Genomic DNA, 53,086 nt, shown 5'->3' on the forward strand with positions numbered 1-53,086 from the left:
GGAACGCCTGCCGCAGGCGTGCTCAGTGGAAGACTACGAAGCGCTACTACCATGGAATTGCACACCTCAAATACACAGCTAGGTGCGCTGCCCATCTTTGGTTAGGTGGGGTTTATGAAGCGCTTACGGGTAGGTCATCACGCCACCTCGGCACGGCTGGCTGCGATCTGCTCATCACACCAGGCGTAAATCTCTGCCTCGATCCACACGACGCACTTAGGGCCGAGCGTGACTTGTTTGGGGAAAGCGCCAGCGGCGATACGGCGGTAGATCTCAGTGCAGGACAGGCCGGTGATCGACTCAACGTCCTGTCGCTTGATGAAGCGGCGAGCGGGTGGGGTGGTGTTGGTAGGGGTAGCCATCGTCTGCGCCTCCGTGGGCGTGGTTGGATGGCTATGGATTTAATAGGTAATCAAACTAGCTTTCGATCCAAATACCTACCATCAAAATGTTCCGGAATTTATTGGGAGTGAATTTATTCCGGATCTTTTGGTTAGCCAAAATCTTCCGCAGCAAAAGGCTTCAAGCCATCTATCAAGGTGCTTAGGTCTGAGGCTAGTGGTTTCACGGTTTTCCGCAGACGGTCTTCGCCGAACGTATCGGCGGAGATTGCATTTGCCATTACCCGATATGGGATGTGGTTGTCAGTCTCCAAAGACCACAAATAAAGGTCTAGGTAAGGCAGCAAACCGTAATCACCCCACCAGTCAAATGCTGGTTTTTTCGGGGTGCCTGCACCTTCCGGGGAATTGGTTCTTTCTCTTTTCAGCCATTCTTTGAATGATTTAAGAATGGCAGCATCCGGTGCGTTAAGATCGACGGTGATTGCGGGGTTATGCCACTTCTCGTTAATTTTCCTATCGAGTTTTATCTCGATATGTGGTGTGCGTGAGAAAAGATCGTATTTGTCTTCCCTGGAAAGCAGCTCCGTCAATGTGAGGCTTTGGCCTTCCTCATCTAAATCTAAGTCAATCTCGGTTTCTGGATATGCAGATAGTTCCTCATTTTCAAGGTAGTCCCATAGGGTTAGGGTTGAACTATCCTCATCTCCGTCTTCAACGGAAAATTGATCAGATGTTTTTTGGCGCAGCATGTCGTAAAGCGTGAGCGGCTTTATGGACCGTTGATCGGCAAGGCCGTCATTGGAAATAGCAAAGCGTGCTGCATCCCAATAGAAGTTACCAGGCAGGTAGCAATCGATGGGGTTATCGCGAACTTGATTGAGGACGTCCACCATGTCGAGAATGTACATAGCTTCCGTAGAGCCGGATTTTCGAAGCTCTTGAAGCTTTGGTATGGCCGCCAAATAATCAAGCTTGAGCATGGGCAGCATTGGGAGCATGGTTGCTCGTAACTGAATGTGAAACAACCAATCTTTTGCCGAAAATTCAGATACCGCCTTGTAGTTGTTCAGATCGAACCAGGTCGGTAAATCTTTTACGGTGTCAATCTTAGCCATGTCTGATACCTCGTCCAAAGGTTAGGCTGATCGCCCTATGCTGATAATGTTGGCTCCCGCGCACAGTGCGTCGATCACGTCGGCCCATGCCTGCATCATCGCGCGGCGTTGATCCAGGTAGTGTGCATGGTTGTACGTGTCGCGGATCGAGTCTTGATCGCCATGGGCCAGCTGCCGCTCGATCCAGTCGCGGTTGTAGCCTCGGGTATTCAGGCTTGTGCTCAATAGATGACGGAAACCGTGGCCAGTCTGGCGCCCGTCGTATCCCATGGTGGAAAGCGCCTTGTTCACTGTGTTCTCGCTCATTGGCCTAGACCGATCATTGCGGCCAGGGAAGGCGAGGGGATAGGAGCCGGTCAGCTCATGCAGTGCACGCAGCAGAACTACGGCCTGACGTGGGAGCGGGACGATGTGAGGGCGCCGTGCCTTCATCCGTGCTGCAGGGATCGTCCAGGTAGCTGACTCCAGGTCGAACTCGTCCCAGGGTGCCAGCCGCAGCTCACCGGGTCGCACTGCTGTCAGCAGTAGCAGGCGAATGGCGATCTTGCTGGTGATATCGCACTGGGCCGCGTCCAGTTTCTCCAGCAGCTCGGGGAGTTCGCCTTCTGATACGTGCGGATGGTGGCGAGTGCGCGGGGCGTGCGCGGCTACCACGTCCAGATCGGTGGCGGGGTTGCCGGGTACCACGCCCTTGGCCAAGCCGAAACGAAATATCTGGCTCAGCCACTGGCGAACCTTACGGGCGACGTTAAATGCCTCGCGCCGCTCGATCTTGCGCACCAGGTCGACCAGCTCAGGGCGTTGCACCTCAGCAGCGGGCCGTTTGCCAATCACCGGGAATATGTCCGACTCCAGATACTGCAGCGCTTTCGATGCGGTGGCTGGCGCCCATCGTGGCTGGTTGTAGTCGTACCATTCCCGCGCCAGAACTTCGAACGTCAGCACCAGGGCAGCAGCAGCGGCCTTTTCCTGCTGTTTATGTGCGCTTGGGTCTATGTCCTGGGCCAGCAATTTTCGCGCGGCATCCCGGCGCTCGCGTGCCTGGGCAAGTGTCACAGCGGGATAGGCGCCCAGGCCCAGCATCTTGGCCTTGCCCTCGAATCGGTAGCGAAGGCGCCATAGCTTCCCGCCAGCGGTCGTCACCTCAAGGCAAAGGCCTTGGGCGTCAGCGAGGCGATAGAGCTTGTCGCGGGGTTTGGCGGTGCGGATGGCGGTATCTGTGAGCGCCACGGCTATTCCCTTGCAGTGCCGAACCGCGCTGGATTGCGGTCGGTGTGTGAGTAGGATTCTGGACCGAACTCGTCCTACTCACAAATCTACTCACATACTTGCGGGCTTTCAAGGGAACCACTGGGAACGATGGGCACAAAAAAACCGGCCAAGTGGCCGGTTTCTTTGGTGTTCCGGGTCTGGTAGGGACCGCTTGGAACTATGTGATGGTGCCCCGAGGGAGACTCGAACTCCCACTCCTTTCGAAAACGGATTTTGAATCCGCCGCGTCTACCAATTCCGCCATCAGGGCGTGGCGCGCAGTATAAAGAGGTGCCGCTGGTCGGTCAATCGGCTTTCATGGTCAATTTTCACACATTGGGCTAAACTTCCCGGCCCTGCCGAACCGAACATCATCATGCGCGTCGCCGATTTTTCCTTCGAACTCCCTGATTCCCTGATCGCCCGCCACCCGTTGGCAGAGCGCCATGGCAGCCGTCTGCTGGTGCTCGATGGGCCTACCGGCGCGCTGGCGCACCGGCAATTCCCCGACTTGCTCGACTATCTGCGCCCCGGCGACTTGATGGTGTTCAACAACACCCGGGTGATCCCGGCGCGGTTGTTTGGCCAGAAAGCCTCCGGCGGCAAGCTGGAGGTACTGGTCGAACGCGTGCTGGACAGCCACCGGGTGCTGGCCCATGTGCGCGCCAGCAAGGCGCCCAAGGTAGGCGCGGTCATCCTCATCGATGGCGGTGGCGAGGCCGAAATGGTCGCGCGTCATGACACGCTGTTCGAGCTTCGTTTCACCGAAGAGGTGCTGCCGTTGCTCGACCGTGTCGGTCATATGCCGTTGCCGCCCTATATCGACCGCCCGGACGAGGGCGCCGACCGTGAGCGCTACCAGACCGTGTACGCCCAGCGCGCCGGTGCGGTCGCCGCGCCTACTGCAGGCCTGCACTTTGACGAGGCGCTGCTGGAAAAGATCGCAGCCAAGGGCGTCGAACGCGCCTTCGTCACCCTGCATGTGGGCGCTGGCACCTTCCAGCCGGTGCGTGTCGACAAGATCGAAGACCACCACATGCATAAAGAGTGGCTCGAAGTGGGCCAGGATGTGGTCGATGCCATCGAGGCCTGCCGTGCCCGTGGTGGTCGGGTGATCGCCGTTGGCACCACCAGTGTGCGTTCGCTGGAGAGCGCCGCGCGTGATGGCGTGCTCAAGGCCTTCAGTGGCGACACCGACATCTTCATCTACCCGGGCCGCCCGTTCCATGTAGTCGATGCCCTGGTCACCAACTTCCATCTGCCGGAGTCCACGCTGCTGATGCTGGTCTCGGCTTTCGCCGGCTACCCCGAGACCATGGCTGCCTACGCAGCGGCGGTCGAGCACGGGTACCGCTTCTTCAGTTACGGTGATGCCATGTTCATCACCCGCAATCCGGCGCCACGCGGGCCCGAGGATCAAGCATGAGTCGCACCTGTCGAATGTCCTTCGAACTGCTGGCCACCGACGGCAAGGCCCGTCGTGGTCGCATCACCTTCCCACGTGGCACCGTGGAAACCCCGGCATTCATGCCGGTGGGTACCTATGGCACGGTCAAGGGCATGCTGCCACGCGATATCGAGGCCATCGGCGCCGAGATGATCCTTGGCAACACCTTCCACTTGTGGCTGCGTCCAGGCACCGAGGTGATCAAGAAGCACAACGGCCTGCACGATTTCATGCAGTGGAAAGGCCCGATCCTCACCGACTCCGGTGGTTTCCAGGTGTTCAGCCTGGGTGCCATGCGCAAGATCAAGGAAGAGGGCGTGACCTTCGCCTCGCCAGTCGATGGCTCGAAGGTGTTCATGGGCCCGGAAGAGTCGATGCAGGTGCAGCGTGACCTGGGCTCGGACGTGGTAATGATCTTCGACGAGTGCACCCCGTACCCGGCCGAGCACGATGTGGCACGCACTTCCATGGAGCTGTCGCTGCGCTGGGCCCAGCGTTCGAAAAACGCCCACGCCGACAACACCGCCGCGCTGTTCGGCATTGTCCAGGGCGGCATGTACCAGGACCTGCGCATGCGCTCGCTGGAAGGCCTGGAGAACATCGGTTTCGACGGCCTGGCCATTGGCGGCCTGTCGGTGGGCGAGCCCAAGCACGAAATGATCAAGGTGCTGGATTACCTGCCGGGCCAGATGCCTGCTGACAAACCTCGTTACCTTATGGGGGTAGGCAAACCGGAAGATCTCGTTGAGGGTGTGCGCCGCGGCGTCGACATGTTCGACTGCGTGATGCCGACGCGTAACGCGCGCAACGGTCATCTGTTCGTCGATACAGGGGTGATCAAGATCCGCAACGCGTTCCATCGTCACGATGAATCGCCGCTGGATCCGACCTGTGACTGCTATACCTGCACCAACTTCTCGCGCGCCTATCTCCATCATCTGGACAAATGCGGCGAAATGCTGAGCAGCATGCTGAATACCATCCACAACTTGCGCCATTATCAGCGCTTGATGGCCGGTTTACGCGAGGCTATTCAACAGGGTAAATTGGCCGCCTTTGTCGACGCCTTCTACGCCAAGCGCGGGCTTCCTGTACCGCCCTTGGACTGACTGTCCGCATCCATTATTAGAAAATTACATTAGGAGTGCCCAATGAGCTTCTTCATCCCCGCCGCATACGCGGACGCTGCAGCACCTGCCGCTGGCCCAGCCGGTACCGGCTTCGAGTGGATTTTCCTGGTCGGTTTCCTGGTCATCTTCTATCTGATGATCTGGCGCCCGCAGGCCAAGCGCGCGAAAGAGCAGAAGAACCTGCTGAGCAACTTGCAGAAAGGTGACGAAGTTGTCACCAACGGCGGCATCGCTGGCAAGATCGTCAAGGTTTCCGATGACTTCGTGGTGCTGGAAGTGTCCGACACTGTCGAGCTGAAGTTCCAGAAGGGTGCCATTGCTGCGACCCTGCCAAAAGGTACGCTCAAGGCTATCTGAGTTACCGGTTTTTTTTCCAGTCGGGGCGCGCAACGCGCCCCGCGTCTTGAACGGGCGGCGTGATGCTGAACAAATATCCTCTGTGGAAATATGCACTGATCGTGCTGGTACTGGTGGTCGGTTTCATTTATTCCGCTCCCAACCTCTACCCGGATGACCCGGCGGTACAGATCAGCGGTGCCAGCTCGGCGCTGCAGGTGAATCAGGCCGACCTCGATCGCGTCAGCAAGGCGCTGGTCGATGCCAAGATCGCGGTCAAGGGTGTAAGCCTGGGTGAGAAGGGCAGCGGGCTGATCCGTCTGACCAATCAGGAAGACCAGTTGCCAGCCAAGGATGTAGTGCGCAAGGCACTGGGCGATGACTACGTCGTGGCCCTGAACCTGGCCCAGACTACCCCGAAATGGCTGCGCAACCTGGGTGCAAGCCCGATGAAACTGGGCCTGGACCTGTCCGGTGGTGTGCACTTCCTGCTGGAAGTGGACATGGACAAGGCCATGACTGCCCGCATGAAAGTCTACGAAGGCGAGGTCAAGACCTTGCTGCGCAAAGAGCGCATCCGCTACCGCAGCCTGCCTCAGCAGGATGGCGGCATCATGCTGGGCTTCGCTGACGATGCTGCCCGCGAACAGGCACGTGCCCTGATCCGCAAGAATTTCAATGATTTCGACCTGACCACCACCGAGCGCAACGAGCTTGCGGTGCTGCGTCTGGCGCTGACCCAGGCGAAAGTCGCCGAGATCCGCGAATACTCGATCAAGCAGAACCTCACCACCGTGCGCAACCGCGTGAACGAGTTGGGTGTGGCCGAGCCGCTGGTACAGCGCCAGGGCGCCAACCGTATCGTGGTCGAGCTGCCTGGCGTGCAGGACACTGCCGAAGCCAAGCGTATCCTCGGTAAAACGGCCAACCTGGAGTTCCGCTTCGGTGCCGAACCGGGCGCGTCCAAGGCCACCACCGAGGTGTTCGAGTTCCGTGAAGGCGGCCGCTCCGCTGCCGTCGAGCGTGGCCTGATCATCACCGGTGACCAGGTTACCGACGCCCAGGCCAGCTTTGACGAGCATGGTCGCCCGCAGGTGAACATCCGCCTGGATGGTCACGGTGGCGAGCTGATGAGCCGTGCTACCCGTAGCAACGTCGGCCGTAGCATGGCGGTGATCTTTATCGAGCAGAAGCCAGTCACCCGCTACGTCAAGCAGACTGTCGGTGGCGTCGAGAAGGACGTCGCCGTACAAAGCTTCGTGGAAGAGAAGAAAATCATCAGCCTGGCGACCATCCAGTCGCCGCTGGGCAGCCAGTTCCGCATCACCGGCCTGAACGGCCAGGGCGAATCTTCGGAACTGGCACTGCTGCTGCGTGCCGGCGGCCTGGCCGCCCCGATGTACTTCGCTGAAGAACGTACCATTGGCCCAAGCCTGGGTGCCGACAACATCACCAAGGGTATCGACGCGTCGCTGTGGGGCATGTTGTTTGTCTCTCTGTTCATCATTGCCATCTACCGCGCCTTCGGTGTGCTGGCCACCATCGCCCTGGCGGGCAACATGGTGCTGCTGCTGGCGTTGATGTCACTGCTGGGGGCCACGCTGACCCTGCCGGGGATCGCCGGCATCGTGTTGACCATGGGTATGGCAGTGGACGCCAACGTGCTGATCTTCTCGCGTATTCGCGAAGAGATCGCTGCTGGCATGTCGGTGCAGCGCGCCATCCATGAAGGCTTCAATCGCGCCTACTCGGCAATCGTCGACGCCAACCTGACCACTCTGTTGGTCGGCGGCATCCTGTTTGCCATGGGTACCGGCCCGGTCAAAGGCTTTGCGGTCACCATGTCCCTCGGGATTTTCACCTCGATGTTCACTGCCATCATGGTGACCCGTGCATTGGTCAACCTGACCTGTGGCGGGCGTGACATCAAGAAGCTGTGGGTTTGAGGGAGCTGCGATGAAAACCATCAATTTCATGGGCGTGCGCAAAGTCGCGTTCGCCGTCACCGTGCTCCTCACCGTACTGGCACTGTTCAGCTGGTGGCAAAAGGGCCTGAACCTCGGGCTGGACTTCACCGGGGGCACGCTGATCGAGTTGACCTATGAACGCCCGGCCGACGTCAAGGCTGTGCGTGCCGAGCTGGTCAATTCCGGCTTCCACGAAGCTGTGGTTCAGAGCTTCGGTGCTACCACCGACCTGCTGGTGCGCATGCCTGGCGACGACCCGATGCTGGGTAACAAAGTGGCCGAAGCCCTGCAGAAGGTTGGCGGCGACAACCCGGCCAAGGTCAAGCGCGTCGAGTTCGTCGGCCCGCAAGTGGGTGAAGAACTGCGTGACCAGGGCGGCTTGGGCATGCTCCTGGCCCTGGGCGGCATCCTCATCTACCTGGCGTTCCGCTTCCAGTGGAAGTTCGCCGTGGGGGCGATCGTTTCGCTGATCCACGACGTGGTCGTAACGCTGGGTATCCTGTCTTTCTTCCAGATCACCTTCGACCTGACGGTGCTGGCGGCGGTGCTGGCGATCATCGGTTACTCGCTGAACGACACCATTGTTGTATTCGACCGGGTGCGCGAGAACTTCCGCGTGATGCGCAAAGCCTCACTGATCGAGAACATCAACATTTCCACCACCCAGACCCTGCTGCGTACCGTCGCCACTTCGGTTTCGACCCTGCTGGCCATCGCCTCGTTGCTGTTCTTCGGGGGTGACAACCTGTTCGGTTTCTCACTGGCACTGTTCATTGGTGTCATGGCCGGTACTTACTCGTCGATCTATATCGCCAACGTGGTACTGATCTGGCTGAACCTGAGCAGCGAAGATCTCATTCCGCCGGTCAAGGCCGAGGGTGTGGACGAACGTCCGTAAGTTCTTCCCTGCGCCGCCTGGCGGTGAAAAGGCGCGAGTGTTGAACTCGCGCCTTTTTTTTTGCTCCAAGGCTGGGAGAAGCGCGGGTTCATGCCCGCTGGTACGATCAGGAGGTTCACGTGAATAAATCAATGCTGGTGGGTGCGGTGCTGGGTGCTGTCGGTGTAACTGCCGGAGGTGCTGTGGCGACCTACAGCTTGGTGAACAAAGGCCCCGAAGTCGCCCAGGTGACTGACGTGCAGCCGATCAAGCAGCAGGTGAAAACCCCGCGTGAAGTTTGCAAGGACGTGACTGTGACGCGCCAAGCGCCGGTCAAGGATCAACACCAGATTGCCGGTACCGTAGTCGGTGCGTTGGCAGGTGGTCTGTTGGGTAACCAGATTGGTGGCGGTACCGGCAAGAAGATTGCCACGGTGGCCGGTGCGGTCGGTGGTGGTTATGCGGGGAACAAGGTGCAGGAAGGCATGCAGGAGCGTGATACCTACACAACCACGCAAACCCGCTGCAACACGGTCAACGACATCAGCGAGAAGGTAGTGGGCTACAACGTGACCTATTCCATCGGTGATCAGGTAGGCAAGGTGAAGATGGATCGCGAACCGGGGTCGACCATTCCGTTGGACAAGAATGGCAAGTTGATCCTGAGCGAGGCTGGTCAGTAATTTGCGTTGCCTGTGCCGGCCTCTTCGCGGGTAAACCCGCTCCTACAGGGGCATGCGATCCGTGTAGGAGCGGGTTTACCCGCGAAGAGGCCGGCACAGGCAACGCAAACCACCAAGCACAAAAAAGCACCTCGAGAGGTGCTTTTTGTTTGCCGGCAATCTGCGCTTAGCGCTTCATGCTTTCTGGCAGGTGTGGCTGGATGGCAGTCAGTACCGCCTTGAAGCACTTGATGTTGCCTGCAACGATGTGGCCTTTGTCGAGGAAGTCGTGGCCGCCGTTGAAGTCGCTCACCAGGCCACCGGCTTCCTGGATCAGCAGCACGCCAGCTGCCATGTCCCATTCGGACAGGCCCGACTCCCAGAAGGCGTCGAAGCGGCCAGCGGCCACGTAGGCCAGGTCCAGGCTGGCGGAGCCGGCGCGGCGGATGCCGGCGGTCTGGCCGGTCAAGGCGCGGAACATGCCCAGGTAGTTGTCCATGTCAGCCATCTGGCCGTCACGGAACGGGAAGCCGGTGCCCAGCAGGGCGCCTTCCAGGCTTGTACGCGAGCTGACGCGCAGGCGGCGGCCGTTGAGTTGGGCGCCACGGCCCCGGCTGGCGGTGAATTCTTCCTGGCGAACCGGGTCGACGATCACGGCGTGCTCAAGGCGGCCGCGGTATTTGCAGGCGATGCTGACTGCGAAGTGCGGGATGCCGCGCAGGAAGTTGGTGGTGCCGTCCAGCGGATCGATGATCCACAGGTAATCCTTGCCTTCTTCGCCGCTACCCGCGTGCAGACCGGTTTCCTCGCCCTGGATGGAGTGGTTAGGGTAGGCCTTGCGCAGGGCATTGACGATGCTTTGCTCGGCGGCGCGATCGACTTCGGAAACGTAGTCCTTGGCCTCTTTCTCATCGACCTTGATGCTATCCAGGCGTTCGATGGAGCGGAAAATCAGTTCACTGGCGCTGCGAGCGGCGCGCAGGGCGATATTCAGCATAGGCTGCATGGGCGGGTCACCTGGAGATGTTAAAGAAGAAAGCCGATCATTCTAGCAGAAAACTTTGGCGGCAGAAGTGTCACATTTGCTTTCGTGGCGTTACGTCTGTCGGTTCTGTAAGATCGAAGGCCCTGATTCCTGCATCTGTGAGCACAACACCTTGCTGCAAAATATTCGTGTTGTTCTGGTCAATACCAGCCACCCCGGCAACATCGGCGGCGCTGCACGTGCCATGAAAAACATGGGCTTGTCGCGTCTGGTGCTGGTGCAGCCGAAAGAATTCCCCGCCGTGGATGCCAGTGCCCGTGCTTCGGGCGCCGACGATGTGCTGGATAACGCTCAGGTGGTCGACAGCCTCGAACAGGCACTGGTCGGCTGCAACCTGGTGATGGGCACCAGCGCCCGCGAGCGCAGCATTCCCTGGCCGTTGATCGGCCCGCGTGAATGCGGTGCCAAGGCGGTGGAGCATGCCAATGGCGGCGAGGAAATCGCCTTGGTGTTCGGGCGTGAGCACGCCGGCCTGACCAACGAAGAACTGCAGCGATGTCACTTCCACGTGCACATTCCCTCCAACCCCGACTTCAGTTCGTTGAACCTGGCTGCTGCCGTGCAGGTGCTCTCCTACGAGGTGCGTATGGCCTGGCTGGCTGCTGGTGAGGCGCCGGGAAAAGTCGAAAAGGTTGACGCCGCTGAGCTGGCGACCATGGATGAAATGGAGCTGTTCTACGACCACTTGGAGAAAACCCTGGTGGGCATCGGCTTCCTCGACCCCGAAAAGCCCAAGCACCTGATGCCGCGCTTGCGCCGGTTGTATGGGCGGGTGGCGGTCGAGCGTTCGGAAATGAGCATTTTGCGCGGCATCCTCACCGAGACCCAGAAAGTGGTCCGGGGCGAGCCGCATAAACGGAAGGACTGACAGATGTTCGAACGCCTGCGTGAAGATATTCAAAGCGTATTCCACCGTGACCCGGCTGCGCGCAATGCCTTCGAGGTGCTCACCTGCTACCCCGGCATGCATGCCATCTGGCTGCATCGCCTAGGCAATGCGCTGTGGAGGCGTGATTTCAAATGGCTGGCCCGGCTGGTGTCGAATTTCGGTCGCTGGCTGACCGGTATCGAAATCCACCCTGGCGCCACCATTGGCCGGCGCTTTTTCATCGACCACGGTATGGGCATCGTCATTGGCGAAACCGCCGAGATCGGCGATGACGTCACCCTGTACCAGGGTGTGACGCTCGGTGGTACCAGCTGGAACAAAGGCAAACGCCACCCCACCTTGGAGAATGGCGTGGTGGTAGGGGCGGGTGCCAAGGTCCTGGGGCCTTTCACCGTCGGCGCCGGGGCCAAGATCGGTTCCAATGCGGTGGTCACCAAGGCAGTGCCGGCCGGGGCTACGGCGGTAGGCATTCCAGGGCGGATCATCGTCAAGAGCGAGGACACTGAAGTCGAAGCCAAGCGTAAGGCAATGGCCGAGAAGATCGGCTTTGATGCCTACGGTGTCAGCGGCGACATGCCCGACCCGGTCGCGCGGGCCATCGGCCAGATGCTCGATCATCTGCAGGCCGTCGACGAACGGTTGGAGGGTATGTGTGGCGCGCTGACCAAGATGGGCAGTGACTATTGTGCCAAAGAACTGCCGGCCTTGCCGGAGGACGAGTTCACCGAGGTTGCTCAGGTGGCCCAGCGCGACACTCAGTCGCATTGATCGCGCCGTACTGAAATCATGTAGACATGCGGGGCGTGTGCTCACGCCCCTCGTCTGCTACAATCGCGCCCGCCTCCCTGATGCAAACCCGACTAAAGCAGTAGGTCTAATAGTTGACTTAAATGCTCGGGAATCGCATACTCGCACACATCCCGAAACTCCCGTGGTACCCAATAGCCATGCGACTGACTACCAAAGGCCGATACGCTGTGACCGCCATGCTCGACCTGGCGTTGCACGCGAAGCATGGGCCGGTGTCTTTGGCCGATATTTCCGAGCGCCAGGGCATTTCCCTCTCTTATCTGGAGCAGCTGTTCGCCAAGCTGCGCCGCAGCAGCCTGGTTTCCAGCGTGCGCGGTCCAGGCGGTGGCTACCAGCTGTCGCGGGGCATGGAAACCATCCAGGTGGCCCAGGTCATCGACGCGGTCAACGAATCGGTCGATGCCACCCGTTGCCAGGGGCTCGGGGACTGCCATGCCGGTGATACCTGCCTGACCCACCACCTGTGGTGCGACCTCAGCCAGCAGATCCATGAATTCCTCAGCGGCATAAGCCTGGCCGACCTCGTCAAGCGCCGTGATGTGCAGGAAGTCGCCCAGCGCCAGGACCTGCGGCGTGTCGCAGGACGAACCGCCCAGCTGGACAAGATTGAGACGTCTGCCGTCGATTGACCCCTTGGGACGACGAGCGACGCCACCGCCTGATAGGAGAGACAAATGAAGTTGCCGATCTACCTCGATTACTCCGCGACCACTCCGGTCGACCCACGCGTGGCCCAGAAGATGGCCGACTGCTTGCTGGTCGACGGGAACTTCGGTAACCCGGCCTCGCGCTCCCACGTCTTTGGCTGGAAAGCCGAGGAGGCGGTGGAAAACGGTCGCCGCCAGGTTGCCGAGCTGATCAATGCCGATCCGCGCGAAATCGTCTGGACCAGCGGTGCAACCGAGTCCGACAACCTCGCACTCAAAGGTGTCGCGCACTTCTATCAGACCAAGGGCAAGCACATCATTACCTCCAAGATCGAGCACAAGGCGGTCCTGGATACCGCTCGCCAGCTGGAGCGCGAAGGTTTTGAAGTCACCTACCTGGAACCAGGCGAAGACGGCATCGTCACCCCGGCCATGGTAGAGGCGGCGCTGCGCGACGACACCATCCTGGTCTCGCTGATGCACGTGAACAACGAAGTCGGCTCGATCAACGACATTGCCGCCATCGGTGAACTGACCCGTTCGCGCGGCGTGCTGTTCCATGTCGACGCCGCCCAGTCGGCCGGCAAGGTCGAAATCGACCTGCAAAAGCTGAAGGTCGACCTGATGTCGTTCTCGGCGCACAAGGTCTATGGCCCGAAAGGCATCGGCGCACTGTACGTCAGCCGCAAGCCGCGTGTACGCCTGGAAGCCATCATTCACGGCGGCGGTCATGAGCGCGGCATGCGTTCGGGCACCTTGCCGACCCACCAGATCGTCGGCATGGGCGAAGCCTTCGCCATTGCCAAGCAGGAAATGGTTGCAGAAAACGCACGCATCAAGGCCCTGAGCGACCGCTTCTTCAAGCAGGTCTCAAACCTTGAAGAGCTGTACGTCAATGGCAGCCAGACTGCACGTGTACCGCACAACCTGAACCTGAGCTTCAACTACGTCGAAGGCGAATCGCTGCTGATGTCGCTGAAAGACATCGCCGTATCGTCCGGTTCGGCCTGTACCTCCGCGTCGCTCGAGCCGTCTTACGTACTGCGTGCTCTGGGCCGTAACGACGAGCTGGCGCACAGCTCGATCCGCTTCTCCTTTGGCCGATTCACCACCGAAGAAGAAGTCGACTACGCCGCGCAGAAAGTCTGCGAGGCTGTCAACAAACTGCGTGAACTGTCGCCGCTGTGGGATATGTACAAAGACGGCGTTGACATCTCCAAGATCGAGTGGGCCGCCCACTAAGCAGTCGCCGGCAAGAGCGGCTCCCTGATGAGGAAGGAATTGCACCATGGCATACAGTGAAAAGGTCATCGACCACTACGAAAACCCGCGCAACGTCGGCAAGATGAATGCCGAAGACCCGGATGTCGGCACCGGCATGGTCGGCGCCCCGGCCTGCGGTGACGTGATGCGCCTGCAGATCAAGGTCAACGAGCAGGGCGTTATCGAAGACGCCAAGTTCAAGACCTATGGCTGCGGCTCGGCCATCGCTTCCAGCTCCCTCGCCACCGAGTGGATGAAGGGCAAGACCCTGGACGAGGCCGAAACCATCAAGAACACCCAGCTGGCCGAAGAACTGGCGTTGCCGCCGGTCAAGATCCACTGCTCGGTACTCGCCGAGGATGCCATCAAGGCAGCCGTACGCGACTACAAGCAGAAGAAAGGCTTGATCTAAGTCGCCTGTTGCAAGGTAAGGAGTTCTGATGGCTATCAGCATGACAGAAGCCGCCGCCAACCACATTCGCCGTTCCCTCGACGGGCGCGGCAAAGGTGAGGGCATTCGCCTGGGCGTGCGCACCACCGGTTGCTCGGGTCTGGCCTACGTGCTGGAATTCGTCGACGAACTGGCGGACGAAGACCAGGTGTTCGAGAACCATGGCGTCAAGGTGATCATCGATCCCAAGAGCCTGGTCTACCTCGATGGCACCGAGCTGGATTTCGTCAAGGAAGGGTTGAACGAAGGCTTCAAGTTCAACAACCCCAACGTGCGCGGTGAGTGTGGCTGCGGCGAAAGCTTCAACGTTTGAGGCTGGCTGTGGGTACTCCTTGTCATTACGCATTGTTTGACCTCCAGCCAAGCTTCCGTCTGGATCTCGACAAGCTGGCCACTCGCTATCGCGAGCTGGCCCGCGAAGTCCATCCTGATCGCTTTGCCGACGCCTCCGAGCGTGAGCAGCGTATAGCGCTGGAAAAATCCGCGGCCCTCAACGACGCTTACCAGACGCTGCGCAGTGCGCCGCGGCGTGCGCGCTACCTGCTGGCCATCAGCGGCCACGAAGTGCCTCAGGAAGTCACGGTCCACGACCCTGACTTCCTGCTGCAGCAGATGCAGTGGCGTGAAGAGCTCGAAGAACTGCAGGATGAAGCCGACCTTGATGGTGTAGGCGTGTTCAAGAAGCGCCTGAAGGTTGCCCAGGACACGCTGAATGAGGACTTTGCCGGCTGCTGGGATGCCCCAGGCGAGCGCGACAAGGCTGAACGCCTGATGCGCCGCATGCAGTTCCTCGACAAGCTCGCCCAAGAAGTGCGCCAACTGGAAGAGCGCCTCGACGATTAACCCCGGTGCTGCCCGTGATGGCACCTAAGGTATTCAGATAAGCATGGCCCTACTGCAGATTGCCGAACCCGGTCAAAGCCCTCAGCCGCACCAGCGCCGCCTGGCGGTTGGGATCGACCTGGGCACCACCAACTCAATGGTTGCTGCTTTGCGCAGCGGCCGTAGCGAGCCCCTGCCCGATGCGCAGGGTAACGTCATTCTGCCGTCCGCGGTGCGCTACCTCGAAGGGCGCATCGAAGTGGGGCAGGCCGCGCGTGATGCTGCCTCCAGCGACCCGTTTAACACCGTGCTGTCGGTCAAGCGCCTGATGGGGCGCGGCCTGGCCGACGTCAAGCAGCTGGGCGAGCAACTGCCATACCGTTTTGTGGGTGGTGAATCGCACATGCCGTTCATCGACACTGTGCAGGGGCCGAAAAGCCCTGTGGAAGTGTCTGCCGACATCCTGAAGGTGTTGCGCGAGCGTGCCGAAGCCACCTTGGGTGGCGAGTTGGTGGGCGCGGTGATCACCGTGCCGGCCTATTTCGATGACGCCCAGCGTCAGGCTACCAAAGACGCTGCGCGTCTGGCCGGCCTGAACGTGCTGCGCCTGCTCAACGAACCGACTGCGGCCGCCGTAGCCTACGGCCTGGACCAGAACGCCGAAGGCGTGGTGGCCATCTATGATCTGGGCGGCGGCACTTTCGATATTTCAATTCTGCGGCTGACCGCTGGTGTATTCGAAGTACTGGCCACCGGCGGTGATACCGCTCTGGGTGGTGATGACTTCGACCATGCTATTGCTGGCTGGATCATCGAGCAGGCTGGCCTGTCGTCCGATCTGGACCCGGCTACCCAGCGCGCGCTGCTGCAAACCGCCTGCGCCGCCAAGGAAGCCCTGACCGATGCTGACGTGGTCAACGTCAGCCACGGTGCCTGGCACGGTGAGCTGACCCGTAGCGCCTTCGAAGCCATGATCGAACCACTGGTTGCCCGCAGCCTGAAGGCTTGCCGCCGCGCCGTGCGCGACAGTGGTGTTGAGCTGGAAGAAGTCAGCGCCGTGGTCATGGTCGGTGGTTCGACCCGCGTGCCGCGTGTGCGTGAGGCCGTGGGTGCGCTGTTCGGGCGTACCCCGCTGACCTCGATCGACCCAGACCAGGTGGTGGCCATCGGTGCCGCCATCCAGGCCGACACCCTGGCCGGCAACCGCCGCGAAGGTGGCGAGCTGCTGCTGCTCGATGTCATCCCGCTGTCGCTTGGTCTTGAGACCATGGGCGGGCTGATGGAGAAGGTGATCCCGCGTAACACCACCATTCCAGTGGCCCGCGCTCAGGAGTTCACCACGTACAAAGATGGCCAGTCGGCCATGATGATCCACGTGCTGCAGGGCGAGCGCGAGCTGATCAGCGACTGCCGTTCGCTGGCCCGCTTCGAGCTGCGCGGCATTCCTGCCATGGTTGCCGGTGCTGCGAAAATCCGCGTCACCTTCCAGGTGGATGCCGATGGCCTGCTCAGCGTCGCTGCCCGCGAGCTGGGTTCGGGCGTGGAAGCCAGCATTCAGGTCAAGCCGTCCTACGGTCTGACCGACGGCGAAATCGCCCGCATGCTCAAAGACTCCTTCGAACACGCCGGTTCCGACAAGCACGCCCGCCAGCTGCGAGAGCATCAGGTAGATGGCGAGCGGCTGCTCGAAGCGGTACAGGGCGCCCTGGACGCCGACGGCGAGCGCCTGCTCAGCAGTGACGAGCGCGACGCCATCGAATTCCAGATGCAAGAACTACGTGATTTGCTGGCCGGCACCGATGGCGCAGCCATCGAGCAACAGACCAAGCGTCTGTCGCAAGTGACCGATGCATTTGCCGCCCGTCGCCTTGATTCGACGGTCAAAGCCGCACTGGCCGGGCGCAACCTGAATGAGATCGAGGAGTAATCGATGCCGCTGGTGACATTCCTGCCGCATGAGAAGTTCTGCCCCGAGGGGCTGACCGTGGAGGTCAAGCCCGGGACCAACATCCTGGAGCTGGCCCACGACCATCACATCGAGATGGAAAGTGCCTGCGGCGGCGTCAAGGCCTGTACTACTTGCCACTGCATCGTGCGCAAGGGCTTCGATTCGCTCGAAGAGGCTGACGAACTGGAAGAGGACATGCTGGACAAAGCCTGGGGCCTGGAGGCGCAGTCGCGCCTTGGCTGTCAGGTGGTCGTCGCTGACGAAGACCTGACCATCGAGATCCCCAAGTATTCGCTCAACCACGCTGCCGAAGCACCGCACTGAGGGCCTGTACATGAGTCTGAAATGGGTTGATGTACTTGAGATCGCAATCCAGCTTGCAGAAAGCAAGCCTGAGGTCGATCCTCGTTATGTGAATTTCGTGGACCTGCACCGCTGGGTGCTGGCATTGCCCGAGTTCAGCGACGATCCGTCACGCGGCGGTGAGAAAGTGCTCGAGGCAATCCAGGCCGCCTGGATCGACGAAGCCGACTAAGCGTCACTTGCAGGTTAGGCAATCCCCCGGAACCCGCGTATAATTCGCGGGTTTAATTTTTCGTAACACTCATATTCTGGAGTTTTCCATGGCTGTTCAACGTACTTTCTCCATCATCAAGCCTGACGCTGTTGCCAAAAACGTCATCGGCAAGATCACCACTCGCTTCGAAGAAGCCGGCCTGAAAATCGTTGCCTCGAAAATGAAGCAACTGTCCAAAGCCGAAGCCGAAGGCTTCTACGCTGAGCACAGCGAGCGCGGCTTCTTCGGTGACCTGGTTGCCTTCATGACTTCCGGTCCGGTCGTTGTCCAGGTTCTGGAAGGCGAGAACGCCATCGCCAAGAACCGTGAGCTGATGGGCGCTACCAACCCTAAAGAAGCTGCTGCCGGCACCATCCGTGCTGACTTCGCCGAGTCGATCGACGCCAACGCCGTTCACGGTTCGGACTCCGAAGCTGCTGCTGCTCGCGAAATCGCTTACTTCTTCGCTGCTACCGAGGTAACCACTCGCTAAGCGAAAGCTTACGGGTGAGGGTGAATCCATGACGACATCTACTGGCAAAATCAACCTGTTGGGTCTGACCCAGCCGGAAATGGAACAATTCTTCGACTCTATCGGGGAGAAGCGCTTCCGTGCCGGCCAGGTGATGAAATGGATTCACCATTTTGGCGTGTCCGACTTTGCGGCCATGACCAACGTAGGCAAGGTCTTGCGCGAAAAGCTCGAGGCCGTTGCCGAGATTCGCCCGCCGGAAGTGGTCAGTGAAGACATTTCCGCCGACGGCACCCGCAAATGGGTGATCCGCGTTGCCTCCGGCAGCTGCGTCGAGACCGTCTATATTCCAACCGACGACCGTGGCACCCTGTGCGTATCGTCGCAAGCCGGCTGTGCCCTGGACTGCAGCTTCTGCTCCACCGGCAAGCAAGGCTTCAACAGCAACCTCACTGCCGCCGAAGTGATCGGCCAGGTGTGGCTTGCCAACAAATCCTTCGGGACCGTTCCTGCCAAAGTCGACCGCGCGATTACCAACGTGGTCATGATGGGCATGGGCGAGCCTTTGCTGAATTTCGACAACGTCATTGCCGCCATGAAAATCATGATGGATGACCTTGGCTATGGCATTTCCAAGCGTCGTGTCACCTTGTCCACCTCGGGCGTGGTGCCGATGATCGACGAACTGGCCAAGCACATCGACGTGTCGCTGGCCCTGTCGCTGCACGCGCCGAACGACGAACTGCGCAACAAGCTGGTGCCGATCAACAAGAAGTACCCGCTGAAGATGCTGCTGGAATCGTGCATGGGCTACATGTCCACCTTGGGCGGCAAGCGCGTGCTCACCATCGAGTACACCCTGCTCAAGGACGTCAACGACCAACCCGAGCATGCCGCGCAGATGATCGAACTGTTGCGCGATGTACCCTGCAAGATCAACCTGATCCCGTTCAACCCGTTCCCGCATTCGGGTTACGAGCGACCGAGCAACAACGCCATTCGTCGCTTCCAGGATCTGCTGCACCACGGTGGCTTCAACGTCACCACCCGTACCACGCGCGGCGACGATATCGATGCTGCATGTGGCCAGCTGGTCGGTCAGGTCAATGACCGTACCCGCCGTAGTGAGCGCTACATTGCTGTTCGCCAGCTTTCTGCGGACGTCGAGCTGCCAGACAGCGCCGCCAGCCACTGACAGGGACCTTGCCCATGAGCCTGCGCGCCGCGTCGATCCTTGCGCTTTCGCTGCTGGCCGGCTGCGTGTCAGGCGGCGCGAGCGACCCCTTGGCCAGCCGCCAGGGCAGGGTGGAGGCGGGGCGGGCTTATGTACAGCTTGGCTTGGGTTATTTGCAACAAGGATTGACCGAACAGGCCAAGGCGCCGCTGGGCAAGGCCCTGGCACTGGATGACCAGGATGTCGACGCGCACGCGGCACTGGCGGTAGTGTTTCAAGCCGAAGGTGAGCCGGCGCTGGCCGAAGCACACTTTCGCAAGGCCTTGCTGATAAGTCGCGGTGACACGCGAATTCGCAACAATTACGGCAGTTTCCTTTATGCTCAGGGGCGATTTGCCGAGGCCAAGCAGATGTTTCGCCTGGCCAGTGCCGATACCCTGTATCCTGAGCGCTCACGCGTGTATGAAAATCTGGGCCTGACCGCCCTGAAGCTCGAACGACGCGATCAGGCGCACGCGTATCTGTTGAAAGCGTTACAACTCAACCAGCACCAACCAAAAGCGTTGCTGGAAATGGCTGAGTTGTCCTACGAAAACAGGCATTATGTGCCGGCCCGGGACTACTACGATCGTTTCAGCCAGTTGAGCGACCACGACGCCCGTAGCCTGCTGCTGGGCAGCCGCCTTGCCAGGGTGTTCGACGAGCAGGGCGCACTGGCCGAATTGGGCCAGCAATTACAACGACTTTATCCCGGTACGCCGGAATACCAGCAATACCTGTCGGAGCAACGATGAACGCCGCGCATCCCGAAGTAGCAGTAGCGCCTGGCCAGAACCCCGGTGAGCTTTTGCGCCTGGCCCGTGAGAAACGGGACTGGTCTCAAGCCGAGGTGGCCCGCAAGCTCAACCTCACTGTCAGTTCGTTGAACCACGTGGAAACCGGCGCCTTCGACAAGCTGCCCGGGCATACTTTCGCTCGTGGCTACATTCGCGCCTACGCCAAGCTGATGGACCTCGACCAGGCCGCCCTGGTAGATGCCTTCGACCGCTACACCGGTACCCACGCCAAAGGCAGCGACGTGCATTCGCTGGGCCGTATCGAAGAGCCTGTGCGGCTGTCGCACAACATCCTGCGCGGCGTCAGCCTGTTGTTGCTGGTGGCTGTTGTCGGTGGTGGCTTTTTCTGGTGGCAGGACCAGGGCAGCCTGCGGGGCAAGGAGCTGGCCAAGATTGCCCTGGAGCACGTTGAGGTCGAAAGCGCCGACGGCACTACACAGATTCACCCGCTCGATGAGCCTGAAGACCAGGCCGTTTCCGTTGGCCAGCAAGCTGAAAGTGCACCGCTGGCGCTGGAGCAAGGCGCTGCCGAGCAGCCTGCTGCCGCTGAACAGGCGCCGGTAAGCTCGGAACCAGCCATTGCCGCAGCGCCTGCTCCGGCACAGCAAGCGCCTGCGCAACCCGCACCTGCTGCTTCGCCTGCTCCGGTTACGCCCCCGGTACAGGCCGCTGCTGCACCGGCACCGTCCGCCGCTGAGCCTGCCGCGGTGCCGGCTGGCAGTGCCAAGGTCGCCATCCAGTTCACCGCCGATTGCTGGACCCAGGTCAGCGACGGCAACGGCAAGGTGCTGTTCAGCGCCATCAAGCGCAAGGGGGACAACCTCGAGCTGACCGGCAAGCCGCCATTCGCGGTACGCCTGGGCTTTGCCCGGGGCGCTCAGGTCAGCTACAACGGCCAGGCCGTCGATGTTGCTCCGTTCACCAGTGGCGAGACTGCTCGCCTGAAGTTGGGACAGTAAGTCATGCACGGCGAATCTCCGATCAAACGTCGCGAATCCCGCAAAATCTGGGTTGGCAATGTGCCGGTGGGCGGTGATGCGCCCATCGCGGTGCAGAGCATGACCAACACCGACACCAACGATGTCGCTGCTACCGTGGCGCAAATCCAGCGTCTGGTCGATGCTGGCGTGGATATCGTGCGGGTCTCGGTACCGGACATGGACGCCGCCGAAGCTTTTGGCAAGATCAAGCAACTGGTCAGCGTGCCGCTGGTCGCCGACATCCATTTCGACTACAAGATCGCCCTGCGCGTTGCCGAGCTGGGCGTTGATTGCCTGCGTATCAACCCGGGCAACATCGGCCGTGAAGACCGTGTGCGCGCCGTGGTCGATGCCGCTCGCGACCGCGGCATTCCGATTCGTATCGGGGTCAACGCCGGTTCGCTGGAAAAAGACCTGCAGAAGAAGTACGGCGAACCGACCCCGGCCGCGCTGGTCGAGTCGGCGCTGCGCCACGTCGAACATCTCGACCGCCTGGATTTCCAGGACTTCAAGGTCAGCGTCAAGGCCTCGGACGTGTTCATGGCTGTCGAAGCCTACCGTCTGCTGGCCAAGCAGATCGTACAACCGCTGCACCTGGGCATCACTGAAGCCGGTGGCCTGCGTTCGGGGACGGTGAAGTCCGCCGTCGGCCTCGGTATGCTGCTGGCCGAAGGTATTGGCGATACCATCCGTATCTCGCTGGCGGCCGACCCGGTCGAAGAAGTGAAAGTCGGCTACGACATCCTCAAGTCGCTGCATCTGCGCTCGCGTGGCATCAACTTCATTGCCTGCCCGAGCTGCTCGCGGCAGAACTTCGATGTGGTCAAGACCATGAACGAGCTGGAAGGGCGTCTGGAAGACCTGCTGGTGCCGCTGGATGTGGCGGTGATCGGTTGCGTGGTCAACGGCCCGGGTGAAGCCAAGGAAGCCCATGTAGGGTTGACCGGCGGCACGCCGAACCTGATCTACATCGACGGCAAGCCTGCGCAGAAACTGACCAATGACAACCTGGTCGATGAGCTGGAAAAGCTCATCCGCCAGAAAGCGGCCGAAAAGGCCGAAGCCGACGCGGCGCTGATCGTCCGTGGCTGACACACCGAATTTGTAAGGACTTTTCGTGAGCAAATCGCTGCAAGCCATCCGTGGCATGAACGACATCCTGCCAGAACAGTCGCCGCTGTGGCGCTACTTCGAAGGCACCGTGGCCGGCCTGCTGGACACCTACGGGTACAGCCAGATCCGCACGCCGATCGTCGAGTTCACCGAGCTGTTCAAACGCTCGATCGGTGAAGTGACCGACATCGTCGAAAAAGAGATGTACACCTTCGAGGACCGCAACGGCGACTCGCTGACCCTGCGCCCTGAAGGCACCGCTGCCTGCGTGCGAGCGGTGCTCGAGCACGGCATCACCGGCAACGGTCAGGTGCAGAAGCTGTGGTACATCGGCCAGATGTTCCGCCACGAGCGCCCGCAGAAGGGCCGTTACCGCCAGTTCCACCAGATTGGCGTGGAAGTGTTCAACCTGGACGGCCCGGACATCGATGCCGAGCTGATCATGTTGACTTGGCGCCTGTGGGGCCAGTTGGGCATCCAGGACGCGGTCAAGCTCGAGCTCAACAGCCTGGGCACCAGTGAAGCTCGCGCACGCTACCGAGATGCGCTGGTCGAGTTCCTTTCAGCGCGTCTGGAGCAGTTGGACGAAGACAGCCAGCGTCGCCTGAAGAGCAACCCGTTGCGCATTCTCGACAGCAAGGACCAGAACACCCAGGCGGTGCTGGTCGGCGCGCCGAAGCTGGAAGACTACCTGGACGAAGAATCGCGCGTGCACTTCGAGGGCCTCAAGGCCCGCCTGGACGCCGCCGGTATTCCGTTCGTGATCAACACCAAGCTGGTACGTGGCCTGGACTATTACAGCAAGACCGTGTTCGAGTGGGTAACCGACAAGCTCGGCGCCCAGGGCACCGTGTGCGCGGGTGGCCGTTACGACGGCTTGGTCGAACAGATGGGTGGTAAGCCGACCACTGGCGTTGGTTTCGCCATGGGCATCGAGCGCCTGATCCTGCTGTTGGAAACCCTGGGTAAGGTGCCTGAGTCCATCAGCCGCCAGATCGACGTGTACCTGTGCGCCTTTGGCGAGCAGGCGGAACTGGCCGGCCTGCGCCTGTCCGAAGGCCTGCGCGACCGCTTGCCGGGCCTGCGCCTGGCCGTCAACGCCGGTGGTGGCAGCTTCAAGAGCCAGTTCAAGAAAGCCGACAAGAGCGGTGCACTGTTCGCCCTGATCCTCGGCGACGACGAGCTGGCCAAGCAAGAAATCGGCTTGAAACCCCTGCGCGGCCAGGGCGAACAACAGAACATTGCCTGGGATGCTCTTGCAGAGCACCTGGAAACCGCGATCGCGCAGGCGTAACGCGGTTCAACAAGCGAATAGGCGAAAAGGAGTATTGGGGTGTCGAGTACCGATGATGATGACCTGGCAGGGATCAAGGACTGGTGGAGCCGCAACGGCAAGCCGCTGCTGACCGGGGCATTGCTGGCTGGCGTGGTGGTGTTGGGCTGGAATACCTGGCACAAGTACCAGAACAACCAGTCGCAAGGTGCCTCGCAGTTGTATCAGGCGTTGATTGAAACCAGCCTGACACCGACCGGTCAGCCGGACACCACCAAGGTCGCGGAGCTGGCCGGCAAGCTCAAAAGCGAGTTTGGCGGCACCGCTTACGCCCAGTACGGCAGCCTGTTCGTGGCCAAGGTCGCGGTCGACAGCGGCAAACTCGATGACGCCGCAGCCGAGCTGAAAAGCGTGCTGGACAATCCGGCCGACGTCACTCTGGGCGAGATTTCGCGTCAGCGTCTGGCGCGTGTACTGGCAGCCCAGAACAAGGCCGAGGATGCCCTGAAGCTGCTCGACGGCGACGCCGACAAGGCCTTTCTGGCCAGCCGTGAAGAGTTGAAAGGTGACCTGCTGGTTCAGCTGGGTCGCGCCGACGACGCACACAGCGCTTACGAAAAAGCCAAGGCCGCGCTGTCCGATGACGCAGCGGTCGGTGGCTTGCAATTGAAGCTGGATGACCTGGCTAAAGGGGACGCGTAAGTGATCGGTTGGAAACATGCAGCAGTGCTGACCCTGGCCGTATTGGCCGCAGGTTGCAGCAGCAACAGCAAGAAGGAACTGCCCCCGGCCGAGCTGACCAAGTTCACCGAGGAAGTGGTGCTGAAGAAGCAGTGGAGCCGTTCGATCGGTGACGGCCAGGGTGAAACCTACAACACCCTGGTCCCGGCCATCGAGAACGACCGCATCTACGCTTCCGACGTCAACGGCGAAGTCTATGCCCTCGATCGCATCACCGGTGACGTGGTGTGGAAGAAGGACCTGGAGCTGAAGGTTTCCGGCGCAGTGGGCGTGGGCTACGGCCTGGTCATGCTCGGTACCCTCAAGGGTGAAGTCATTGCCCTGGACTCCAGCACCGGTGAAGAGCGTTGGCGCTCGCGCGTGACCAGCGAAGTGCTGGCCCCGCCTGCCAACAACGGTGACGTGGTGGTGGTGCAGACCCAGGACGACCGCCTGATTGGCCTGGATGCCGCCACTGGCGACCGCCGTTGGATCTACGAGAACTCCCCGGCCGTGCTGACGCTGCGTGGCACCGGTGCACCGATCGCCACCAACCGCCTGGCTGTTGCCGGCCTGTCTACCGGCAAGGTTGTGGCGGTGGACATCAACAACGGTGTGCCGGTGTGGGAAAGCCGTGTGGCCATCCCGCAGGGCCGTTCCGAGCTGGACCGTGTGGTCGACATTGACGGCGGCCTGCTGCTGTCCGGTGGTATCTTGTACGTCAGCACTTACCAGGGGCGCGTTGCTGGCCTGGACCTGGAAAGCGGCCGCGAGCTGTGGCAGCGCGATGCCTCCAGCTACGTGGGTGTCGCCCAGGGCTTCGGTAACGTCTATGTGAGCGAGGCTTCTGGCTCGGTCGAGGGTATCGATGAGCGTTCTTCCAGTGCCCTGTGGACCAACGACTCGATGGCGCGTCGCCAACTGACCGCGCCTGAAGTGTTCTCCAGCTATGTAGCGGTAGGGGACTTCGAAGGTTACCTGCACTTGCTCAGCCAGGTCGATGGCCGTTTTGTTGGCCGTGAGCGCATTGACAGCGATGGTCTGCGCGCCCGCCCACTTGTGGTCGGCGACACCATCTATGTCTTCGGCAACAGCGGCAAGCTCGAGGCACTGACCATCCGCTGAAGCTATGCTTGGAGCCTTGACCGGCTTCAAGTCGCGGCGTAGGACACGCCGCCCGTACTCCGGCCGCTGCCTTGCAGCGGCCTTTGCATTTTCAAGAATTCTAGAGTGGAGAGCCGATGGTTCCCGTAATTGCCCTGGTGGGCCGCCCGAACGTCGGCAAATCCACCATGTTCAACCGCCTGACCAAGACCCGCGACGCCATCGTCGGTGACCTGTCGGGCCTGACCCGTGATCGCCAGTATGGTGATGCCAGCTGGCAGGGTCGCTCCTTCATCCTGATCGACACCGGTGGTATCACCGGTGACGAAGTGGGCATGGACGAGAAAATGGCCGAGCAATCGCTCATGGCCATCGAAGAAGCCGACTATGTGCTGTTCCTGGTTGATGCCCGTGCGGGCATGACCGCAGCAGACCAGATGATCGCCGAGCACCTGCGCAAGCGGAACAAGTCGGCGATCCTGGTTGCCAACAAGATCGATAACATCGACCCCGACGTTGCCCGCGCCGAATTCTCGCCAATGGGCATGGGTAACGCCATTCCGGTGGCGGGCTCCCAGGGCCGTGGTATCAGTGCCCTGATGGAAGCCGTGCTTGGCCACTTGCCGCGCGATGCCGAAGAGGAAGCCCTCGACCAAGACGTCGCTGAAGGTGAGGAAGCCGTGCGCATTCCTGGCCCAAGCGAGAAGGATGGCATCAAGATCGCCATTATCGGCCGCCCGAACGTTGGCAAGTCGACGCTGGTCAACCGCATGCTCGGCGAAGAGCGTGTGGTGGTCTACGACGAGCCAGGCACCACCCGTGACAGTATCTACATCCCGTTCGAGCGCGATGGCGAGAAGTACACCTTCATCGACACCGCCGGGGTGCGCAAGCGTGGCAAGATCCACGAGGAAGTCGAGAAATTCTCGGTGGTGAAGACGCTGCAGGCGATCAAGGACGCCAACGTCGTCATCTTTGTCATGGATGCCCGCGAGGGTGTGGTCGACCATGACCTGAACCTGCTGGGCTTCGCCCTTGAAGCCGGTCGCGCCATCGTCATTGCCCTGAACAAGTGGGATGGCATGGAGCCGGGTGAGCGCGCCTACGTGAAGACCGAGCTGGAGCGCCGGCTGTTCTTCGTCGACTTCGCCGACATCCACTTCATTTCCGCGCTGCATGGCACGGGCGTGGGCAACTTGTACAAATCGGTACAGGCTGCGTTCCAGTCCGCGGTCACGCGCTGGCCGACCAGCCGCCTGACGCAGATTCTCGAAGATGCCGTGAGCGAGCACCAGCCGCCGATGGTCAATGGTCGCCGCATCAAGCTGCGCTATGCCCACCTCGGCGGTGCCAACCCGCCGCTGATCGTGATCCACGGCAACCAGACCGACAGCATTCCCAAGTCGTACTCGCGTTACCTGGAAAACACCTATCGCCGGGTGCTCAAACTGGTCGGTACGCCGATCCGTATCGAGTACAAGGGCGGTGAGAACCCGTACGAGGGCAAGAAGAACACCCTTACCGATCGCCAGGTCAACAAGAAACGCCGCCTGATGTCGCACCACAAGAAGGCCGAGAAGAAGCGTCGCGACAAGCGCTAAGTCGCCCCATGTGGGGGCGGGCAAAGCCGCCCCCACAGACGCCCCTTGATCCAGAGCAATCCCCCTATTGTTTCAACCTTTTTCCTGACCGCTCGATCCGCTATGCTCGGACTCCACCCCGTGCCGGATATACCCCAGGAAAGAGGGCTCCATGATCCGCAGCAAACTGCCGAATGTCGGCACGACCATCTTCACCACCATGTCCCAGCTCGCCGTGCAGACTGGCGCGCTCAACCTGTCCCAGGGCTTTCCTGACTTCAATGGCCCGCAGGCCCTGCTTGATGGCGTGGGCCGGCACGTGGCCGCCGGGCATAACCAGTATTCGCCGATGACCGGCCTGCCGGCCTTGCGCCAGCAGGTAGCGGCCAAGGTCGAGCGGCTATATGGGGCCAGGGTGGATGCCGATCAGGAAGTGACTATCACCCCCGGCGCCACCGAGGCTATTTTCTGTGCCATCCAGGCGGTGGTACATGCCGGTGACGAAGTGATCGTCTTCGATCCCTGCTACGACAGTTACGAGCCGTCGGTGGAGCTGGCCGGTGGCCGCTGTGTTCATGTGCAGTTGAGCGACGGCACCTTCCGTATCGACTGGCAGAAATTCAGCGATGCCTTGAGCCCGCGCACGCGCATGGTCATCCTCAACTCGCCACACAACCCCAGCGGCGCGCTGATCACTCGCGAAGACCTCGACCAGTTGGCCGCACTTATTGCCGACCGCGATATCTACCTGGTCAGCGATGAAGTGTACGAGCACCTGGTCTACGACGGCGTACGCCACGCCAGCGTGCTGGCCCATGAGCAGTTGTACTCGCGTGCCTTCGTGGTCAGTTCGTTCGGCAAGACGTACCACGTTACCGGCTGGAAGACCGGGTACGTGATCGCACCGCCTGCCCTGAGCGCCGAGCTGCGCAAAGTGCACCAGTACGTCAACTTCTGTGGGGTGACGCCGCTGCAGTGTGCCTTGGCCGATTTCATGGCCGAGCACCCCGAGCATATTGATGAGTTGCCAGCCTTTTACCAGGCCAAGCGCGACGTGTTCTGCGGCTTGCTGGAAGGCTCGCGTTTCAACTTTACCCGCACGACGGGCACTTATTTCCAGCTGGTGGACTATTCGCAAATCCGCCCGGACCTGAACGACGTCGACATGTCGCTGTGGCTGACACGTGAGCACGGCGTGGCGACCATCCCGGTATCGGTGTTCTACCAGCAACCCATCCCCGAGCAACGCCTGGTGCGCCTGTGCTTTGCCAAACGAGAGGAGACGCTGCGTCAGGCAGCGGAAAGACTATGCGCGATCTGAGTACACTGCCGAACCTGAAAGTCGCCCTGGTGCAAACCACCCTGGCTTGGCACGACCGCGAGGCCAACTACGCGCACTTTGAGGTGCTGCTGGAACAGGTGGGCGAGGTGGACCTGGTGATCCTGCCGGAAATGTTCACCACCGGCTTTTCGATGCAGTCGGAAAGCCTGTGCGAGCAGGAGAACGGTCCGACCTACAAATGGTTGAAAGCCCAGGCGAAGAAGCACAATGCGGTGATTACCGGCAGTGTGATCATCCAGGCGGCCGATGGCAGCCACCGCAACCGCCTGTTGTGGGCGCGGCCGGACGGCGAGATTCTGCACTACGACAAGCGCCACCTGTTCCGCATGGCCGGTGAGCATAAATATTACACCCCAGGCGAGCGGCAGGTGCAGTTCGAGGTCAAGGGCTGGCGGATTCGCCCGCTGATCTGTTACGACCTGCGCTTCCCGGTGTGGAGCCGCGACGCCCAGGACACCGACCTGCTGCTGTACACCGCCAACTGGCCGGCCGCGCGCCGCCAGCACTGGAACCGCCTGCTACCGGCCCGGGGCATCGAGAACCTGTGCTATGTGGCGGCGGTGAACCGGGTGGGCACAGACGGTAAAGGCTTTGCTTATTCTGGTGACAGCCAGGTGCTGGATTTCCAGGGTGAGAGCCTGCTCAGTGCCGGGGAGGCGGACGGGGTGTTCACTGCAGTACTGAGCGCGTCGGAACTGGCGGCGTACCGGGCCAAGTTCCCGGCCAACCTGGATGCCGATACCTTCGAGCTGCACTGACAGCAGCGCCGGCTTCTTCGCGGGCTTGCCCGCGAAAGGGCCTGGTGGCCAATCTCCCTGGCCCTTCACCGTTGCCGCCGTCACCGTATTCGCGGGTAAACCCGCTCCTACACAGATTGGTGGTGGACACACATCTGGGGTTGGACACAGCCCGTCGTAGGAGCGGGTTCACCCGCGAAGAGGCCGGCCCTGCTGGCCAATACCACCCGCGGTTCACCGTTGCCGCCGCCACCGTATTCGCGGGTAACCCGCTCCTACACAGATTGGTGGTGGACACACATCTGGGGTTGGACACAGGCCGTCGTAGGAGCGGGTTCACCCGCGAAGAGGCCGGCCCTGCTGGCCAATATCCACCCGCCGTTCACCGTTGCCGCCGCCACCGTATTCGCGGGTAAACCCGCTCCTACACAGATCGGTGGTGGACACACATCTGGGGTTGGACACAGCCCGTCGTAGGAGCGGGTTCACCCGCGAAGAGGCCGGCCCTGCTGGCCAATACCACCCGCCGTTCACCGTTGCCGCCGCCACCGTATTCGCGGGTAAACCCGCTCCTACACAGATCGGTGGTGGACACACATCCGGGGCGCAGCTCAGGACGCTGTAGGAGCGGGTTCACCCGCGAAGAGGCCGGCGCTGGTTGAATCGATTTCCGGTCAATACACATCCCGCCGATACCGCCCATCCTCGATCAACTGCTGTACAGCTTCTTCACCCAGCATGCGATTGAGCGCCGCATCCACCCCAGCCGCCATGCCTCGCAGGCTGCCGCAGACATACACGCAAGCTCCATCGGCCACCCAGCGCTTGAAATCCTCGGCCTGCTGCAGCATCACGTCCTGCACATACACCTTCTCGGGCTGATCGCGTGAGAACGCCAGGTCCAGCCGTGCCAGGTCGCCGTTGTCCAGCCAAGCTTGCAGCTCATCGCCGCACAGCAAGTCATGCGCCCGATTACGCTCGCCGAACAACAGCCAGTTGCGCTGCTCACCGGCATTGACCCGCGCGCGCAACAGGCTGCGAAGGCCCGCCAGGCCAGTGCCGTTGCCGAGCAGGATCATCGGCGCGGCGGTCTCAGGCAGATGGAAACCACTGTTACGCCGCAGGCGCAGGCTCAGGGTGCCATTCATTGGCAGGTATTCGGTCAGCCAGCCAGAGCCCAAGCCAAGGTTGCCGTCGGGGTGGCGTTCCTGGCGCACGATCAGCTCCAGCACACCATCGCTGGCGATCGAGGCGATGGAGTATTCGCGGCTGCCGATCGGTACCAGTGCATCCACCAGTGCCTGCGGCTGCAAGCCGATCAGGTGGTCGCGACGCATCGGCAACTGGCGGCCAGCGAGTGCCTGGGCAAGGGTTTCGCTCAGGCCATTCACCTGCACCTGGCTGCTGGCGTCCAGTGCCATGCCCTTGAGGAACGCGTCGATCCGTGGCTGCCCATTCAGCGGCAGTATCTCTACCAGGTCGCCGGCTTCCCAGCTTGCAGGTTCTGCAGCCTGCAGGCCAAGCAGGTACACCGGTTGGCCTTGGCTGCCGGGGTTGAGCAGTTTGCGGCGCACCAGCGACCAGTTGGCAAAGGTTGGCGGCTGCCAGGCGGCCACCGGCTGGGCGCCGGTCAGTTGCGCCAGTTCCTGCTGCCATTGCTGCAGGGCGGCCTGGTCGGCGTTGTCCACTTCCACCGGGCTGAATGCACTGCTGGCGCCGCGCTCCCCCAGCCACGCCTGGAGGCGACGAGCGAAGCCGCAGAAGTGCGGGTACTGACGATCACCGAGGGCGAGCAGGGCATAGTTGAGGTTGTTCAGTGCCCAAGGCTGGCCGAGCACCTTGCGCTCGAAGGCGCGGGCGCTGTCGGGCGCTTCACCGTCGCCGAAGGTACTCACCACGAAGAGCGCGCGATGGGCCTGGCGCAGGTCGTTTTCACCCAGCTGGGCAAGGGCGCGCACTTGAACGGGCTGGCCGGCTGCCTGCAGCTGCCTGGCGCTCTGCCAGGCCAACTGTTCGGCAAAGCCACTCTGGCTGGCAAAGCCGATCAGCCAGCCGTCGCCATTGCCGTTGCTGTTGGCGACGTTGCCACGGGCTGCGCGCACCTGACGTTTCTTGCGGCGACGGTCGAGGTACAGCAGCCAGCCGGTGACGAAGAACAACGGCATGGTCAGGCTGGCGATGGTGACGATGATGCGTCCCGGCAAGCCGAAGTACTCGCCCACGTGCAAGGCGTAAACACTCTGCAGCAGTTGCGCCTTGAAGGACTTGTCGGTGTAGCGGTCGTGCTTTTTAACCTGGCCGGTGGCCGGGTCCAGGACCAGGGTATTGAAGGCACGTGGGTGCGCAGCGTTGTCGAGCAGGTAGAACAGGTTGGCCGGCTGGCCGCCAGCAGGCGGCAGGCGCAGGTTGTAGGTGGACAGGCCTGGGCCCGCGGCGTCCTTGAGGTTGGTCCAGATGGCGTCGTAGTCCACCACCAGCGGCGGTGCATTCCTGTCGACTCTCTGCGGCCCGTGCCGGCCACGGCCTTCACCACGTTTTTGCTGCTGGCCCGCAGCCGGCGCGTCGGCCAGCAGCTTGTTCAGGCCTTCGCGGTACCACTCATAGGACCAGAACAGGCCGGTCAGGGCGAACAGAAGGTAGAACAGCAGGCACCAGGTACCTGCCACGGCGTGCAGGTCCCAGTTGAAGGCGCGGCCTTTCTTGGCCCAGTCGAAGGTCAGCCAGGTGCGCCAGTCCAGCGCTTTGCGCGGCCAGCGCAGGTACAGGCCGGACAGGCAGAAGAACACCAGCATCAAGGTGCAGGCCCCGGTGATTTGCCGGCCAGTATCGCCCATGGCGAGGAAGCGGTGCAGCTTGAGCATGAGGTTGAAGAAGCCTTGCCCGGCCACTTCACCCTTGAGCTCGCCGGTGTACGGGTCGGCATAGCGCAGCTCGCCACGGCGTTCGCCCGGTGCCGGCATGAAGAAGATCCGTGCAGCGTTGCCTTCGCGCACGTCGACCCATAGCATCGACACCTTGTCGTGCTGCTGGGCTTCGACCCGTTTAACCAGCTCGGCCGGCGGCAGCACGCCTTCGGCGCGTACTTCTACCTTGAGTACATCGGCATTGAATGCGCGCAGCAGTTCTTCCTGGAACGAGTACAGTGCCCCGGTAATGCCCATCAAGGCCAGCACCAGGCCAGCGGTGATGCCAAAGAACCAGTGCAATTGGAACAGCGTCTTCTTCACCACGTTACTCACCTTGAGTTGCTGCCGCGACCTGCGCGGCGTGCATTATGCCTTGATACGCAAAAGCCCCGCTCACGGGAATGAACGGGGCTCGGGGTGACTTGATTAGAAGTGGAAGTTGGCACTCATGAGTGCAGTTCGACCAGGCGCTACGTGAGCGTAATGCGTAGCGAATACTTGATCGAAGTAACGCTTGTCGGTCAGGTTTTGCACATTCAGCTGCAAGTCGACATTCTTCGTCAGGCGATAGGTAGCCATGGCGTCATAGCGCCAGTAGGAAGGTACCTCGACCGAGTTGGCTTCGTCACCGAAGCGCGAGTCGACAAAAGTCGCTCCAGCACCAACGGTCAGTTGCGGAATGATGTCGTAGGTCGACCAGAACGTGAAGTTGTTACGCGGCGTGCTAGGCATGTGGTTGCCTTCGTTCGCTGCGGTAGAGGTTTTCACGATCTCGCTTTCCATATAGGTGTAGCCACCATAGACCTTCCACTTGCTGGTCAGGTTACCCGAGTAGGTCAGCTCCACACCCTGGACCCGTTGCTCGCCATCGAGCACCTGATAAGTGGCGTTGTCTGGATCGGTGACGCGTGCGTTGGTTTTGTCGGTACGGAACAAGGCTGCGGTCAACGATAAGTTGTCGTCGAAGAAGTCCCACTTCGTGCCGATTTCGTAGTTGCGGTTACGTTCTGGATCGAGGTTGCTGTTGTTGGCCGCCAGCTCCAGGTCGCCATTACCGCTGGTTTCGCCCGACGGGTTGCTGGAGGTCGACCACGCGGCGTAAATACTGCCGTTGGGCAACGGCTTGTAGACTACGCCAACCTGGTAGTTCCACAGATGCGCGTTGTTTTCGCGAGAGAAGTCCCCCGCAACCGAGCCACGCCCACCTGTGCTGTATCCGCTTGATTTGGTCTGGTAATCGTCGTAACGCAGGCCAAGGTTCAGCGACCACTGTTCGTTGAAGGTCAGTGTGTCGAATACGTAGGCAGCGCTGGTTTTCGTATCCGTATCGGTGAAGGCTTGGCTGTCGGTAATCGTGCCAGACCAGCCGTCATCCGGGGATGGGTCGTAGAGGCTGGTGCAGTCGCCCGAAGCCAGCAAGGCGGGGGTGCAGACAGTGCCTGTGCCAGCGGCCGAGGTGACGACATACCCGCGGTTATGCGTGTCGCTGTAGGTGAATTCCAGGCCTGTCACCAGGCTATGCTCGATGAAGCCGGTATTGAACTTGGCACTCAGGTCGGTCTGGTTCACCCAACCTTTGGACGTCGAATTGCGGTTCTTGGTGGCGCGATAGACCGTACCGTTGGCGACGTTACCTTTACTGTCATCCGGGTTGGTCACGATGTAGTCGAGGGTCGAGCGCGACATGCGGAAGCTGTTGGACAGTGTCAGGTTTTCGTTCAGGTCATGTTCGATACGGATCGTGCCGCTGTCGTTACTGGTCTTGCGGTAGTCGCGGCTGTTCAAACCGTAGAAATTGTCGCGGTCAACATGAGCCGGGCCATCTACATTGTATTTGCTGCGCGTGGCGCTGCGATTCAGCGGGATGCCGTAGTCAGGCATATCGTCGGTTTTCAGGTGGTAGTAACCCACTGTGACCCGTGTATCGGTGCCCAAGCCAAAAGCGAACGACGGCGCCACTCCCCAACGGCTCACATCCACATCGTCACGACCGGCGACGTTGGCTTCGTGCTTCATCAGGTTCAAGCGAAAGGCAGAGGTGTCGGTCAGCTGCTTGTTCAAGTCCAGTGTGGTGCGTTTGGTCTGGTCTGAACCCCAAGTGAACCCACCGTTGTAGCTATCGCCAAGTTTTGCGCTCTTGGTGACCAGGTTGAGGCTCCCGCCCGTCGAGCCAGCACCGGTAAAAGCGGAGCCAGGGCCTTTTGCGACCTCAATGGACTCCACGTTGAAGATCTCCCGGCTTTGGGATGCGACATCGCGCATGCCATCGACAAATACGTCACTTTCGGCGTTGAAGCCGCGGATGATAGGGCGGTCACCCGCTGGGTTGCCGCCTTCGCCTGCGCCAAAAGTGATGCCTGGGGTTGTACGCAAGGCGTCTACCAAGGACGTCGCACCCGTGTCACGAATGACTTGCTGAGGGATCACCGTGACACTCTTCGGTGTTTCACGCAGCGGGGCGGTGTACTTCTTCGAGCTGGCGGTGTCCGTCTTGTAGCTGGTGACATCCTGTGCCGCGTTGACGCTGGTTGCGTCGAGTGAAATGACAGAATCAGCAGCCTGATCATCTGCATATGCAAGCTGAGCAGTCGATGCAGCAGAGATGGCAACGCCAATGGCGGACGCAAGCAGGCGTTGTGAGCTCACAGCAGATGGCACGTAATGACGCATTGGTAAGGACCTTCCCCAAGGTTTCGAGGCGGTGGATCTTAATGTAAGCAATTTTGACTAACAATTGAGATTCGTTACCATTCGTGAAGAATTTACAATCTTTACAATTTGTCTTTACGGTTTCATGCAGCTGAAACGTCTTAACTGGCGAATGGGGCTTGTGTAGCGCAAAAGGGAATCAATATCATTGAGCCTTTACATTTCCCAACGGTGCTGTTGCCATGCTGCTTCACATCCCAGGTCTGTTCGACGCTGATGAACTGGCCCGTATTCGCGAGGCGCTGGAGCAGGCCGACTGGGCCGATGGCAAGCTTACGGCGGGTTATCAGTCGGCCAAGGCCAAGCACAACCTGCAGTTGCCGGAAGGCCATGCGCTGGCCAAGGAAATTGGCACTGCGTTGATCGACCGCCTGTGGAAAACCCCGCGCTTCATGTCGGCAGCGTTGCCGCACAAAGTGTTCCCGCCGCTGATCAATTGCTACCGCGAAGGTGGCAACTTCGGCTTCCACATCGACAACGCCCTGCGCCAGCCCAAGGGCAGCCCGGAGCGGGTGCGTACCGACCTGTCTTCCACGTTGTTCCTCAGCGACCCGGAAAGCTACGACGGCGGTGAGCTGGTGATCCAGGACACCTATGGCGTGCAGCAGGTCAAGCTGGCCGCCGGTGACATGGTGCTGTACCCCGGCACTAGCTTGCACAAGGTCAACCCGGTGACCCGTGGCCAACGCTATGCCGCATTCTTCTGGACCCAGAGCCTGGTGCGCGATGACAGCCAGCGGACGCTGCTGTTCGAGATGGACAACGCAATCCAGCAACTGACTGCCGATGTGCCGGACCATCCTTCGTTGTTGCAGCTGACGGGCACCTACCATAACTTGCTGCGCCGCTGGGCTGAGGTCTGAGCCGTGTCCTACCTGCTGCGGCGTGAGGAAGTGGTGGATTTGGCCGGCTTGCAGGCCATGCTCGAGGAATCCCCCGGCAAGGCCGCCCAGGCAATTCTGGCGGCAGCGGGGCAGGGTGCGGTCGAGGCGCAGTTGCTGCTGGGGCAGATCCTGCTGGATGGGCTTGGCATCCAGCAGGATGCCACCGTCGCCCGGCGCTGGTTCGGTATCGCTGCACAGGGGGGGAATGCCATGGCGCACAACATGCTCGGGCGTTGCCTGGAGCATGGTTGGGGTGGTGAGGTGAATTTGGCGCAGGCTGCCGTTCACTACGCCCGTGCGGCCGATTCCGGTTTGGACTGGGGCCTGTATAACCTGGGCAACCTTCTGGCGACCGGGCGTGGGGTGCCGGTCAATCAGGTGCAGGCGCTGATGTGCTACGAGAAGGCTGCACAGCTGGGGCATGCCAAATCGATGAACCTGTATGGGCGTTACCTGGAGCAGGGCATCGCCACGGCGCCCAGCCCGGCGCGGGCGGTGCGCTGGTATCGGCGTTCGGCCGAGGCGGGGGATTTTCGCGGGATGTTCAGCCTGGCGCTGGTGCTGGTCGAGCGTGGGCAGTTGGCCGAGGCAGGGCAGTGGCTGGAGCAGGCCCGGGTTGCGGGGAACATGAATTTCCTGCGTGCTGCGTTGGTAACCCTGCAGGACGCGGGGCCGGTGTTGATGGCCTTTGCGGCGCGGTATGCCGAGGAAATCGATCGGCGCGAAGAGGCCGGTACAGGAGAGCACACATGAAAACGGGGCCTTTCGGCCCCGTTGTGCATTACAGGTAGTAAGCCTTCAGCGGCGGGAAGCCGTTGAATTCCACTGCGCTGTAGCTGGTGGTGTAGGCGCCGGTCGACAGCCAGTACAGGCGGTCACCGATGGCCAGGTTCAGCGGCAGCCCGTACTTGTAGTTCTCGTACATGATGTCGGCACTGTCGCAGGTCGGGCCGGCGATGACCACTTCTTCGGCTTCGCCTTTCTTCTCGGTCCAGATCGGGAACTTGATGGCTTCGTCCATGGTTTCGATCAGGCCGGAGAACTTGCCTACGTCGGTGTAGATCCAGCGCTCGACGGCGGTACGCGACTTGCGTGCGACCAGCACCACTTCGCTGACCAGGATACCGGCGTTGGCGATCAGCGAACGGCCAGGCTCGAGGATGATTTCCGGCAGTTCGTCACCGAAGTCTTCCTTGAGGAAGCGGATGATTTCTTCGGCGTAGGTTTCCAGGCTGTTGGTACGGGTGATGTAGTTGGCCGGGAAGCCACCACCCATGTTGATCAGCTTCAGTTCGATGCCGTCTTCTTCTTTCAGGCGCTCGAAGATCACCTTGACCTTGGCGATGGCGGCGTCCCACACGCTGATGTCGCGTTGCTGCGAACCCACGTGGAAGGAGATGCCGTAAGGCACCAGGCCCAGGTCGCGGGCGAGGATCAGCAGGTCCATGGCCATGTCTGTCTGGCAGCCGAACTTGCGGGACAGTGGCCAGTCGGCAGTGGTGGAGCCTTCAGTCAGAATGCGCACATACACTTTCGAGCCCGGTGCGGCCTTGGCGATGTTGCGCAGGTCGGCTTCCGAGTCGGTGGCGTACAGGCGCACGCCCTTCTCGTAGAAGTAGCGGATGTCCTTGGACTTCTTGATGGTGTTGCCGTAGCTGATACGGTCAGCGCTGACACCGCGGCCCAGTACTTTGTCCAGTTCGTAGATCGAGGCGATGTCGAAGCTCGAACCTTTCTCTTTGAGCAGGTCGATGATTTCCACGGCCGGGTTGGCCTTGACCGCGTAGTAGACCTTGGCAAATTCGAAACCGGCGCGCAGGTCGTCATACGCCTGGCTGATCATCTGGGTGTCGATGAGTACGAACGGGGTTTCCTGCTTGTCAGCGAACGCCTTCATTTTCTGGAAGGTTTCACGCGCGAAATAGTCTTCGACCTGGATCGACATGCTCAGGGACTCCATGGGCAAACTGAAAGATTAAGTGGCTGCAAACTGAACGTCCTCCGTATCCCCACTTTGGTTCGCCTACTCAGTACTTGAGCCGGATGGATCGTTTCCAGCATGGACGTTCGGCGCGCACTTTAGGGCGTGAAGAATGCAGAATCAACAGGCAATCCGGGCGTGGTCGACGTGGATCGACGACCAGCCATTTGAATAACCGACTCGTGTGACCGGCTGATGTTCCCTGCGATCTTTCAAGCGTAAAAAATTGTGGAATGGAGCGTGTTGGGCCCTTCGCGGGCAAGCCCGCTCCCACAGGGGATACGTGTTCAATGTGGGAGCGGGCTTGCCCGCGAAAGGGCCGGAGGTGTTCATATTTATGGCCACATTTTCCTGGTACCTCCGTACAGGAAATCGCCCATAAATTTTTTGTTACCGACTGGCGGATTTGCTGCTTTTGATGCGAAACATTACTATTCGCACCCTTATCTGCCTCCCTGATGACCCCGACCGTGTCCGGACACAAAGGCTTCCTCGACCACTACCATGAGCTGATCGGCACCTGGACGCGCAAATTGCGCAGTCGGCAGCAGGCCGAGGACCTCACCCACGATGCCTTTGTACGGGTACTGGAAACCCCGCGCGAGCAGGTTGAGCAGCCACGCGCCTACCTGCATCAGGCTGCGCGCAACATCGCTGTGGATGGCTTCCGTCGCGAGGACCGCCGCCAGGCGCTGGAGCGGGAAGCCTTCGAAGAAGGCGCAACCGGCAGTGGCGACCCGGAAGCCTACGTGCATGCCCTGGAGCTGGCCGACAGCGTTGAGCGGGCCCTGGCCGAGCTGCCACTCAACTGCCGGCAGGTGTTCATCTGGCAGAAGCTCGAAGGCCTGACCCAGGCCGAGATTGCCGAGCGCATGGGGTTGAGCAAGAACATGGTCGAAAAGTATATGATCCGCACGCTCCGGCACTTGCGTGAGCACCTGGATGTGTCGGCATGAAGAGTCAGGAGATCTTTTCGATGGAACAGCACGGTACCGATGCCGTCCGCGAGCAGGCGGCCGCATGGTTCGCCCGCGTGCAGGACGCACCTCGGGATGCCGGGCTGCACAAGCAGTTGCGTGCCTGGCTGGCGAGCGACGAGCACCACCGGGACGAATACGAGCATCTGTGCCGCGTGTGGCAGGCCGCCGACTTCATTCCACGTCAGCACCTGGAGGCGCTGTGCCAGCCAGACCCGGTACAGCAGCTGCCACGACGACGTTTCATGCGCCAGGCGTTGGCCGCCAGTGTCGCGGTAGTGGCGCTGGGCCTGGGCTGGGGCGGCTGGCACCACCTGCAACTGAACCATCAGGGCAGCCTGCAGACGGCCTTCAATGAGCGCCGTCAGGTCGAACTGCCGGATGGCTCGCATCTGGAGCTCAATGGCAACACGCAGTTGCAGGTCGAGTTCAGCGCCGGCCGGCGGCACGTGCGCCTGAACGCCGGTGAAGTGATATTCAGCGTCGCCCATGACAGTAACCGGCCGTTTGTGGTCGACACTGCCCAGGGCAGTGTGGTCGTCACAGGTACCCGCTTTGACGTCCGCCTGGACCCAGCCAGCACCCGTGTGGCGGTGGAGCAGGGGTCGGTGCGGGTGCAGGGCAAGGGTGACTCGCCGGCGCAACTGTCGGCCGGGCAGGGGTCGCATATAGATGCACAGGGCCTGGTCGCCGCACCCTATGCGGTCAACACCGGCGCCATGACCGCATGGCGACAGGGCAAGCTGGTGTTCGACAACGCAACCCTCGCCGAAGTAGTGGCCGAAGCTTCTCGCTACCGTAGCCAGCCATTGCGGGTCGCCCCTGGGAAAGTCGCCCGGCTGCGCCTGTCCGGTACCTTCAGTACCAACGATACAGATGCTCTGCTGCGGGCCTTGCCGAGCATTCTACCGGTGGCCATCAAAGCCCATGAAGACGGCTCCAGCGAAATAATCGCCAAATAGATTCAGGTTTTTTTTCACTCGTTCGTCTTCCTCGCCAGCTGCAACTGCCAAGCATTTCCATTTGCACGCGGTTGGCGTTTATTCCGCATTCCAGGATGTTTCGACGACGTGAACAACAACAAACCTCTCCCACGCTTTCGCGCCCTGGCGCTGGCCCTGGCGGTCAGCACTGTGGCCGTTGGCAGCCAGGCCGCAGAGGCCGCTAATGCCCTCCACATCCAGGCCCAGCCATTGGGTTCGGCGCTGAACCAGCTCGGCCAGCAGACCAGCCTGCAGCTGTTTTTCAGCCCCGAGCTGGTCGCCGGCAAACAGGCCCCGGCGGTATCGGGCAACCTGACGCCGGTGCAGGCGCTGCAACAGCTGTTGCAAGGCAGCGGGCTCACCTTCGAGATGTCCCGCGACACCGTTGTGGTGAAGCCTCTGCCGACTACCCTTGACCTGGGCAGCGGCAGCCTGGAGCTGGCACCCACCGATATCAAGGTGGTCGGTGACTGGCTGGGGGATGCCCAGCAGAGCGTGGTACAGAACCATCCCGGGGCACGCACCGTGGTACGCCGCGAGGCAATGGTGGAGAAGGGCGCAATGAACGTGCGCGACGTGCTGCGCGGCATCCCTGGCGTGCAAGTGCAGGACTCCAACGGAACCGGTGGCAGCGACCTGTCGCTGAACGTGGGCGTGCGTGGCCTTACTTCGCGCCTGTCGCCGCGCTCCACGGTACTGATCGATGGTATCCCGGCCGCCTTCGCGCCGTATGGCCAGCCACAGTTGTCGATGGCACCGATTTCCTCTGGCAACCTCGACAGCATCGACGTCGTGCGCGGTGCCGGTTCGGTGCGCTACGGCCCGCAGAACGTGGGCGGGGTGATCAACTTCGTAACCCGGGCGATTCCGCAAAAGGCCTCGGCAGAGCTGTCCACCACGCTGGAAACCTCCCGGCACGGTGGCTGGAAACACACCGAGTCAGCCTTCGTCGGCGGCACGGCCGACAATGGCATGGGCGTGGCGCTGCTGTACACCGGGGTGAATGGCAACGGTTACCGTGAAAGCAACAACGGCAACGACATCGACGACGTTATCCTCAAGACGCATTGGGCGCCAACCGATGTCGATGAGTTCTGGCTCAACTTCCATTATTACGATGGCCGTGCCGACATGCCGGGTGGCCTGACCCAGGCCCAATACGACAGCAACCCGTACCAGTCGCTGCGCGATTACGACTACTTCGCGGGCCGGCGCAAGGATGTGTCGTTCAAATGGCAGCGGCAGCTCGACGATGCCACCCAGTTCGAAGTGCTGACCTACTACACCGACAGCTTCCGGGGCAGCACCATTGCCTCGCGGGACATGAAGACGTTGTCGTCGTACCCGCGCAACTACCACACCTTTGCCATCGAACCCCGTGTGTCGCGCATCTTCTTTGCCGGCCCAACCACCCAGGAAGTCAGTGTCGGTTACCGTTACCTGAAGGAAGCGATGCGCGAACAGACGACTCGGCTGGCGCTGATCGACAACGTGCCGACGGAGACCCCGACTTCCGACGGCCACGTGTTCCAGGACCGCAGCGGCGGCACCGAGGCCAGCGCCTACTACATCGACGACAAGATCGACGTGGGCAACTGGACCATCACCCCTGGCGTGCGTTTCGAGCATATCAATACCGACTGGCGCGACCGCCCGGTGCTGGGCGCCAACAACCTTCCGGTAGCCGAGAAGAAGCGCAGCATCACCAGCAACGAGCCTTTGCCGGCGCTGAGCGTGATGTATCACGTTTCCGATGCCTGGAAGGTGTTCGCCAACTACGAAACCTCGTTCGGTAGCCTGCAGTACTTCCAGCTGGGCCAGGGCGGTTCTGGCAACAGTACGGCCAATGGCCTGGAGCCGGAAAAAGCCAAGACCTACGAAATCGGTACCCGTTATGACAATGGCAGCTTTGCCGGTGAGCTGACGGCGTTCTACATCGACTTCGATGATGAGCTGCAGTACATCAGCAACGACGTGGGCTGGACCAACCTCGGTGCGACCAAGCACCAGGGCATCGAGGCTTCGGTGCGTTATGACCTGGCCGGGCTGGACCCGCGGCTGGACGGGCTGTCGGTGAGCGGTGGCTACACCTATACCCGCGCGACCTATGAAGGGGATATCCCAGGGTTCAAGGGCCGAGACCTGCCGTTCTATTCACGCCAGGTGGCCACTGCCGGAGTGCGTTACGCGGTCAACCGCTGGACCTGGAACCTGGATGCCTACGCCCAATCCAGGCAGCGCGCACCCGGCACCGGAATCAATGCCGATGGCAGTTTCAATGGCGACTACATCACCGAGCCGAGTGCCGACGGGCGGTATGGCGATATACCGGGCTACGTGACCTGGCATGCCCGTGGCGGTTATGAATTCGGGCCGCAGTGGTCCAACCTGAAGCTGGCGGCGGGGGTGAAGAACCTGTTCGACAAGCAGTACTTCACCCGCTCCAGTGACAACAATGCCGGCCTCTATGTGGGTGAACCACGGACCTTCTATGTGCAGGCCAGTGTAGGGTTTTGATCCGAGGCTGCCGGGGCCGTTTTGCAGCCCTTCGCGGGTACCGAAAGCCTCCAGGCCTTCTAGGTTTGGGGGTAGGAGCGGGTTCACCCGCGAAAGGGCCGGGCCTGCTGGCCAATTTCACCAGCCGTTCACCGTTGCCGACGCTACCGTATTCGCGGGTAAACCCGCTCCTACACATTGATCGGTGGTGGACACACATCGGTGATTGGGTGCAGGCCGTCGTAGGAGCGGGTTCACCCGCGAAAGGGCCGGGCCTGCTGGCCAATTTCACCAGTCGTTCACCGTTGCCGCCGCTGCCGTATTCGCGGGTAAACCCGCTCCTACACATTGATCGGTGGTGGACACACATCGGTGGTTGGACACAGGCCGTCGTAGGAGCGGGTTCACCCGCGAAAGGGTCGGACCTGCTGGCCAATATCCCCGGTCATTCAACGTCGCAGCCGCCACCGTATTCGCGGGTGAACCCGCTCCTACACCTGATCGGTGGTGGACACACATCGGTGGTTGGACACAGGCCGTCGTAGGAGCGGGTTCACCCGCGAAAGGGCCGGGCCTGCTGGCCAATTTCACCAGCCGCTCACCGTTGCCGCCGCTACCGTATTCGCGGGTGAACCCGCTCCTACACATTGATCGGTGGTGGACACACATCGGTGATTGGGTGCAGGCCGTCGTAGGAGCGGGTTCACCCGCGAAAGGGCCGGGCCTGCTGGCCAATTTCACCAGCCGCTCACCGTTGCCGCCGCTGCCGTATTCGCGGGTGAACCCGCTCCTATTTATCGGTGGTGGACATACATCGGGGATTGGACACAGGCCGTCGTAGGTTTTACCCGCGAAGGGGCGCAAAGCGCCCCCGACGTTTACGAAGCAACCGCCTCAGCCGGCGAAACGATACTGGTCTTCGCCCCCCGCGATCTCCCCGAGCTCAGGTACGCCGCAATCGACTCCTGCGTCACCTCGCCCAAGAACACCTGCTTGGCATCCAGCACCGGCAACCATGCCCGGTTGAACTCGTACATGCGCGACAACAGGATGCGCAAATGCTCATCGTGCGAAGCCGTGGCATTGAACGGCCGCAGGAAATCGCCACACGTCCCTTGCTGACGGTGCATGTCGCGTCGGCGCACATAGCCCAGCGCCTTGTTCTGCGCATCGGTCACCACCACGTAGCGGCGGTCGTGCTCGTCGAGCAGCTCCAGCGCATCGCTCACAGGCGTTTGCGGGCTCACCGATGGCGCGTTGTCTGCGGCATCCTCGGCTCGCACCAGTAACAGGCGTTTGAGGGTGCTGTCCTGGCCCACGAAGTTGCTGACGAAATCATCCGCCGGGTGAGCCAGCAGGGTATCCGGGTGATCCAGCTGCAACAGCTTGCCGGCACGGAAGATGGCAATCTTGTCGCCCAGTTTGATCGCTTCGTCGATGTCGTGGCTGACCATGATCACCGTCTTGTTCAGCGCCCGCTGCATTTCGAAGAACTCGTTCTGGATCATCTCGCGGTTGATCGGGTCGACCGCGCCGAACGGTTCGTCCATCAACAGCACGGGTGCATCTGCTGCCAGGGCACGAATCACGCCGATACGCTGTTGCTGGCCGCCGGACAGCTCGCGCGGGTAGCGTTGCAGGTACTGCTTGGGTTCGAGCTTGATCATGTGCATCAGCTCGCGAGCACGCTCGTGGCATTTCTGCTTGTCCCAGCCAAGCAGGCGTGGCACCACGGTGATGTTCTCTTCGATGGTCATGTTGGGAAACAAACCGATCTGCTGGATCACATAGCCGATGTGCCGGCGCAGGGTGACTTCGTCCAGCCCGGTGGTGTCTTCGCCATTGATGAACACCTGGCCCGAGGTGGGCGTGATCAGGCGGTTGATCATTTTCAGCGTGGTGCTCTTGCCACAGCCCGAGGGGCCGAGGAACACGCAGATTTCCCCTTCGTTGACGGTGAGGCTTACCGAGTCGACGGCTTTGACGTCCTTGCCGTTGACGTTGAAGGTTTTGCTGAGGTTCTTCAGTTCGATCATGAGCGCAGTCCTTCTGGAGTCAGGGCACGTTGCAGGGTTTGCAGCAGCAGGTCGGCGATGATTGCCAGCAGGCTCACCAGCAAGGCGCCGATCAGCAGCATCGACATGTCGCTGCGGCTGATGGAGGTGAGGATGAGCACACCCAGGCCGCCGGCGCCGATGGTGGCAGCAATGGTCATGACACCGATGTTCATGACCACGGCGGTGCGTACACCGGCAAGGATGACCGGCACGGCAATGGGCAGTTCGACCATGCGCAGGCGCTGGCCGAAGGTCATGCCTATACCGCGTGCGGCTTCGCGGATGCCGGGCTCGACATTGGTCAGGGCCAGGTAGGTGTTGCGCAGGATCGGCAGCAGCGAGTACAGGAACACCGCAGTGATCGCTGGCAATGGCCCCAGGCCCTGGCCGAACTTGGAGTAGAACGGCAACAGCAGGCCGAACAGGGCAATCGAGGGGATGGTCAGCAGCACCGTGGCGCTGGCCTGCAGCGGGCCTGCGAGGGCCGGAAAACGGGTCATCAGGATGCCCAGCGGCACCCCGACCAGAATCGCCAGGCCCACGGCAACGCCTACCAGCATGATGTGCTGCCAGGTCAGGTGCAGCACCTGGGCCCAGTCCAGGTGGCTGAAGGTATCGATCAGGTTCATGGCTGGCCCTCGCTGTTCAGTGGGTGTTTGCGCAGGAAGTCTGCGGCCACGGCAGTGGGGTTCTGGTGCTCGACATCGACCTTGGCGTTGAGCTGGCGCATGGTTTGGTCATCCAGTTGCTCGGCCAGCGGCTTGAGCAGGCCAGCCAGCTGCGGGTTGGCGTCGAGCGTGGCTTTGCGCACCACCGGCGCGGCGGTGTAGTCGGGGAAGTAGTGTTTGTCGTCTTCCAGCAGCTTGAGGTCGAAAGCGTCCAGGCGGCCGTCGGTGGTATACACCAGGCCGGCGAACACCTGATTGTTGCGCATGGCGGTGTACACCAGCCCGGCGTCCATCTGGCGGATGTTGCGCCGGCCCAGCGGCAGGTCATACATTTCGCGCAGGCCTACCAGGCCGTCGGGGCGGTTGGCGAACTCGGTGTCCAGGGCCACCAGGTGATTACGCTTGCTCTCGTCGCGCAGCACCTGGTTGAGGTCGCTGATCGAGTTGATCTGCGGGTAGGCCTCGGCGACCTGCTTCGGCAAGCCGAGGGCATAGGTGTTGCTGAATTTCGACGGGGTCAGCCAGATCAGGTCTTTTTTGGCATCCAGCTCCTTGACCTTGGCGTAGGTGGCTTCGGCGCTGGGCATGCGCTCTTCGATGTGGTTGTACGACACCAGCGACACACCGGTGTATTCCCACATCAGGTCGAGCTGGCCAGTTTCCTGGGCCTGGCGTGCGAGGTTGCTGCCAAGCCCGCCGATGACGCGCACATCGAAGCCGTTGGCGCGCAGGTATTGCGCGGTGATTTCGGCGAGCACGGTCTGTTCGGTGAACACCCGCGCGCCGATGCGGATCAGCGGTTTTTCCGCTGCCTGGGCAAATCCTGCGTACAGCAAGGCCGCGCCCAGTAGCAAGGCGATTCTCTTCTTCATACGTTTCCTATCCTTATTGGACCAGGCCGCGTTCCAGCCAGCGCTTGCTGGAGAAACTCACCACCGCATCCAGCACCAGTGCCAGCAGCGCGGTGCAGGCGGCACCCAGCAGCAGTTGTGGCTGGTTGTTCAGGGCGATGCCGGGGAAGATCAGGCTACCCAGGCTGTTGGCGCCGATCAGGAACGCCAGCGGTGCGGTACCCACATTCAGTGCCAGGGCCACGCGTACGCCGCCGACGATGATTGGCACGGCGTTGGGCAGCTCCACCTGCCAGAGTTGCTGGCGCGGAGTCATGCCAATGCCAGTGGCGGCTTCCTTGAGCGAAGCAGGGACGTTTTTCAGGCCTTCGTAGGTGTTGCGCACAATGGGCAGGAGGGAGGCGAGGAATAGCGCGAAGATCGCAGGCCCGGCTCCGATGCCCAGGATACTCAGGGCGATGGCCAGAACGGCCAGAGGGGGGATGGTGTTGCCAACGTTGAAGAACTGCATGAAGCGCTCGGCTTTGTCGACCCGGTGCGGTCGACTTAACGCAATGCCGGCGGGGATGCCCACGGCCAGCGCCGCCGCCATCGAAGCCAGCACCAATACCAGGTGCGCTTGCAGGTAGAACCCAAGATCGTCGCGATAACGCGCGATCGTGTCGATGCCGATCCAGTGGACCAGCAGGGCCAGGATGACGAGCACGGCGGCCCATCCCAACAGCCCCGAACCGTAGCGTTTTGCCACAGGTGGACTCCTTGTGTAGTCGGCGAGCACACTTCTTGGTTGCCGGCCAATTCTGGCGGCGGGTGGTGTGTTCGCGAGTAGCAGCGTGATGCAAGCCGAGGGCTGCGATCAGGCCATGAGCCGAACCCCGTCGGGCCCGAAAATGCTGATGAAACCAGTCCCCAACCGAAGCGGTTTGCAGGGGAGTGGACGTCTCCATGGGTGTCAAGGTTCCCATTTGAGGCAGCATTTGGCCAGCGTTAATCACTGGGTGGCAGGATTTTTGGCGAGAAAAAACAGCGACTTAATGTTCTGCAGGCGTTGAAATAACTGCGCTTTGGTCATTTGTCGTGATAAAGCGATTGCCTGTTGGATTTCTTTTGTCTGTGCCGGCCTCTTCGCGGGTAAACCCGCTCCTACACAGACTGCACCGCATTCGAATCCTGTGTCGTACCTGTGGGAGCGGGTTTACCCGCGAAGAGGCCGGCACGGGCGCCATTCATTCGGCAGATTTTGGTCCAGGCCCAACTTCAGGTATGATACTGCCCCTTTCAAATCCCCCAGTCAGGCGATTTCCCATGACCAACCAGGCCGCCGAAGTCGCGAAGCGCCGCACTTTCGCAATCATTTCCCACCCCGACGCCGGTAAGACCACCATCACCGAGAAGCTGCTGCTGATGGGCAAGGCCATTGCCGTCGCCGGTACCGTGAAGTCGCGCAAGTCCGACCGCCACGCCACCTCCGACTGGATGGAAATGGAGAAGCAGCGCGGCATCTCCATCACCACCTCGGTGATGCAGTTCCCGTATCGCGAGCACATGATCAACCTGCTCGACACCCCGGGCCACGAAGACTTCTCCGAAGACACCTACCGCACCCTGACTGCGGTGGACTCGGCGCTGATGGTGCTCGACGGCGGTAAAGGTGTAGAGCCGCGGACCATCGCCCTGATGGACGTGTGCCGGCTGCGCGACACGCCAATCGTCAGCTTCATCAACAAACTCGACCGTGACATCCGCGACCCGATCGAACTGCTCGACGAGATCGAAGCCGTTCTGAAGATCAAGGCCGCGCCAATCACCTGGCCAATCGGTTGCTACCGTGACTTCAAGGGTGTGTACCACCTCACTGGCGACTACATCATCGTCTACACCCCGGGCCACGGCCACGAGCGCACCGAAGCCAAGATCATCCAGAAACTGGACTCGGACGAAGCTCGTGCACACCTGGGCGACCAGTACGACGCGTTCGTCGAGCAACTGGAGCTGGTGCAGGGCGCCTGCCACGAGTTCAACCAGGAAGAGTTCATCAACGGTCAGTTGACCCCGGTGTTCTTCGGTACTGCGCTGGGCAACTTCGGTGTCGACCATGTGCTCGACGCCGTGGTCGACTGGGCGCCGCGTCCGCTTGGCCGGGTGGCCAACGAGCGTACCGTGGAGCCTGTGGAAGAGAAGTTCACCGGTTTCGTGTTCAAGATCCAGGCGAACATGGACCCGAAACACCGCGACCGTATCGCCTTCATGCGCATCTGCTCGGGCAAGTACGAGAAAGGCATGAAAATGCGCCATGTGCGCTTGAACAAAGACCTGCGTATCGGCGATGCGCTGACGTTCTTCTCCTCCGAGCGTGAGCAGCTGGAAGAGGCCTTTGCCGGTGACATCATCGGCCTGCACAACCACGGCACCATCCAGATCGGCGACACCTTCACCGAAGGCGAGGCGCTGGGCTTCACCGGTATTCCGCACTTCGCGCCGGAGCTGTTCCGCCGCGTACGCCTGAAAGACCCGCTGAAATCCAAGCAACTGCGTCAAGGCCTGCAGCAGCTGGCCGAAGAAGGTGCTACTCAGGTGTTCTTCCCTGAGCGCAGCAACGACATCATTCTGGGTGCGGTCGGTGTGCTGCAGTTCGACGTGGTCGCCAGCCGCCTGAAGGAAGAGTACAAGGTTGAGTGCGCCTACGAGCCTATCACCGTCTGGTCCGCGCGCTGGATCAGTTGCGATGACAAGAAGAAGCTCGAGGAATTCCAGACCAAGGCCATGGAAAACCTGGCCATCGACGGCGGCGGTCACCTGACCTACCTGGCGCCAACCCGGGTCAACCTGGCGCTGATGGAAGAGCGCTGGCCGGACATCAAGTTCCGCGCTACCCGCGAGCACCATTAAGGCCTGAAATCGGGGCTGCTTTGCAGCCCTTCGCGGGCACGCCCGCTCCCACAGGGAATCACCAAACCTGGAGGTCATGTGATACCTGTGGGAGCGGGCGTGCCCGCGAAGGGCCGCTAGGCGGCCCCATTTCAATTTCCGGCTTTGATACTGGTCCAGATTCGCGTACGAATACGGTCGATCTTCGCCGGCATCGCCTCCAGCGCATACAGCTTGCCCATCACCTCGTCGCTCGGGTAAATCATCGTATTACCCTTCATCGCCGGGTCCACCAGCCCGTCTGCCTTGAGGTTGCCGTTCGCGTATTGCACATGGTTGCTGATGTTGGCCATCACTTCCGGCTGCAGCAGGTAGTTCATGTAGGCATATCCGGCCTTTTCATCCGGCGCATCGACGGGCATGGCGACCATGTCGAACCACATCGGCGCACCCTCCTTGGGTATCGAATAGCCCACCTTCACGCCATTGTTCGCCTCATCGGCGCGGTTCTTCGCCTGCAGCACATCCCCTGAGAAACCCACCACCACGCAGATATCGCCGTTGGCCAGGTCGCCCGTGTACTTGGACGAGTGGAAATAGCTGATGTACGGCCGCACCTTCATCAGCAACTCCTTGGCCTTCTCGTAATCCTTGGGGTCTTGGCTGTGATGGGGCAAGCCCAGGTAGTGCAGGGCGATCGGCAGCAGTTCGGGGCCATTGTCCAGCACCGCGACCCCACAGCTTTTCAGCTTGCTCATGTACTCGGGCTTGAAGATCAGGTCCCAGGAATCCACGGGCGCATTGTCGCCGAGTACCGCCTTGACCTTGTCGATGTTGTAGCCAATGCCGGTACTGCCCCACAGGTACGGGAAACCGTACTGGTTGCCCGGGTCGTTCACCTCCAGCGCCTTGAGCAGCACCGGGTTGAGGTTGTGCCAGTTGGGTAACTGCGACTTGTCCAGGCGCTTCAAGGCCTTGCCCTGGATCTGCCGGGCCATGAAGTGGTTGGAGGGGAACACCACGTCGTAGCCGGAATTGCCGGTCATCAGCTTGCCATCGAGGGTTTCATTGCTGTCGTACACGTCGTAGGTGGGCACGATGCCGCTGGCTTGCTGGAAGTTCTTCAACGTATCGGGGGCCACGTAGCTGGACCAGTTGTAGATCTTCACCGTTTCAGCGGCGCTGGCCACGCTGGCGGCCAGCATCAGAGGGGCGAGGAGGAAGGTGCGCATGTCGGGTTTACCTTGCTTTGTCTGTTGTTATCGAAGGCAGGCGATCAGCGGATCAGAAAACAAGCACGTAGGTCTTGCGCACGGTCTCCTGGATGTCCCAGGTGCCGGTGCTGTTGGCCGGTAGCATCAATGCGTCTCCGGCTTCTATGACCAGGGGCTCGCCACCGTCGGGGGTGAACGTGCAGCGGCCCTTGATGAAATGGCAGAACTCCTGTTGCACGATCTGCCGCCGCCAGCGCCCTGGGGTGCATTCCCAGATGCCGGTTTCGACGCCATCGCTGCGCTCCACGCAGGTGACTGACGTGACTGCCACGGGTTCGCCGAGCGGTACCGCGACCGGGTTGGAGCTGTCGAGCACGGCAAATTCGGTGTTCTTGAACTGGGTGATGCTCATGACCGGTGGATCCTGTACGAGTGATAAGGGAAGTCAGTGCATGAAGCCTTCCATGAAGTCCGCAAGCGAGATGGCCAGGCGCCGCCTCCACGGCGCGCTGGCGGGGTTGGCGAGGGTCCGGTCCTCGTGGACGAAGCTCTGGATGATCGCGTTGTAGCCCAGCCAGCGGCAGGGCTCGGGGGGCCAGCTGGCCAGGCTCGATAGCGGGCGGTTGTCGAGCACCCAGGGTTGTGCTGTCAGTTCGTTGTGCTGGTTGAGGATCAGCGCCGCCAGGGTGCGTCCACCCAGGTTGGTAGCCCCCACGCCTTCGCCGCCGTAGCCGCCGGCAAGGGCGATGCCGCGCTGGCGGTCGCAGAGCATGTGTGGGCGGAAGCGTCGCGCCATGCCCAGGTTGCCGCCCCAGGTATGAGTGATGCGTACCTGTTTGAGCTGCGGGAACAGTTCGCCGAACAGGTAGCGGCGCAGTTCGACTTCGTGTTCGTCGAGGTTGAAGTTCTCGCGCAGGCGCCCACCGAAGCGGTAGCCACCGCGGGCACCGAAGACCAGGCGGTTGTCGGCGGTGCGCTGGCCATAGGTGACCTGGCGGCTGCTTTCACTGAAGGCTTGGCCCTGGCTCAGGCCAATCTGCTCCCAGGTAGCCTCCGGCAGCGGCTCGGTGGCCACCAGCAGGCTCTGTACCGGCAATTGGTGTTTGCCCAGTGGCGGCAGGCTGGCGGCGTAACCCTCCACGGCAGGCACCATCCACTGGCAGCGAATCTGTGCCAGCGGGGTACGCACCTCGCTCGGCTGCCAGTCGATGGCCGGGGTGTTTTCGTAGATCGGTACGCCCAGCGCCTCCACTGCCCGGGCAAGGCCGCGCACCAGCTTGGCTGGCTGGATGGTCGCCGTGTGCGGGCTGTAAATGGCTCCAAACGCATTGCTGACCCGCAGTTGGCTCCCCAACTGCTCGGGGCTCAGCCAGCGGTAGTCGTCCTCGGTCATGCCTTGGCGATACAAGTCGTCGAGGTAGGCGCGCAGGCTGCGTTCCTGCTCCGGGTAGCGCGCCGCGCAATACAGCACGCCGCCTTTGCGGTAGTCGCAGTCGATGCCTTCGCTTTGCAACACGCGATGCACTTCATCAGGGATGCCGTGCAGCAGGTCGATGCTGGCGCGGCGCTGTTGCGGCGAGAGGGTGCCGAGCAGGCGGTCTTCGCCTAGCAGGTTGCCCATCAGCCAGCCCCCATTTCGGCCGGAGGCGCCGAAGCCGGCGATTTGGGCTTCGATCACCGCGATGTTCAGCTGGGGTGCCTGGCGCTTGAGGTAGTACGCGGTCCAAAGGCCGGTATAGCCGGCACCGATGATGCACACGTCAACGTCGAGGTCATTGCGCAGTGCCGGGCGCGCACACAGCGGCTCGTCGAGCTGGTCCATCCACAGGCTGAGCGTGCGCAGGGGTTGCATCGGGTTCGGCTCCACATCCGTCAAGGTCTGTGGGCGATCGTAGTGGTGTCAGCGGGCAGCTGTCTTACGTGCGTGCACGCAGGGAAATTTGCTTCAGGTAGGCCTTGGGCGTGAGCCCGGTGTGCTCACGGAAGCACTTGTAGAACGCCGACAGCGAGTTGAAGCCGGCACTGAAGGCCAGCTCGTCGATCGTCGCCTCGACGCTGTCGTCGCCGAGGCTGGCCATCAGGTGCTGCAGGCGTGCCTGGTTGACGTAGCGGTAGAAGCTTTGCCCCAGCACCTGGTTGAGCAGGTAGGAAATCTGGTTGCGGCTGTAGCCGCTGGCGTCGGCGACCTGTTGCAGGTCGAGCTCCGGGTCGAGGTAGGGGCGTTGACGCTGGAAGTAGTGCTCCAGGTCCTGGGCCATGGTCGACAACTGCCGAGGCGACAGGCCCAGGCGGCTGGTGGCGGGGCGCGGGCCGCTGTTGGCGTGGCCTGTGCCGTTCTGGCGGACCAGTGTGGCGTATTCGTTGACCCGCCAGATCAGCCCGTCCCTGACGGTGATCGCCTCGCTGGACTGGAACGCAACCAGGCCGTCGCCGCCCTGGACCGTGACCTGATACTGGATGAATGCGGTGCAGCCATCGACGCGGATGCGGTCGCTGTGGACGATGTCCTCGCCGGCTTCATGGGGCAGGCAGGCGCTTACGTAGTCGCGCAGTTCCTGGTGGCCGAGCACGCGGTTCTGAAAAAAGTCGTGGTACTGGATATCGGGGTGGTAGAGCGCCATGACACCGTCGAGGTCGCGGTGCTTCCAGCAGAGGTGGTAGCGCAGCACGATTTCGGCGGTAAGCGGCGTTTGCTCGGGGCCGTCGGGGAGGGTGGTGGCGATCATGGGAGGATAGTGCATTGCAGAACACCCAGGTGCAAGGGCGTGGATCCTGCATATTGCAAGGTTTGCTCAGGCGGCTTGGAGGGTAAGCCTTTGATTCTTATGAATGTAGTTTTTTGATACAACTGGCATGGCGGCTGCACCTTTCTTGTCACCATCGAACAAGGAGAAAGGCCATGCGCTCGATACTGCTTTGGATGATTGGGGTGCCGATTCCGGTGATCATTCTGATCTGGTTCTTTATGCATTGAGATTTTGGGGGCCGCGCTTTGCGGCCCTTTTGCTACAACTCTTCGCTACAAAAGGCATGTGCAAGACAGGGCCCGGTTTCGGACTTGAGATCAGTAAATTCAATAGAGGTTGGTGTTCTGATGAACACCAAAGGTCTCGTTGAATTAGTGATATTTAGTGTGGGGAGTCCAGGTGGGGTGTTGTCTGAAAGTTCCTACAGTATTCTCTTGGCACTTGCCGTTGTCTGTACAGTACTAACTAAACCGTTAACTATGTTGCTAGGCTGGTGGACGTGCAGAAATATGTTGGTCTGTAGAGGTTAGTCAAAAATAGGTGTTTGATTTCTGCTGTTTTCCCGATTACTGTCTGGGGGGTCAGGAATAATTCATAATTAATGGTCATTACTATGGACGTATTCATGGGGTTGCTGGCTGCGGTGTTCTGGGGGTGCACCGACTTCTTGGTCGGCGTGAACGCAAGAGCGGTTGGAGTAAAGCGGGCGGTATTTTTCGGTCAGTTGCTAGTGTGGTGTTTCACAAATACCACTGAAAATCATTTGCCCAGCGCTCGCGCCGCGCGAGCGACTGAGGCAAGGATGTCCTCGGCCTTCTTGTGCCACCGAAATGGCTTCGGGTTCTGGTTGTAGG

At 61.1% G+C, this 53,086-nt stretch carries 48 protein-coding genes, 1 tRNA gene and 1 pseudogene; 34 read left to right on the forward strand and 16 right to left on the reverse strand.

Translation table 11 applies throughout. The features are described 5' to 3' along the window. Window positions 1-137: 137 nt before the first annotated feature. The 4 genes from INQ47_RS23980 to INQ47_RS23995 all read right to left on the reverse strand — a co-directional run bounded on the left by INQ47_RS23980 (window position 138) and on the right by INQ47_RS23995 (window position 2,981). On the reverse strand, window positions 138-362 hold the full coding sequence (locus INQ47_RS23980; RefSeq protein WP_404702777.1) for a helix-turn-helix transcriptional regulator: 225 nt from the start codon (window positions 360-362) through the stop codon (window positions 138-140). Window positions 363-493: 131 nt separating this feature from the next. Continuing rightward, complete coding sequence (locus INQ47_RS23985; protein ID WP_404702778.1) at window positions 494-1,459, reverse strand: DUF6387 family protein; 966 nt, start codon at window positions 1,457-1,459, stop codon at window positions 494-496. Window positions 1,460-1,480: 21 nt separating this feature from the next. Beyond that, window positions 1,481-2,689 (reverse strand): tyrosine-type recombinase/integrase, encoded by a 1,209-nt coding sequence (locus INQ47_RS23990; RefSeq protein WP_404702779.1) that lies wholly within the window; start codon window positions 2,687-2,689, stop codon window positions 1,481-1,483. Window positions 2,690-2,896: 207 nt separating this feature from the next. Next, window positions 2,897-2,981, reverse strand: a tRNA-Leu gene (locus INQ47_RS23995). 105 nt (window positions 2,982-3,086) lie between these two features. Here INQ47_RS23995 and queA point away from each other — a divergent pair. The 6 genes from queA to INQ47_RS24025 all read left to right on the forward strand — a co-directional run bounded on the left by queA (window position 3,087) and on the right by INQ47_RS24025 (window position 9,150). Beyond that, window positions 3,087-4,136: a tRNA preQ1(34) S-adenosylmethionine ribosyltransferase-isomerase QueA gene (gene queA, locus INQ47_RS24000; protein WP_021781763.1), complete on the forward strand. Its 1,050-nt coding sequence runs from the start codon at window positions 3,087-3,089 to the stop codon at window positions 4,134-4,136. Between the two features lie 14 nt (window positions 4,137-4,150). Continuing rightward, window positions 4,151-5,266, forward strand: coding sequence for a tRNA guanosine(34) transglycosylase Tgt (gene tgt, locus INQ47_RS24005; RefSeq protein ID WP_014589748.1), 1,116 nt, complete (start codon window positions 4,151-4,153; stop codon window positions 5,264-5,266). Window positions 5,267-5,308: 42 nt separating this feature from the next. After that, window positions 5,309-5,644 (forward strand): preprotein translocase subunit YajC, encoded by a 336-nt coding sequence (gene yajC / locus INQ47_RS24010; RefSeq protein WP_003248556.1) that lies wholly within the window; start codon window positions 5,309-5,311, stop codon window positions 5,642-5,644. A gap of 62 nt (window positions 5,645-5,706) precedes the next feature. Then, window positions 5,707-7,569 (forward strand): protein translocase subunit SecD, encoded by a 1,863-nt coding sequence (secD, locus tag INQ47_RS24015; protein ID WP_404702780.1) that lies wholly within the window; start codon window positions 5,707-5,709, stop codon window positions 7,567-7,569. A 10-nt stretch (window positions 7,570-7,579) separates the two neighbouring features. Then, on the forward strand, window positions 7,580-8,488 hold the full coding sequence (secF, locus tag INQ47_RS24020; protein WP_209967929.1) for a protein translocase subunit SecF: 909 nt from the start codon (window positions 7,580-7,582) through the stop codon (window positions 8,486-8,488). A gap of 119 nt (window positions 8,489-8,607) precedes the next feature. Further along, a complete protein-coding gene (locus INQ47_RS24025; protein ID WP_010952063.1) occupies window positions 8,608-9,150 on the forward strand; it encodes a glycine zipper 2TM domain-containing protein in 543 nt (180 codons plus the stop codon). 166 nt (window positions 9,151-9,316) lie between these two features. On the opposite strand, the gene suhB is transcribed toward INQ47_RS24025, so the two are convergent. Next, window positions 9,317-10,135: an inositol-phosphate phosphatase gene (suhB, locus tag INQ47_RS24030; RefSeq protein WP_003248548.1), complete on the reverse strand. Its 819-nt coding sequence runs from the start codon at window positions 10,133-10,135 to the stop codon at window positions 9,317-9,319. A 151-nt stretch (window positions 10,136-10,286) separates the two neighbouring features. Here suhB and trmJ point away from each other — a divergent pair, with 151 nt between their 5' ends. From trmJ to INQ47_RS24135, 21 genes are all read left to right on the forward strand, one after another. Further along, window positions 10,287-11,042, forward strand: coding sequence for a tRNA (cytosine(32)/uridine(32)-2'-O)-methyltransferase TrmJ (trmJ, locus tag INQ47_RS24035; RefSeq protein WP_004576300.1), 756 nt, complete (start codon window positions 10,287-10,289; stop codon window positions 11,040-11,042). A gap of 3 nt (window positions 11,043-11,045) precedes the next feature. Further along, window positions 11,046-11,831, forward strand: a complete 786-nt coding sequence (gene cysE, locus INQ47_RS24040; protein ID WP_404702781.1) for a serine O-acetyltransferase — start codon at window positions 11,046-11,048, stop codon at window positions 11,829-11,831. A gap of 179 nt (window positions 11,832-12,010) precedes the next feature. Then, window positions 12,011-12,502: a Fe-S cluster assembly transcriptional regulator IscR gene (gene iscR / locus INQ47_RS24045; protein ID WP_003248542.1), complete on the forward strand. Its 492-nt coding sequence runs from the start codon at window positions 12,011-12,013 to the stop codon at window positions 12,500-12,502. Between the two features lie 45 nt (window positions 12,503-12,547). Continuing rightward, window positions 12,548-13,762 (forward strand): IscS subfamily cysteine desulfurase, encoded by a 1,215-nt coding sequence (locus tag INQ47_RS24050; protein ID WP_021781769.1) that lies wholly within the window; start codon window positions 12,548-12,550, stop codon window positions 13,760-13,762. Window positions 13,763-13,808: 46 nt separating this feature from the next. Then, window positions 13,809-14,195: a Fe-S cluster assembly scaffold IscU gene (gene iscU / locus INQ47_RS24055; protein ID WP_003248539.1), complete on the forward strand. Its 387-nt coding sequence runs from the start codon at window positions 13,809-13,811 to the stop codon at window positions 14,193-14,195. A 28-nt stretch (window positions 14,196-14,223) separates the two neighbouring features. Next, the gene (gene iscA, locus INQ47_RS24060) at window positions 14,224-14,547 is read left to right on the forward strand and encodes an iron-sulfur cluster assembly protein IscA (protein ID WP_003248536.1); all 324 of its coding nucleotides are present in this window, start codon (window positions 14,224-14,226) and stop codon (window positions 14,545-14,547) included. A gap of 8 nt (window positions 14,548-14,555) precedes the next feature. Further along, entirely contained in the window at window positions 14,556-15,077 is a 522-nt protein-coding gene (gene hscB / locus INQ47_RS24065) for a co-chaperone HscB (protein ID WP_209967925.1), read from the forward strand. Between the two features lie 43 nt (window positions 15,078-15,120). Next, entirely contained in the window at window positions 15,121-16,983 is a 1,863-nt protein-coding gene (gene hscA / locus INQ47_RS24070; protein WP_021781771.1) for a Fe-S protein assembly chaperone HscA, read from the forward strand. A 3-nt stretch (window positions 16,984-16,986) separates the two neighbouring features. Beyond that, complete coding sequence (gene fdx / locus INQ47_RS24075) at window positions 16,987-17,328, forward strand: ISC system 2Fe-2S type ferredoxin (RefSeq protein WP_252459017.1); 342 nt, start codon at window positions 16,987-16,989, stop codon at window positions 17,326-17,328. A 10-nt stretch (window positions 17,329-17,338) separates the two neighbouring features. Beyond that, window positions 17,339-17,539, forward strand: a complete 201-nt coding sequence (gene iscX / locus INQ47_RS24080; RefSeq protein ID WP_003248529.1) for a Fe-S cluster assembly protein IscX — start codon at window positions 17,339-17,341, stop codon at window positions 17,537-17,539. 88 nt (window positions 17,540-17,627) lie between these two features. Then, window positions 17,628-18,053: a nucleoside-diphosphate kinase gene (ndk, locus tag INQ47_RS24085; protein ID WP_003248526.1), complete on the forward strand. Its 426-nt coding sequence runs from the start codon at window positions 17,628-17,630 to the stop codon at window positions 18,051-18,053. A 28-nt stretch (window positions 18,054-18,081) separates the two neighbouring features. Beyond that, the gene (rlmN, locus tag INQ47_RS24090) at window positions 18,082-19,227 is read left to right on the forward strand and encodes a 23S rRNA (adenine(2503)-C(2))-methyltransferase RlmN (RefSeq protein ID WP_021781773.1); all 1,146 of its coding nucleotides are present in this window, start codon (window positions 18,082-18,084) and stop codon (window positions 19,225-19,227) included. 14 nt (window positions 19,228-19,241) lie between these two features. Continuing rightward, window positions 19,242-20,000: a type IV pilus biogenesis/stability protein PilW gene (pilW, locus tag INQ47_RS24095; protein ID WP_176685532.1), complete on the forward strand. Its 759-nt coding sequence runs from the start codon at window positions 19,242-19,244 to the stop codon at window positions 19,998-20,000. Further along, the gene (locus INQ47_RS24100) at window positions 19,997-21,001 is read left to right on the forward strand and encodes a RodZ domain-containing protein (RefSeq protein ID WP_404702782.1); all 1,005 of its coding nucleotides are present in this window, start codon (window positions 19,997-19,999) and stop codon (window positions 20,999-21,001) included. The genes pilW and INQ47_RS24100 overlap by 4 nt, the downstream gene beginning before the upstream one ends. A 3-nt stretch (window positions 21,002-21,004) precedes the next feature. After that, window positions 21,005-22,114, forward strand: coding sequence for a flavodoxin-dependent (E)-4-hydroxy-3-methylbut-2-enyl-diphosphate synthase (ispG, locus tag INQ47_RS24105; protein ID WP_021781776.1), 1,110 nt, complete (start codon window positions 21,005-21,007; stop codon window positions 22,112-22,114). A gap of 25 nt (window positions 22,115-22,139) precedes the next feature. Beyond that, window positions 22,140-23,429, forward strand: a complete 1,290-nt coding sequence (gene hisS / locus INQ47_RS24110) for a histidine--tRNA ligase (RefSeq protein WP_392514448.1) — start codon at window positions 22,140-22,142, stop codon at window positions 23,427-23,429. A 39-nt stretch (window positions 23,430-23,468) separates the two neighbouring features. Then, a complete protein-coding gene (locus tag INQ47_RS24115; protein WP_176685535.1) occupies window positions 23,469-24,110 on the forward strand; it encodes a tetratricopeptide repeat protein in 642 nt (213 codons plus the stop codon). Then, window positions 24,111-25,253 (forward strand): outer membrane protein assembly factor BamB, encoded by a 1,143-nt coding sequence (bamB, locus tag INQ47_RS24120; RefSeq protein WP_021781779.1) that lies wholly within the window; start codon window positions 24,111-24,113, stop codon window positions 25,251-25,253. Window positions 25,254-25,369: 116 nt separating this feature from the next. Then, window positions 25,370-26,833, forward strand: a complete 1,464-nt coding sequence (gene der / locus INQ47_RS24125) for a ribosome biogenesis GTPase Der (RefSeq protein ID WP_209967917.1) — start codon at window positions 25,370-25,372, stop codon at window positions 26,831-26,833. A 151-nt stretch (window positions 26,834-26,984) separates the two neighbouring features. After that, window positions 26,985-28,133, forward strand: a complete 1,149-nt coding sequence (locus INQ47_RS24130; RefSeq protein ID WP_404702783.1) for a pyridoxal phosphate-dependent aminotransferase — start codon at window positions 26,985-26,987, stop codon at window positions 28,131-28,133. Beyond that, window positions 28,121-28,912, forward strand: coding sequence for an amidohydrolase (locus INQ47_RS24135; RefSeq protein WP_252459023.1), 792 nt, complete (start codon window positions 28,121-28,123; stop codon window positions 28,910-28,912). Before INQ47_RS24130 ends, INQ47_RS24135 begins: the two co-directional genes overlap by 13 nt. 653 nt (window positions 28,913-29,565) lie before the next feature. Here INQ47_RS24135 and INQ47_RS24140 read toward each other — a convergent pair. Continuing rightward, window positions 29,566-32,121: a sulfite reductase flavoprotein subunit alpha gene (locus INQ47_RS24140; RefSeq protein WP_252460312.1), complete on the reverse strand. Its 2,556-nt coding sequence runs from the start codon at window positions 32,119-32,121 to the stop codon at window positions 29,566-29,568. 102 nt (window positions 32,122-32,223) lie between these two features. Then, the gene (locus INQ47_RS24145) at window positions 32,224-34,467 is read right to left on the reverse strand and encodes a TonB-dependent receptor (protein ID WP_404702784.1); all 2,244 of its coding nucleotides are present in this window, start codon (window positions 34,465-34,467) and stop codon (window positions 32,224-32,226) included. A 221-nt stretch (window positions 34,468-34,688) separates the two neighbouring features. Here INQ47_RS24145 and INQ47_RS24150 point away from each other — a divergent pair, with 221 nt between their 5' ends. Further along, window positions 34,689-35,369, forward strand: a complete 681-nt coding sequence (locus tag INQ47_RS24150; protein WP_021781785.1) for a Fe2+-dependent dioxygenase — start codon at window positions 34,689-34,691, stop codon at window positions 35,367-35,369. A 3-nt stretch (window positions 35,370-35,372) separates the two neighbouring features. Next, entirely contained in the window at window positions 35,373-36,143 is a 771-nt protein-coding gene (locus INQ47_RS24155; protein ID WP_404702785.1) for a tetratricopeptide repeat protein, read from the forward strand. Between the two features lie 28 nt (window positions 36,144-36,171). Here the strand turns inward: INQ47_RS24155 and INQ47_RS24160 are convergent, their stop codons facing one another. Beyond that, window positions 36,172-37,335 carry a type III PLP-dependent enzyme gene (locus tag INQ47_RS24160; protein WP_021781787.1) on the reverse strand — a complete coding sequence of 388 codons (1,164 nt, stop codon included), beginning with the start codon at window positions 37,333-37,335 and terminating at the stop codon, window positions 36,172-36,174. 494 nt (window positions 37,336-37,829) lie between these two features. Here INQ47_RS24160 and INQ47_RS24165 point away from each other — a divergent pair, with 494 nt between their 5' ends. The 3 genes from INQ47_RS24165 (at window position 37,830) to INQ47_RS24175 (ending at window position 41,848) form a co-directional block, all read left to right on the forward strand. Then, entirely contained in the window at window positions 37,830-38,327 is a 498-nt protein-coding gene (locus tag INQ47_RS24165) for an RNA polymerase sigma factor (RefSeq protein WP_012051258.1), read from the forward strand. A gap of 20 nt (window positions 38,328-38,347) precedes the next feature. Continuing rightward, window positions 38,348-39,310, forward strand: coding sequence for a FecR family protein (locus INQ47_RS24170; protein WP_404702786.1), 963 nt, complete (start codon window positions 38,348-38,350; stop codon window positions 39,308-39,310). A gap of 108 nt (window positions 39,311-39,418) precedes the next feature. Further along, on the forward strand, window positions 39,419-41,848 hold the full coding sequence (locus tag INQ47_RS24175; RefSeq protein ID WP_404702787.1) for a TonB-dependent siderophore receptor: 2,430 nt from the start codon (window positions 39,419-39,421) through the stop codon (window positions 41,846-41,848). Window positions 41,849-42,705: 857 nt separating this feature from the next. On the opposite strand, the gene INQ47_RS24180 is transcribed toward INQ47_RS24175, so the two are convergent. From INQ47_RS24180 to INQ47_RS24195, 4 genes are read right to left on the reverse strand one after another with little or no spacing between them, the layout of a single operon-like run. Beyond that, a complete protein-coding gene (locus INQ47_RS24180; protein WP_404702788.1) occupies window positions 42,706-43,863 on the reverse strand; it encodes a betaine/proline/choline family ABC transporter ATP-binding protein in 1,158 nt (385 codons plus the stop codon). Further along, the gene (locus INQ47_RS24185; protein ID WP_028697400.1) at window positions 43,860-44,513 is read right to left on the reverse strand and encodes an ABC transporter permease; all 654 of its coding nucleotides are present in this window, start codon (window positions 44,511-44,513) and stop codon (window positions 43,860-43,862) included. Before INQ47_RS24185 ends, INQ47_RS24180 begins: the two co-directional genes overlap by 4 nt. Beyond that, on the reverse strand, window positions 44,510-45,424 hold the full coding sequence (locus tag INQ47_RS24190; protein WP_404702789.1) for a glycine betaine ABC transporter substrate-binding protein: 915 nt from the start codon (window positions 45,422-45,424) through the stop codon (window positions 44,510-44,512). Before INQ47_RS24190 ends, INQ47_RS24185 begins: the two co-directional genes overlap by 4 nt. 13 nt (window positions 45,425-45,437) lie before the next feature. Beyond that, window positions 45,438-46,151: an ABC transporter permease gene (locus INQ47_RS24195; RefSeq protein ID WP_252459006.1), complete on the reverse strand. Its 714-nt coding sequence runs from the start codon at window positions 46,149-46,151 to the stop codon at window positions 45,438-45,440. Window positions 46,152-46,708: 557 nt separating this feature from the next. Between INQ47_RS24195 and INQ47_RS24200 the strand changes: the two genes are divergently transcribed. Further along, on the forward strand, window positions 46,709-48,292 hold the full coding sequence (locus INQ47_RS24200) for a peptide chain release factor 3 (protein WP_021781794.1): 1,584 nt from the start codon (window positions 46,709-46,711) through the stop codon (window positions 48,290-48,292). 131 nt (window positions 48,293-48,423) lie between these two features. Here the strand turns inward: INQ47_RS24200 and INQ47_RS24205 are convergent, their stop codons facing one another. The 4 genes from INQ47_RS24205 to INQ47_RS24220 all read right to left on the reverse strand — a co-directional run bounded on the left by INQ47_RS24205 (window position 48,424) and on the right by INQ47_RS24220 (window position 52,226). Beyond that, complete coding sequence (locus INQ47_RS24205) at window positions 48,424-49,503, reverse strand: polyamine ABC transporter substrate-binding protein (protein WP_028697402.1); 1,080 nt, start codon at window positions 49,501-49,503, stop codon at window positions 48,424-48,426. A gap of 52 nt (window positions 49,504-49,555) precedes the next feature. Continuing rightward, window positions 49,556-49,897, reverse strand: a complete 342-nt coding sequence (locus tag INQ47_RS24210) for a cupin domain-containing protein (RefSeq protein WP_014589771.1) — start codon at window positions 49,895-49,897, stop codon at window positions 49,556-49,558. 33 nt (window positions 49,898-49,930) lie between these two features. After that, a complete protein-coding gene (locus INQ47_RS24215) occupies window positions 49,931-51,337 on the reverse strand; it encodes an NAD(P)/FAD-dependent oxidoreductase (protein ID WP_404702790.1) in 1,407 nt (468 codons plus the stop codon). 64 nt (window positions 51,338-51,401) lie between these two features. Then, the gene (locus INQ47_RS24220; RefSeq protein ID WP_404702791.1) at window positions 51,402-52,226 is read right to left on the reverse strand and encodes a helix-turn-helix domain-containing protein; all 825 of its coding nucleotides are present in this window, start codon (window positions 52,224-52,226) and stop codon (window positions 51,402-51,404) included. A 619-nt stretch (window positions 52,227-52,845) separates the two neighbouring features. On the opposite strand from INQ47_RS24220, the pseudogene INQ47_RS24225 reads away from it, so the two are divergent. Beyond that, window positions 52,846-52,962 (forward strand): annotated as a pseudogene (locus INQ47_RS24225) (EamA family transporter); the annotation flags it as partial. Window positions 52,963-53,086: the final 124 nt, after the last annotated feature.

Source organism: Pseudomonas sp. 3HC3, assembly GCF_044904505.1.
In the GTDB taxonomy this organism is placed as follows: Bacteria; Pseudomonadota; Gammaproteobacteria; order Pseudomonadales; family Pseudomonadaceae; genus Aquipseudomonas; species Aquipseudomonas putida_Y.

Bases quoted from the DNA above. Each gene is read 5' to 3' on its own strand.
- iscU (WP_003248539.1), top strand. From the start codon at position 13,809: ATGGCATACAGTGAAAAGGTCATCGACCACTACGAAAACCCGCGCAAC.
- INQ47_RS24135 (WP_252459023.1), top strand. From the start codon at position 28,121: ATGCGCGATCTGAGTACACTGCCGAACCTGAAAGTCGCCCTGGTGCAA.
- INQ47_RS24200 (WP_021781794.1), top strand. From the start codon at position 46,709: ATGACCAACCAGGCCGCCGAAGTCGCGAAGCGCCGCACTTTCGCAATC.
- INQ47_RS24185 (WP_028697400.1), bottom strand. From the start codon at position 44,513: ATGAACCTGATCGATACCTTCAGCCACCTGGACTGGGCCCAGGTGCTG.
- INQ47_RS24180 (WP_404702788.1), bottom strand. From the start codon at position 43,863: ATGATCGAACTGAAGAACCTCAGCAAAACCTTCAACGTCAACGGCAAG.
- INQ47_RS24100 (WP_404702782.1), top strand. From the start codon at position 19,997: ATGAACGCCGCGCATCCCGAAGTAGCAGTAGCGCCTGGCCAGAACCCC.
- pilW (WP_176685532.1), top strand. From the start codon at position 19,242: ATGAGCCTGCGCGCCGCGTCGATCCTTGCGCTTTCGCTGCTGGCCGGC.
- INQ47_RS24150 (WP_021781785.1), top strand. From the start codon at position 34,689: ATGCTGCTTCACATCCCAGGTCTGTTCGACGCTGATGAACTGGCCCGT.
- INQ47_RS24210 (WP_014589771.1), bottom strand. From the start codon at position 49,897: ATGAGCATCACCCAGTTCAAGAACACCGAATTTGCCGTGCTCGACAGC.
- suhB (WP_003248548.1), bottom strand. From the start codon at position 10,135: ATGCAGCCTATGCTGAATATCGCCCTGCGCGCCGCTCGCAGCGCCAGT.
- secD (WP_404702780.1), top strand. From the start codon at position 5,707: ATGCTGAACAAATATCCTCTGTGGAAATATGCACTGATCGTGCTGGTA.
- cysE (WP_404702781.1), top strand. From the start codon at position 11,046: ATGTTCGAACGCCTGCGTGAAGATATTCAAAGCGTATTCCACCGTGAC.
- INQ47_RS24160 (WP_021781787.1), bottom strand. From the start codon at position 37,335: ATGTCGATCCAGGTCGAAGACTATTTCGCGCGTGAAACCTTCCAGAAA.
- INQ47_RS24205 (WP_028697402.1), bottom strand. From the start codon at position 49,503: ATGCGCACCTTCCTCCTCGCCCCTCTGATGCTGGCCGCCAGCGTGGCC.
- ispG (WP_021781776.1), top strand. From the start codon at position 21,005: ATGCACGGCGAATCTCCGATCAAACGTCGCGAATCCCGCAAAATCTGG.
- INQ47_RS24130 (WP_404702783.1), top strand. From the start codon at position 26,985: ATGATCCGCAGCAAACTGCCGAATGTCGGCACGACCATCTTCACCACC.
- yajC (WP_003248556.1), top strand. From the start codon at position 5,309: ATGAGCTTCTTCATCCCCGCCGCATACGCGGACGCTGCAGCACCTGCC.
- fdx (WP_252459017.1), top strand. From the start codon at position 16,987: ATGCCGCTGGTGACATTCCTGCCGCATGAGAAGTTCTGCCCCGAGGGG.
- INQ47_RS24215 (WP_404702790.1), bottom strand. From the start codon at position 51,337: ATGCAACCCCTGCGCACGCTCAGCCTGTGGATGGACCAGCTCGACGAG.
- rlmN (WP_021781773.1), top strand. From the start codon at position 18,082: ATGACGACATCTACTGGCAAAATCAACCTGTTGGGTCTGACCCAGCCG.
- INQ47_RS24165 (WP_012051258.1), top strand. From the start codon at position 37,830: ATGACCCCGACCGTGTCCGGACACAAAGGCTTCCTCGACCACTACCAT.
- iscX (WP_003248529.1), top strand. From the start codon at position 17,339: ATGAGTCTGAAATGGGTTGATGTACTTGAGATCGCAATCCAGCTTGCA.
- secF (WP_209967929.1), top strand. From the start codon at position 7,580: ATGAAAACCATCAATTTCATGGGCGTGCGCAAAGTCGCGTTCGCCGTC.
- iscR (WP_003248542.1), top strand. From the start codon at position 12,011: ATGCGACTGACTACCAAAGGCCGATACGCTGTGACCGCCATGCTCGAC.
- INQ47_RS24170 (WP_404702786.1), top strand. From the start codon at position 38,348: ATGGAACAGCACGGTACCGATGCCGTCCGCGAGCAGGCGGCCGCATGG.
- ndk (WP_003248526.1), top strand. From the start codon at position 17,628: ATGGCTGTTCAACGTACTTTCTCCATCATCAAGCCTGACGCTGTTGCC.
- INQ47_RS24190 (WP_404702789.1), bottom strand. From the start codon at position 45,424: ATGAAGAAGAGAATCGCCTTGCTACTGGGCGCGGCCTTGCTGTACGCA.
- queA (WP_021781763.1), top strand. From the start codon at position 3,087: ATGCGCGTCGCCGATTTTTCCTTCGAACTCCCTGATTCCCTGATCGCC.
- iscA (WP_003248536.1), top strand. From the start codon at position 14,224: ATGGCTATCAGCATGACAGAAGCCGCCGCCAACCACATTCGCCGTTCC.
- tgt (WP_014589748.1), top strand. From the start codon at position 4,151: ATGTCCTTCGAACTGCTGGCCACCGACGGCAAGGCCCGTCGTGGTCGC.
- INQ47_RS24220 (WP_404702791.1), bottom strand. From the start codon at position 52,226: ATGCACTATCCTCCCATGATCGCCACCACCCTCCCCGACGGCCCCGAG.
- hscA (WP_021781771.1), top strand. From the start codon at position 15,121: ATGGCCCTACTGCAGATTGCCGAACCCGGTCAAAGCCCTCAGCCGCAC.
- der (WP_209967917.1), top strand. From the start codon at position 25,370: ATGGTTCCCGTAATTGCCCTGGTGGGCCGCCCGAACGTCGGCAAATCC.
- INQ47_RS24145 (WP_404702784.1), bottom strand. From the start codon at position 34,467: ATGCGTCATTACGTGCCATCTGCTGTGAGCTCACAACGCCTGCTTGCG.
- INQ47_RS23985 (WP_404702778.1), bottom strand. From the start codon at position 1,459: ATGGCTAAGATTGACACCGTAAAAGATTTACCGACCTGGTTCGATCTG.
- INQ47_RS23980 (WP_404702777.1), bottom strand. From the start codon at position 362: ATGGCTACCCCTACCAACACCACCCCACCCGCTCGCCGCTTCATCAAG.
- INQ47_RS24050 (WP_021781769.1), top strand. From the start codon at position 12,548: ATGAAGTTGCCGATCTACCTCGATTACTCCGCGACCACTCCGGTCGAC.